General features: G+C 61.2%; 50 protein-coding genes and 2 pseudogenes. 35 read left to right on the top strand and 17 right to left on the bottom strand.

Annotated features, from left to right (window positions below; translation table 11 throughout):
- Together E8E78_RS12350 and E8E78_RS12345 are read right to left on the bottom strand one after the other, a co-directional pair.
- Positions 1-527, bottom strand: a 527-nt coding sequence (locus tag E8E78_RS12350; RefSeq protein WP_280312349.1) for a GNAT family N-acetyltransferase, incomplete at its 3' end; no start/stop codon positions are given.
- Positions 528-623: 96 nt separating this feature from the next.
- Complete coding sequence (locus tag E8E78_RS12345) at positions 624-1,490, bottom strand: universal stress protein (RefSeq protein WP_114942181.1); 867 nt, start codon at positions 1,488-1,490, stop codon at positions 624-626.
- A 211-nt stretch (positions 1,491-1,701) separates the two neighbouring features.
- On the opposite strand from E8E78_RS12345, the gene fnr reads away from it, so the two are divergent.
- The gene (gene fnr / locus E8E78_RS12340) at positions 1,702-2,433 is read left to right on the top strand and encodes a fumarate/nitrate reduction transcriptional regulator Fnr (RefSeq protein WP_059394877.1); all 732 of its coding nucleotides are present in this window, start codon (positions 1,702-1,704) and stop codon (positions 2,431-2,433) included.
- Here fnr and E8E78_RS12335 read toward each other — a convergent pair.
- Positions 2,402-3,139: a hypothetical protein gene (locus tag E8E78_RS12335; protein ID WP_059394878.1), complete on the bottom strand. Its 738-nt coding sequence runs from the start codon at positions 3,137-3,139 to the stop codon at positions 2,402-2,404. The genes fnr and E8E78_RS12335 overlap by 32 nt on opposite strands.
- Positions 3,140-3,329: 190 nt before the next feature.
- Between E8E78_RS12335 and E8E78_RS12330 the strand changes: the two genes are divergently transcribed.
- Genes E8E78_RS12330 through E8E78_RS12320 form a run of 3 tightly spaced genes read left to right on the top strand, consistent with a single transcriptional unit; the run spans position 3,330 to position 6,823 of the window.
- The gene (locus E8E78_RS12330; protein WP_059394879.1) at positions 3,330-3,890 is read left to right on the top strand and encodes an Hsp20/alpha crystallin family protein; all 561 of its coding nucleotides are present in this window, start codon (positions 3,330-3,332) and stop codon (positions 3,888-3,890) included.
- 58 nt (positions 3,891-3,948) lie between these two features.
- On the top strand, positions 3,949-4,413 hold the full coding sequence (locus tag E8E78_RS12325) for a CBS domain-containing protein (protein WP_033695979.1): 465 nt from the start codon (positions 3,949-3,951) through the stop codon (positions 4,411-4,413).
- Between the two features lie 34 nt (positions 4,414-4,447).
- Complete coding sequence (locus E8E78_RS12320; protein WP_114942182.1) at positions 4,448-6,823, top strand: phosphoketolase family protein; 2,376 nt, start codon at positions 4,448-4,450, stop codon at positions 6,821-6,823.
- A 7-nt stretch (positions 6,824-6,830) separates the two neighbouring features.
- On the opposite strand, the gene E8E78_RS12315 is transcribed toward E8E78_RS12320, so the two are convergent.
- From E8E78_RS12315 to E8E78_RS12305, 3 genes are read right to left on the bottom strand one after another with little or no spacing between them, the layout of a single operon-like run.
- Complete coding sequence (locus E8E78_RS12315; RefSeq protein WP_059394881.1) at positions 6,831-7,238, bottom strand: potassium channel family protein; 408 nt, start codon at positions 7,236-7,238, stop codon at positions 6,831-6,833.
- 28 nt (positions 7,239-7,266) lie between these two features.
- A complete protein-coding gene (ftsH, locus tag E8E78_RS12310) occupies positions 7,267-9,108 on the bottom strand; it encodes an ATP-dependent zinc metalloprotease FtsH (protein ID WP_059394882.1) in 1,842 nt (613 codons plus the stop codon).
- A gap of 26 nt (positions 9,109-9,134) precedes the next feature.
- The gene (locus tag E8E78_RS12305) at positions 9,135-9,782 is read right to left on the bottom strand and encodes a BON domain-containing protein (RefSeq protein ID WP_027917283.1); all 648 of its coding nucleotides are present in this window, start codon (positions 9,780-9,782) and stop codon (positions 9,135-9,137) included.
- A 152-nt stretch (positions 9,783-9,934) separates the two neighbouring features.
- Here E8E78_RS12305 and E8E78_RS12300 point away from each other — a divergent pair, with 152 nt between their 5' ends.
- From E8E78_RS12300 to E8E78_RS12285, 4 genes and pseudogenes are all read left to right on the top strand, one after another.
- A complete protein-coding gene (locus E8E78_RS12300; RefSeq protein ID WP_059394930.1) occupies positions 9,935-10,189 on the top strand; it encodes a hypothetical protein in 255 nt (84 codons plus the stop codon).
- Positions 10,190-10,195: 6 nt separating this feature from the next.
- Positions 10,196-12,478, top strand: a complete 2,283-nt coding sequence (locus E8E78_RS12295; protein ID WP_059394883.1) for a heavy metal translocating P-type ATPase — start codon at positions 10,196-10,198, stop codon at positions 12,476-12,478.
- A gap of 111 nt (positions 12,479-12,589) precedes the next feature.
- Positions 12,590-14,209: pseudogene (gene groL / locus E8E78_RS12290) on the top strand (chaperonin GroEL).
- 28 nt (positions 14,210-14,237) lie between these two features.
- Positions 14,238-15,128 carry a universal stress protein gene (locus E8E78_RS12285; protein ID WP_059394884.1) on the top strand — a complete coding sequence of 297 codons (891 nt, stop codon included), beginning with the start codon at positions 14,238-14,240 and terminating at the stop codon, positions 15,126-15,128.
- A gap of 14 nt (positions 15,129-15,142) precedes the next feature.
- Here E8E78_RS12285 and prs read toward each other — a convergent pair whose 3' ends face one another.
- On the bottom strand, positions 15,143-16,090 hold the full coding sequence (prs, locus tag E8E78_RS12280; RefSeq protein ID WP_059394885.1) for a ribose-phosphate diphosphokinase: 948 nt from the start codon (positions 16,088-16,090) through the stop codon (positions 15,143-15,145).
- Between the two features lie 155 nt (positions 16,091-16,245).
- On the opposite strand from prs, the gene E8E78_RS12275 reads away from it, so the two are divergent.
- A complete protein-coding gene (locus E8E78_RS12275; protein WP_059394886.1) occupies positions 16,246-16,737 on the top strand; it encodes a BCAM0308 family protein in 492 nt (163 codons plus the stop codon).
- Between the two features lie 50 nt (positions 16,738-16,787).
- Here the strand turns inward: E8E78_RS12275 and E8E78_RS12270 are convergent, their stop codons facing one another.
- Positions 16,788-17,684 carry a universal stress protein gene (locus E8E78_RS12270; protein ID WP_114942191.1) on the bottom strand — a complete coding sequence of 299 codons (897 nt, stop codon included), beginning with the start codon at positions 17,682-17,684 and terminating at the stop codon, positions 16,788-16,790.
- Between the two features lie 162 nt (positions 17,685-17,846).
- Between E8E78_RS12270 and E8E78_RS12265 the strand changes: the two genes are divergently transcribed.
- Positions 17,847-18,725, top strand: coding sequence for a universal stress protein (locus E8E78_RS12265; protein ID WP_059394887.1), 879 nt, complete (start codon positions 17,847-17,849; stop codon positions 18,723-18,725).
- 1 nt (position 18,726) lies between these two features.
- Here E8E78_RS12265 and E8E78_RS12260 read toward each other — a convergent pair whose 3' ends face one another.
- Positions 18,727-19,299 (bottom strand): phosphoribosyltransferase family protein, encoded by a 573-nt coding sequence (locus E8E78_RS12260; RefSeq protein ID WP_059394888.1) that lies wholly within the window; start codon positions 19,297-19,299, stop codon positions 18,727-18,729.
- Positions 19,300-19,486: 187 nt separating this feature from the next.
- Here E8E78_RS12260 and E8E78_RS12255 point away from each other — a divergent pair, with 187 nt between their 5' ends.
- From E8E78_RS12255 to E8E78_RS12210, 10 genes are all read left to right on the top strand, one after another.
- Positions 19,487-20,044: a nitroreductase gene (locus tag E8E78_RS12255; RefSeq protein ID WP_059394889.1), complete on the top strand. Its 558-nt coding sequence runs from the start codon at positions 19,487-19,489 to the stop codon at positions 20,042-20,044.
- A gap of 51 nt (positions 20,045-20,095) precedes the next feature.
- On the top strand, positions 20,096-21,364 hold the full coding sequence (locus E8E78_RS12250; RefSeq protein WP_280337114.1) for a hypothetical protein: 1,269 nt from the start codon (positions 20,096-20,098) through the stop codon (positions 21,362-21,364).
- Positions 21,365-21,419: 55 nt separating this feature from the next.
- A complete protein-coding gene (locus E8E78_RS12245) occupies positions 21,420-22,139 on the top strand; it encodes an ABC transporter ATP-binding protein (protein ID WP_059394891.1) in 720 nt (239 codons plus the stop codon).
- The gene (locus E8E78_RS12240) at positions 22,136-23,029 is read left to right on the top strand and encodes a biotin/lipoyl-binding protein (RefSeq protein WP_059394892.1); all 894 of its coding nucleotides are present in this window, start codon (positions 22,136-22,138) and stop codon (positions 23,027-23,029) included. The genes E8E78_RS12245 and E8E78_RS12240 overlap by 4 nt, the downstream gene beginning before the upstream one ends.
- Positions 23,026-23,511: a TolC family protein gene (locus tag E8E78_RS12235; protein WP_114942184.1), complete on the top strand. Its 486-nt coding sequence runs from the start codon at positions 23,026-23,028 to the stop codon at positions 23,509-23,511. Before E8E78_RS12240 ends, E8E78_RS12235 begins: the two co-directional genes overlap by 4 nt.
- An 8-nt stretch (positions 23,512-23,519) precedes the next feature.
- The gene (locus E8E78_RS12230; protein WP_114942185.1) at positions 23,520-24,503 is read left to right on the top strand and encodes an efflux transporter outer membrane subunit; all 984 of its coding nucleotides are present in this window, start codon (positions 23,520-23,522) and stop codon (positions 24,501-24,503) included.
- Entirely contained in the window at positions 24,500-25,642 is a 1,143-nt protein-coding gene (locus tag E8E78_RS12225) for an ABC transporter permease (protein ID WP_059394893.1), read from the top strand. The genes E8E78_RS12230 and E8E78_RS12225 overlap by 4 nt, the downstream gene beginning before the upstream one ends.
- 146 nt (positions 25,643-25,788) lie before the next feature.
- On the top strand, positions 25,789-26,982 hold the full coding sequence (locus tag E8E78_RS12220; protein ID WP_059394894.1) for a cation:proton antiporter: 1,194 nt from the start codon (positions 25,789-25,791) through the stop codon (positions 26,980-26,982).
- Between the two features lie 56 nt (positions 26,983-27,038).
- Complete coding sequence (gene potE / locus E8E78_RS12215; protein WP_059394895.1) at positions 27,039-28,370, top strand: putrescine-ornithine antiporter; 1,332 nt, start codon at positions 27,039-27,041, stop codon at positions 28,368-28,370.
- Positions 28,367-29,281, top strand: coding sequence for a transporter substrate-binding domain-containing protein (locus tag E8E78_RS12210; protein ID WP_059394896.1), 915 nt, complete (start codon positions 28,367-28,369; stop codon positions 29,279-29,281). Before potE ends, E8E78_RS12210 begins: the two co-directional genes overlap by 4 nt.
- Positions 29,282-29,314: 33 nt before the next feature.
- Here E8E78_RS12210 and E8E78_RS12205 read toward each other — a convergent pair whose 3' ends face one another.
- Positions 29,315-30,160, bottom strand: a complete 846-nt coding sequence (locus E8E78_RS12205) for a DUF2252 family protein (protein WP_230676111.1) — start codon at positions 30,158-30,160, stop codon at positions 29,315-29,317.
- 373 nt (positions 30,161-30,533) lie between these two features.
- Here E8E78_RS12205 and E8E78_RS12200 point away from each other — a divergent pair, with 373 nt between their 5' ends.
- The 5 genes from E8E78_RS12200 (at position 30,534) to E8E78_RS12180 (ending at position 34,182) form a co-directional block, all read left to right on the top strand.
- Positions 30,534-30,971, top strand: a complete 438-nt coding sequence (locus E8E78_RS12200; RefSeq protein WP_049275704.1) for a YeeE/YedE family protein — start codon at positions 30,534-30,536, stop codon at positions 30,969-30,971.
- 1 nt (position 30,972) lies between these two features.
- Positions 30,973-31,401: a DUF6691 family protein gene (locus tag E8E78_RS12195; protein ID WP_049275703.1), complete on the top strand. Its 429-nt coding sequence runs from the start codon at positions 30,973-30,975 to the stop codon at positions 31,399-31,401.
- A 131-nt stretch (positions 31,402-31,532) separates the two neighbouring features.
- Positions 31,533-32,111 (top strand): thermostable hemolysin, encoded by a 579-nt coding sequence (locus E8E78_RS12190; RefSeq protein ID WP_049275717.1) that lies wholly within the window; start codon positions 31,533-31,535, stop codon positions 32,109-32,111.
- A gap of 628 nt (positions 32,112-32,739) precedes the next feature.
- Positions 32,740-33,936, top strand: a complete 1,197-nt coding sequence (locus E8E78_RS12185) for an IS256 family transposase (RefSeq protein ID WP_049275702.1) — start codon at positions 32,740-32,742, stop codon at positions 33,934-33,936.
- Positions 33,937-33,963: 27 nt separating this feature from the next.
- A complete protein-coding gene (locus E8E78_RS12180; RefSeq protein WP_152906054.1) occupies positions 33,964-34,182 on the top strand; it encodes a hypothetical protein in 219 nt (72 codons plus the stop codon).
- Positions 34,183-34,534: 352 nt separating this feature from the next.
- On the opposite strand, the gene E8E78_RS12175 is transcribed toward E8E78_RS12180, so the two are convergent.
- Positions 34,535-35,368, bottom strand: a complete 834-nt coding sequence (locus E8E78_RS12175; RefSeq protein WP_280312319.1) for an integrase — start codon at positions 35,366-35,368, stop codon at positions 34,535-34,537.
- A gap of 689 nt (positions 35,369-36,057) precedes the next feature.
- On the opposite strand from E8E78_RS12175, the gene rfaD reads away from it, so the two are divergent.
- Positions 36,058-37,083: an ADP-glyceromanno-heptose 6-epimerase gene (rfaD, locus tag E8E78_RS12170; RefSeq protein ID WP_280312317.1), complete on the top strand. Its 1,026-nt coding sequence runs from the start codon at positions 36,058-36,060 to the stop codon at positions 37,081-37,083.
- Positions 37,084-37,302: 219 nt separating this feature from the next.
- Here rfaD and E8E78_RS12165 read toward each other — a convergent pair whose 3' ends face one another.
- On the bottom strand, positions 37,303-38,190 hold the full coding sequence (locus tag E8E78_RS12165) for a MerR family transcriptional regulator (RefSeq protein WP_084966882.1): 888 nt from the start codon (positions 38,188-38,190) through the stop codon (positions 37,303-37,305).
- Positions 38,191-38,344: 154 nt separating this feature from the next.
- Between E8E78_RS12165 and E8E78_RS12160 the strand changes: the two genes are divergently transcribed.
- The 6 genes and pseudogenes from E8E78_RS12160 to E8E78_RS12135 all read left to right on the top strand — a co-directional run bounded on the left by E8E78_RS12160 (position 38,345) and on the right by E8E78_RS12135 (position 43,025).
- Complete coding sequence (locus tag E8E78_RS12160; protein ID WP_016499701.1) at positions 38,345-38,791, top strand: PAS domain S-box protein; 447 nt, start codon at positions 38,345-38,347, stop codon at positions 38,789-38,791.
- A gap of 250 nt (positions 38,792-39,041) precedes the next feature.
- Positions 39,042-39,240 (top strand): annotated as a pseudogene (locus E8E78_RS12155) (short-chain dehydrogenase); the annotation flags it as partial.
- A gap of 6 nt (positions 39,241-39,246) precedes the next feature.
- Positions 39,247-40,494: an FAD-dependent oxidoreductase gene (locus tag E8E78_RS12150; protein WP_061202860.1), complete on the top strand. Its 1,248-nt coding sequence runs from the start codon at positions 39,247-39,249 to the stop codon at positions 40,492-40,494.
- The gene (locus tag E8E78_RS12145; protein WP_016499699.1) at positions 40,491-41,300 is read left to right on the top strand and encodes a DUF1365 domain-containing protein; all 810 of its coding nucleotides are present in this window, start codon (positions 40,491-40,493) and stop codon (positions 41,298-41,300) included. The genes E8E78_RS12150 and E8E78_RS12145 overlap by 4 nt, the downstream gene beginning before the upstream one ends.
- Positions 41,275-42,537, top strand: a complete 1,263-nt coding sequence (locus E8E78_RS12140) for a cyclopropane-fatty-acyl-phospholipid synthase family protein (RefSeq protein ID WP_049275656.1) — start codon at positions 41,275-41,277, stop codon at positions 42,535-42,537. Before E8E78_RS12145 ends, E8E78_RS12140 begins: the two co-directional genes overlap by 26 nt.
- Positions 42,537-43,025 carry a DUF2878 domain-containing protein gene (locus E8E78_RS12135; RefSeq protein WP_049275655.1) on the top strand — a complete coding sequence of 163 codons (489 nt, stop codon included), beginning with the start codon at positions 42,537-42,539 and terminating at the stop codon, positions 43,023-43,025. The genes E8E78_RS12140 and E8E78_RS12135 overlap by 1 nt, the downstream gene beginning before the upstream one ends.
- Here the strand turns inward: E8E78_RS12135 and E8E78_RS12130 are convergent.
- From E8E78_RS12130 to E8E78_RS12110, 5 genes are read right to left on the bottom strand one after another with little or no spacing between them, the layout of a single operon-like run.
- On the bottom strand, positions 42,963-43,145 hold the full coding sequence (locus E8E78_RS12130) for a DUF2256 domain-containing protein (RefSeq protein WP_080642791.1): 183 nt from the start codon (positions 43,143-43,145) through the stop codon (positions 42,963-42,965). The genes E8E78_RS12135 and E8E78_RS12130 overlap by 63 nt on opposite strands.
- The gene (locus E8E78_RS12125) at positions 43,142-44,668 is read right to left on the bottom strand and encodes a cryptochrome/photolyase family protein (RefSeq protein WP_059394897.1); all 1,527 of its coding nucleotides are present in this window, start codon (positions 44,666-44,668) and stop codon (positions 43,142-43,144) included. The genes E8E78_RS12130 and E8E78_RS12125 overlap by 4 nt, the downstream gene beginning before the upstream one ends.
- An 8-nt stretch (positions 44,669-44,676) precedes the next feature.
- Positions 44,677-44,982 (bottom strand): DUF6482 family protein, encoded by a 306-nt coding sequence (locus E8E78_RS12120; RefSeq protein WP_016499695.1) that lies wholly within the window; start codon positions 44,980-44,982, stop codon positions 44,677-44,679.
- Positions 44,979-45,515, bottom strand: a complete 537-nt coding sequence (locus E8E78_RS12115) for a DUF3833 domain-containing protein (protein WP_059394898.1) — start codon at positions 45,513-45,515, stop codon at positions 44,979-44,981. Before E8E78_RS12115 ends, E8E78_RS12120 begins: the two co-directional genes overlap by 4 nt.
- 10 nt (positions 45,516-45,525) lie before the next feature.
- On the bottom strand, positions 45,526-46,053 hold the full coding sequence (locus tag E8E78_RS12110; protein WP_156859594.1) for a chalcone isomerase family protein: 528 nt from the start codon (positions 46,051-46,053) through the stop codon (positions 45,526-45,528).
- Positions 46,054-46,212: 159 nt separating this feature from the next.
- On the opposite strand from E8E78_RS12110, the gene chrA reads away from it, so the two are divergent.
- From chrA to E8E78_RS12095, 3 genes are all read left to right on the top strand, one after another.
- Positions 46,213-47,430 (top strand): chromate efflux transporter, encoded by a 1,218-nt coding sequence (gene chrA / locus E8E78_RS12105; protein WP_280312309.1) that lies wholly within the window; start codon positions 46,213-46,215, stop codon positions 47,428-47,430.
- 411 nt (positions 47,431-47,841) lie between these two features.
- The gene (locus E8E78_RS12100) at positions 47,842-48,267 is read left to right on the top strand and encodes a potassium channel family protein (RefSeq protein WP_049277863.1); all 426 of its coding nucleotides are present in this window, start codon (positions 47,842-47,844) and stop codon (positions 48,265-48,267) included.
- A gap of 200 nt (positions 48,268-48,467) precedes the next feature.
- Positions 48,468-48,994 (top strand): GNAT family N-acetyltransferase (locus E8E78_RS12095; protein ID WP_280312306.1); only part of this gene is annotated, 527 nt, incomplete at its 3' end.

The following is a 48,994-nucleotide window of genomic DNA, read 5'->3' as shown; positions in this document are numbered from 1 at the left end:
GGGTCAGCGGCGGTGGTGAACCCCGCCGCCTTGGCCAGGTCGCGCATCGCATGGTTGGCTGCCGCGTCGACCGAATACATCTGCCGCAAGCCCTTGGTCCGGGCATGATCGATCAGGTGCTTGAGCAGCAGGCGACCCAGGCCATGGTGCTGCCAGCTGTCCATGACGGTAACGGCACATTCGCACTCGTCCTTGCCGCTGGCGGTGGCGTAGCGGGAAATGCCCACTTCCTGCAATTCGCCATCCACGTGGGCGAGGGCGACGTAGGCCGCCTGGCGATCCTGGTCGACCTTCATCAGCTGGTCGAGCATGGCTTCACCGGGCTCCCTGAGCTGGCACAGGAAGCGGAAATGCCGTGATTCGGGCGATAGCCGTTCGATGAAGGCTTTTTCGCGTTCACGGTCCTGGGCCTGCAAGGGCCTGATAAGCACGTGAACGCCGTTTTCAAGGGCTTCGATCCAGTGTTCACCCGAAGGTTTGGGGAACGAAGGCGTTGTGTGCACACGGGAAGTCTCGGCAGGTGCCATGGCAATGTCCTCTATGTCGAATGAACAAGGAAGTTCAGTGTCGACAGTAGGCCCTGCGCTGACTTGACAGTTGTCAAATGCTTCACTCATGACCTGTCAAACCGATAGAAAAAGCTCCCCCGATTCAGGGTCAGCCAACGCCTGCTGACGCGCCTTGGCGTAGACCACGAGCAAGCTGCATTTCAGGTTGCTTAGCAGGTATTCCAGGGTCGCGAACTGCCAGGCGCGGTGAGGGCTGGTGATCACCACGGTGTCGTAGCCGCAGCGATTGGCGTATGCGCAGAGGGTGTGCGCGCCTGATCCGACGATCAACTGGTGATGCGCGTTAGGGATGCCCAGTTGCGCGACGAAACGTTTGAATTCGCTTGCGAGGGATTCATACGAGGGGATTTCCGCCAGGCTGTAGTGCTCGCTGTGACGCAGGAGGGCGGCCTGGTCATAAACGCAGAAGAGATGCATCTTCGCCTTGCGCGCATGGGTTATGAGCCTCGCGGCTTCGACGACTGCGGCATTCGCTTCCCCGTCGTCCAGGTCTTCGCAGCTGGCCGGCGCCGCTACAAACAGCTTGGCTTGACTTAGCTCTGAACGTTCCCGTGCAAACAACACGGGGCAGGGCGCAAGCCGCATGAGTTCGAGGCCGAAACTGACGAGACCGTCGGCTTGAGCCTGCAGAACTATCAGGTCGGCGGCGCATGCCCTGGCCAGCTTGACCAGTGCTTTCGCCGTGGGTTTGATTCGCCTGACCTCCGGCTCCAGGTGGATGCCGCTGTCGAGGAAGACCTTGGCCACGCCTTTCTGTCTGCCCAGGGTATCAAGATGCCTGGACTCGGTAGCAGGCGGCGCTATGTGGATGGCGAGGGTCACCGAGGCGCCGACAGCCGTCGCCAGCTCGATCGCCTGTTCGATAGCTGGATCGTATCGATCTTCGTTGGCTGCAAGGACAAGCAAGCTACTGATTTCCATGATCTGCACCTTTTGGCTGAGAGCGCCTGGCAAACAGTCGGGCTTCTGCGAAGCGTTCGACGCTTGAGCATGCAGGCGCACGCAAGGCGCGGTTTGATCTTCATCAAGTCGCCTCGGGTGGCATGCAACCCTTGGTCGGATAGACCGCTAACGTTTTGTGGGGCCGCTAACTTGAATAGATGCCCGCCTGCAAAAAAGCGGAGGCATCGTCATGTCAGGCTCTGCAGAAATGGGGGCAAGGCCCCATGTGAAGTGCCTTGCGTGTTCGTTGAGCCGGCTCTGTCTGCCCGCTAGCCTCAGTGCCGACGAAGTGGACAAGCTGGAGCGGATTGTCCGCCGTAACCGGCCGTTGAAGCGGGGTGAATACCTGTTCAAGGCCAATGAGCCCATGGAGCACGTGTTTGCCTTGCGCTCCGGGGCGATCAAGAATTTTCTGCTTGATGCCGACGGCACCGAACGGGTGACTGGCTTCATTCTGCCGGGGGAAATGCTGGGGCTGGACGCTATTGGTGCCAGTCATTATCGAAGCTTTGCCGTAGCCCTTGAAATATCGCTTGTCTGCTCCATCAGGCTGGACCAGCTGGTGGACCTCTCCGGCCAGATTCCGGGGTTACGTTATCAATTGCTTCACATGCTCAGCCTGGGGATCCAGGGCAAGGACGAGCACCTGCGCTGCTGCCATGGGCGGGCCGACCAGCGGCTGGCGGTCTTCCTGTTGGGTATGTCGGCGCGTTACCAGGCGCGGGGGCTGCGGGCTGATATGTTCAAGCTGCCGATGTCCCGAGCTGATATCGCCAACTACATGGACCTCACGCAGGAAACGATCAGCCGACTGTTCGGCCGTTTCGTCCATTCAGGTTTCCTGCAATGCGTCGGGCGTGAGGTCAGGCTCATCGACATGCAAGGCTTGGTCAACCTGACCCATCTAGAGGAACCCACTTGAGTGCAGCAAGCAATCGGTCATAGCGTTGCACAGGCCCGCGTTCGAGTGGGGGCCTAACGCAGAGTGTGCGTGGTACATGATCTGTGCGTATCCAGATTCGCTGCGGGGCTACGCCTGTTTGCCAGCATAGCTGAGCCAGTTGGCGCGCTACCTGTGGCGGTGCGCAACAGTAGACCGTGTCCGGGTGAAAGGTGGTCAGCAAGCGCCTGATATGCCACCAGCCACTGCTGCTGTCACGCGGCAGCGGAGGCAGCGCCGCCAGCCAGGTTTGGCATTCCTCTGGCAGCAGCTCGGCCGCAATGCCGTCATGTGACAGCTGCAACTGTACCCAAGGCAGCCAGCAGCGAATCTCATCCAGCGCGCCCAGCAAGGGCAGCAGGCCATCGGCGCGAGCGATGGCCAGCAGCCTTGTACTTTGCAGGGGCAGCGGCCAGGCGCTGCCGAGCGGCCCGGTATAGTCAAACAGCTCTCCCACCCGACCCAATGGCTGCGCATGCTGAATGCTGACGATAAATTGCCCGGCGACACCAGGCAGGGTCACATAGCTGCATGGCCAGCACTCGCTACCACGGCCGAGCATGCAGTACTGGCCTGCCATTGCCTCGCTGCACGGCTGGCGGCAAAGGGCCAGGCGCACGAATTGCTGGATGCCCGGCCCCGGCAACGTTTGCAGCAAGCGGACGCTGGCACTGCCATCTTGGTTCATGGCTGCCTCGCACTGTAATCATGTCTTGCTGATATCAGCCTAGGCCGTAGTCAATGCGGCATGTTGACCAGGATCAAACCGGCGGGCGGAAGGGGCGCCACGCTGTTGATAAAGGTCAAACGGGGGGGAGCCCCACGGCGCATGCTCGAGGCGTCTCCCTGGGAGGCATTACTCATTCGAGGAGGTCGCCATGTCAGAAGTTGCTAAGAAAGTGCCTGTTACCCCGGTCGCCACCCAGCCAGCCAAAGCTTCGCCGCCCAGCGTCGAACCTTCGGATCTGTGGCGGCCCTTCCAGCAATTGCGCCGTCAGATCGACAGCCTGTTCGAAGATTTTGGCCGGCGGCCGATGCGCATGCCGTTCAGCCACACGCCATTCGATGTTGAACCTTTCTGGCGGCGTGACCTGTTCACCCACGGCATGCCGGCCATGGACATCAGCGAACAGGCCGAAGAGTACCGCATCAGCGCCGAGTTGCCCGGCGTTGATGACAAGGACATCGAAATCAAGCTCGCCAACGGCAACCTGGTGATCCGCGGCGAGAAACACGAAGAAGTGGACGAAAAGCGTAAGGAATATCACCTCTCCGAGCGCCATTACGGCAGCTTCGAGCGGGTCTTCCAGCTGCCCCGTGAAGTCGACGCCGAGAAGATCAACGCCCAGTTCAACAAGGGCGTGCTGCTTGTGCACCTGCCCAAACGCGCCGAAGCCATCCATCCGGAAAAGGTGATTCCGATCAAGAGCGGTAAATGATCACCCATTACTACTGCATCGAGGAGCAAGGAGGCTCCGCCTGTGGAGGTAGAACATGATGTCCATTGGCAAATACTGCAACCGTGACGTGGTCACCGCACCACCCGGTATCTCCATCTATGCCGCGGCGCGGATGATGAATCAGTACCATGTCGGCGATCTGGTGCTGGCCGAACATGTCGACCGCGAGCGTTGTCGGCCCATCGGCCTGATCACCGATCGCGACCTGGCGTTGCGGATCATTGCGCGCAACCCACCGGATCAGGAAGACTTGCAGGCAGTCGATGTGCTGCCCCGGCCTTTGATCACCGCCAACCAGAACGAGGACCTGTTCGATGTGATCCTCAATATGCGCCGCGCCAATATCCGACGCATTCCGGTAGTCGATGATTTCGGCCTGCTGGTCGGCATCGCCACGGCGGACGACCTGGTGGGCCTGCTGTCGGACCACCTGCACGAACTGTCACTGCTGATCCGTCAACAGAGCCGGCGGGAGGAAGATCTTCGCGGCGAAGACCTTTGAGCGCGCGCGGGCGCGATGACGAAAGGAGGCTGGCATGAGTGATTTAACCGGTACTGAAGAACTCGAAAGCCTGGACGCCTATTGGCGGGCGGCGAACTACCTCACCGTTGGCCAGATCTATCTGCAGGGCAATGCCTTGTTGACCAGGCCCTTGACCTTGGCCGATGTCAAACCTCGGCTGCTGGGCCACTGGGGGACGTCCCCGGGGCTCAACCTCGTCTATACCCATCTGAACCGGTTGATTCGCCAGTACAGCCTCAATGTGCTGTTCGTCACGGGGCCTGGCCACGGCGGTCCTGCCCTGGTCGCTCAGGCATACCTCGACGGTACCTACACCGAGCTCAACCCATTGGTCGAGCGCAACGCACTTGGAATGGCCCGGCTCTTTCGGCAGTTTTCCTGGCCTTATGGCATTGGCAGCCATGTCGGCCCCCATGTGCCTGGCTCCATTCACGAAGGGGGCGAACTGGGCTATTCGCTGGCCCATGCCTATGGTGCCGCCCTGGACAATCCGCAACTGATCGTGGCGTGCGTCATTGGTGATGGTGAGGCCGAAACCGGGCCACTGGCTGCCAGCTGGCACTGCAACAAGTTCCTCAACCCCGCCCGCGACGGCGCGGTGCTGCCCATCTTGCATCTGAACGGTTACAAGATCGCCAACCCCAGCGTGCTGTCGATGATCAGCGAGGAGGAGCTGACCAGCCTCATGTATGGCTATGGCTATGATCCGTATTTTGTCGAGGATGACGAGCCGATGGAGGTCCATCGCGCGTTGGCCAGGACGCTGGATGTCATCTACGAGAAGATCAGCCAGATCCAGCGCCTCGCGCGGCATGCCGAAGACCCGCAGGTGGTCGACAGGCCCTTGTGGCCGGTGCTGATTCTTCGTACCCCCAAGGGGTGGACGGGGCCCAGGTACGTGGATGGGCAACGCGTAGAGGGCACCTGGCGGTCCCATCAGTTGCCGTTGGCGGACCTCGACAAACCGCCGCACCTGATGCAGCTGCAACAATGGCTGGAAAGTTACCGTCCCCATGAGCTTTTTGACGCACAGGGTACGTTGTTGCCTGAGCTGGCCGCGCTGACCCCAACTGGCCGGCGACGCATGAGCGCGAACCCCCATGCCAACGGCGGTCTCTTATTGCGGGCCCTGGATTTGCCGCACTACGCCGATTACTGCGTGCCGATGCCGGGCCCTGGTCAGGTGCGGGCCGAGGCGACCAGAGTGCTGGGTGGTTATGTACGCGATGTCATGAAGAACAGCCTTGCGTCGCAGAATTTCCGCCTGTTCGGCCCTGACGAAACGGCGTCCAACCGTCTGGATGGGGTGTTCGAGGCAACCGACAAGGTATGGCTGGATGCTCACGCCAGCGATGATGGACACCTTTCGGCACAGGGACGGGTCATGGAGATCCTCAGTGAGCACATCTGCGAAGGTTGGCTGGAGGGGTATCTGCTGACCGGCCGCCATGGCCTGTTTTCCTGTTACGAAGCCTTCATTCATATCGTCGATTCGATGATCAACCAACATGCCAAATGGCTCAAGACAGCGGCCGAGGTACCGTGGCGCAAGCCGATCGCCTCATTGAATATCCTCCTGACTTCGCATGTCTGGCGGCAGGACCACAATGGTTTCTCGCACCAGGACCCAGGCTTGCTCGACCTGTTGGCAAACAAGAAGGCCAATCTCGCGCGGATCTATCTGCCCCCTGACGCCAACTGCCTGTTGTCGGTGGCTGAGCATTGCCTGCGCAGTCGTGGGTACATCAATGTGATCGTTGCCGGTAAGCAGATGGAGTGGCAGTGGCTCGACAGCGAAGCGGCCGCCGTGCATTGCCAATCAGGTATCGGGCGCTGGGGCTGGGCCTGCCATGATGACGAGGTGCCCGAGGTGGTGCTTGCCTGCGCGGGCGATGTGCCGACGCTTGAGGTGCTGGCGGCGGTTACGCTGCTGCAAGAGCATGCCCCAGACGTGCGCGTGAGGGTGGTGAATGTCGTTGACCTCATGGCCCTGCAAGTGTCGCAACAGCATCCTCACGGGCTGTCCGACAGCGACTTCAATGGGCTGTTTACCGAAGATCGTCCGGTAATCTTTGCCTTCCACGGCTATCCGGCGTTGATCCACCGCCTGATCTACAAACGCGCCAACCCGCAACGATTCCATGTGCGGGGCTTTCGCGAAGAGGGTGCAACCACCACGCCGTTCGACATGGCGGTCATCAACAACCTGGACCGCTACCAGTTGCTGCTCGATGTGTTCGAGCACGTGCCACGCTTGCAGCCCCAGCTCGAACAGGCCCGCGCCCGCTATTGGGCAACGATGGAAAGGCACAAGCTCTACCTCATCGAGCATGGCAAAGACATGCCTGAAGTTGCGCAATGGCGTTGGGCTTCACCGCTAGGGGCCTGACCCAGCCTTACTTGGCCTTCCAGTACTTCTGCATTTCGAGGAACAGGAACGAGGCGGTCCAAGTGATCAGCACCAGGCCGGTGAGGTACTTGAGGTGGCCGGTGGGCGCGATGTCGCCGAAGCCTATCGTGGTGTAGGTGGTGAAGGAAAAATACACGCAGTCGAGGAAACTCCCGTCGAAATTGCCACTGAGCGTGCCCCAGCCCGGGGCATGGGCCATCAGGTAATAGGCCAGGGCAAAGCACCACACCTCCAGGGCGTGCGCCAGCAGCGCCCCGAATACACCCGCCACGATGCGAAAACGGCTCCAGACCTTGAGTTGTGGTAGCCAGTCGTTCAGGCGCAGCAGGCATTCGTAGTGAATGATCACCACCAGGATCACCACCAGCATGTTGATCAGTGTCACAGAGAACATGGCGGGTACCCTGGCCAGGATTGACGGTTCATTTGCTGACATCGACCAACACATAGGTGGCGGGCTCATTGGCCTGGGGTTGCAACGCCGGGAATTCTTCGGGGGTGATGGTCTCCTTGGCCAGCAACAGGCGCGCGCCTGCGTCCAGGTCCTTGCGGCGCTGCTCCAGCAAAGCCCGCGCCTGGCCATAGGCTTCTTCGAGCAAGCCGCGGACAGCCAGGTCGATCTCGCGCGCGGTTTGCTCCGAGTAGTCCTTGCGCTCCTGGCGCAACACCGAATCTCCCAGATAGCCGGCTTGCTGGCGGTCCAGCACCGCCTGGCCCAGGGCCGGGCTCATGCCGAAGCGGGTGACCAGCTGGCGGGCGATGTCGGTGGCGCGCCCGAGGTCGTCGGCGGCACCCGTGGAGACCTGGCCGAACGCCAGGTGTTCGGCGGCGCGCCCGGCCATCAGCACGACCAGGCGGTCGCGCAGCATCTGGGTGCTGATCAGGTAGCGGTCATCGGTCGGCCGTTGCAGGGTGTAGCCCAGTGAACCCGCGGCGCGGGGAATGATCGACACCTTGTGTACCGGGTCCATCGCCGGCAGGCTGCTGGCGGCCAGGGCATGGCCCATTTCGTGGTACGCCACCACCTGCCGCTCGTCGCTGCACAGCACGCTGCCTTTGCGCTCGACGCCTGCCACCAGGCGCTCGACCGCCGCGGTGAAGTCCTGCAACTCGACCCACTGGCTGGAGCGCCGGGTGGCGACGATGGCCGCCTCGTTGACCAGGTTGGCCAGGTCGGCGCCCGTCAGGCCCGGGGTGATCTCGGCAATCCGCTCGCAGTCCAGGTCGTTCTTGTAGATGATCTTGTGCAGGTGGACTTTCAGGATCGCCAGGCGCCCCTTGCGGTCGGGCCGGTCGATGAGAATCTGCCGGTCGAAGCGCCCGGCACGCAGCAGCGCCGGGTCCAGCACTTCCGGGCGATTGGTCGCTGCCAGCAGCACCACGCCTTCACGCGGGTCGAAGCCGTCGAGTTCGGCCAGCAACTGATTGAGGGTTTGTTCCTTCTCGTCATTGCCGCCAAAGCTGCCGACGCCGCGCATCTTGCCCAGGGCATCCAGTTCGTCGATGAAAATGATGCAAGGTGCGGCCTGGCGGGCCTGGTTGAAGAGGTCACGCACCCGCGCGGCACCCACGCCCACGAACATCTCCACGAACTCCGAACCGGAGATCGAGAAGAACGGCACCGCCGCTTCCCCGGCGATGGCCTTGGCGACCAGGGTCTTGCCGGTGCCGGGTGGGCCTACCAGCAACGTGCCCTTGGGCACATGGGCGCCTAGGCGCGCATACCACGCCTTGTTTTTCAGGAAGGATACGATCTCGGTCAGTTCGCCCTTGACGTCGTCGATACCGGCCACATCGGCGAAGGTTACCTGGGTGTCATGTTCGACATAAACCCGCGCGCGTGACTTGCCCACCCCCATCAACCCGGCCAGCCCCTGTTTTTGCCCCAGGCCATGAAACAGGAAGTACCACAGTACCAGCATCATCAACAGCGGCATCAACGCACCCACCACGGTCGCCACAGTGCTGTCCTCGACGACGCCAGAGAACGCCACCCCAGAGCGCCCCAGTTGCTCGCTCAGTGCCGGGTCGACGCGCACGGTGGAGAACACCGAATGGCCATCGATCGGTTCCTGCAGCCTGCCGAGGATACGGTCGTGCTCGATATGCAGGTCGCTGACCTTCTGCTGATCGAGCAATTGCAGGAACTGGCTGTAAGGGATGGCTTGCGTGGCCGGCTGGTTGAACAGGCCGAACTGCACGGCAGCGAGCACCGCCAGGCCGACTGCAAGGAGGTAGAGCTTCCAGGGCTGATCCTTGTTCATGGCCATCTCTCCTCGGTGCGGCGGCGCTAGGCGATCAACAGATAATCTTCGACCTTGCTGACGCCCGGCACCGACCAGGCCGCACGTTCGACCACTTCTCGCTCGCGCAACAAATGCACCTTGCCTTCCAGCTTGACCACGCCACCGTTGACCGTGACGCGGATGCCCTCGGCCTGGATTTCGGCACTGCGCTTGAGTGCGTCCTCGATGTGGCGCTTGATATCGACCGCGTCGGCCCGGGCTTTGAGGGTGATGCGGTTGTGCACGCCAACCACGCCCGACAGGCGCCAGACCGCCTGTTCGATCACTTCCTTCTGGTATTGCCAATCGAGCTGGCCTTCCAGGGTTACCGTCCCTTTTTGCACGGTGACCTTGATGCCCTCCACGTTGGCGTCCGAGCTCCAGGCGATGATGTTCAGGGCACGGCTGGCAATCGTGTCGTCAGCGGTCCCTTCGAGCTTGTTTAGGCGTACCTCTATCTCCTCGGCCAGCCCGCGCACGCCTTTCATGGCCTTGACCGTGCGCTCGGCACTGACTTTCTGGGCGTAGCTGTTGACGTGCCCGGAGAGGGTGACCACACCGTCCTGCACCGTCACGCCGATGCTGGCGGCATTGATATCAGGTTTGAATTCCAGCTCTTCGAGCACAAGGTCTCGCAGGTCAAGGTCGTTCATGATCGGCTCCGATAGCGGACAGGGGAGGGGCTGAAGTGCCCTGAGTCCTTGTTTCTACCCTTGTGCCGGCCAACGCGATTGACAAATGTCAGGCTGCGGTGCACGGCGCCATCGATACTCAGCGTGTCCTGGGCATGCATGAGGGTGCGGATATGCGACGTTATGTGCTTTGCGGGTGGGCAAGCCTGCTGCTGATTACTGTTTCAGGCTGCACCGCGTGGCGCGCCGAGGAATACGATGCGCGCCTGGAGTCGGCGGAGAACAATGCCGCCACCGCGAGGTTGCGCGCCGATCAGGTGTGTTACCGCATCGATCTGGTCGAGCAGACTGCCAACGAGGCGCTGCGGCGGGCAACCCAGGCTCAGGACGAAGTGCAACAACTGCGCCAGCAGGCCAGACACAAGTAGACCGCCATGCCACGTCGATTGCTCGACCCGGCACTGTTGGGGATCTGCCTGCTGGCCTTGCTGACTGGCGGCGTGGCCTACGCGGCGCAGCGGCCTGCCTGGGCCGCGCTGGCCTGGGCCACTGGTGGCCTGGTCATGGCCGGGGTCCTGGCGGTGGAAATGCTCAGGCGCCTGGCCCGGGGGGAGGCGGGTATCGACCTGATTGCCTTGTTATCGATCGGCGCCGCGCTGGCCCTGGAGAACATGCTGGTGGCTGCGGTGGTGGCGCTGATGCTGGCCACTGGCCGCGCACTTGAAGCGTTCAGTGTGCGTCATGCCGAGCGCGAACTGCGCGCGCTGATCGACCGCGCGCCGCAACGTGCCTGGATCCAGGAACAGGACGGGCTGTGTGAGGTTGCGGTGGACCAGGTCAGGCCAGGTCAGGCCGTGCTGGTGCGCCTGGGTGAAATCGTGCCAGTGGACGGGCGCCTGCAGAGTCCACTGGCCACGCTGGACGAGGCGGCACTGACCGGGGAGTCGTTACCCGTCACTCGCCATCGCGGCGAGTCGGTGGCCAGCGGGGTGTGCAACGTCGGCGCGCCGTTGCTGCTGGTGGCCACGCAGACCGCGGCGCAAAGCACCTATGCCGGCATCGTGCGCCTGGCCGAGACGGCACGCCAGTCACGGGCGCCCTTCGTGCGCCTAGCTGACCGCTACGCGCTGGCCTTCATCCCGCTGACGTTGCTGATCGCCGCGCTTGCCTGGTGGGCCAGTGGCGACCCGCAGCGCGTGCTGGCGGTGCTGGTGGTCGCCACGCCTTGCCCGCTGATACTGGCGGTGCCGATTGCCGTGCTCTCGGGCATCTCGCGAGCGGCGCGGCGTAGCATTCTGGTGCGCGATGGCGCGGTTCTGGAGGCGCTTGCCGGGATCCGCCAGGTCTTTCTCGACAAGACCGGAACCTTGACCAGCGGTCACGCGCGCTTGCAATCGATTGAACTCAACGGGGAGGGCGCGCCGCTGCAGGTCTTGCAGTGGGCCGCGTCATTGGCCCAGGCATCCACCCATCCGATCGCTCGGGCTATTGTCGACGCTGCCCTTGCGCGGGGCCTTGCCCTGACGGCGCCGGAACAGGTGCAGGAGGCTCCAGGCCAAGGGTTGGCCGGCCAGGTGCAAGGCAAAGGCGTGCGCTTGGGGCTGCTGGCTTACGTGCAGCAGGGCAGGGATGCGGGCCATTGGGCACAGGCGTGCTTGCAGCAGTTGGACTATCTGGCCAGCAGTGGCAGTTTCGTGGCCGTGGATGGCGAATTGAAGGCGATGCTGCGACTGGCCGACGATGTGCGTCGGGAAACACCCCAGACCCTGCGCCGGCTTCGAGCGCGCGGAATCGATCAGATAGTCATGCTGACTGGCGACCGCCCCCAGACGGCGCAAATGATCGCATTGACGGCGGGTATTGATGCGCTTCGCTCTGGCCTCTCGCCGCAGGATAAGGTCCGCCTGGTTCAGGAAGGTCGCCAAAAAGGCCCCGCGCTGATGGTCGGGGATGGCATCAATGATGCGCCGGCACTGGCTGCTGCCGATGTCGGGGTTGCCATGGGTGCGTCCGGCGTGACGGCCTCGGCGCAATCATCCGGCGTGGTCTTGCTGGTCGACAGGCTGGATCGCTTGATCGAAGCGCTCGACATCGCCCGACACGCCGTGCGCATTGCCCGGCAAGGCGTGTGGGTGGGCATGAGCCTCTCGCTGCTGGCCATGCTGTTCGCTGCGGCCGGCTACCTGCCTGCGGTCATGGGGGCGGTACTGCAGGAAGGCATCGACCTGTTGATCATCCTCAATGCCCTGCGCGCCCTCGGCCCGGTCGCTGGCGATGGCCGCAACGGGTTGCCGGCCGTGAGCCTGCAGCGCATGCAGGACGAGCATCGGAAGCTGGAAGGGTTGTTGACCGAACTGAGCCAGATGGCGCGGGACTTTGCCAGCCGCCCTGCGCCGCAGGCGCGGGCCGACCTTGGGCGCCTGGTCGCCGCCCTGCATGGCTTGCTGGAGCGCCATGAGCGGGACGACGAGCAGCGGCTATACCCTTTGTTGAGCCGCTACATGGGGGGCGAGGATCCGCTCTCGCCGCTCAGCCATACCCATCGGGAAATGTTCAGGCTGATCCATTTGCTGACGCGCATGAGCGAGGATTTCACCCAGGCCGCTGCCAACCCGAGCGCCGACGAGATCCAGCACCAGCTCATACGCCTGGATACCTTGGCGAAATTGCATTTCGACCAGGAAGAAGCCTTGTATCGGTACCTCGACAAACACTGAGCGACGCTGCAGGCGTTCGCACGCTTGATAAAAATCAAGCGCCCAGGGCAGCGTGCGCTGGATGCTGGCTGCAGCAGTCAATCACGCTGCCCTGCACGGGAGCCGAAAATCATGCCGCACAGCAAAATCCTCTTTCGGTCAGCGGCGCGGGAGAAGATCCTCAGTGGCGCCACCCAGCTCGCCGATGCCGTACGCGTCACCTTGGGCCCCAAGTCGAAGTCGGTGCTGATGCAGAGCACCTGGGGGCGCCCGACTGTCTGTAACGATGGCGTGTCCATCGCCAAGCGCGTCGACTTGCAGGACGCTGAGGAGAACCTCGGCGCCCAGATGCTGCGCCAGGCAGCCGAGCGCACGGCGGAGGCGGTTGGCGATGGCACTAGCACGGCGACGGTACTGGCCCAGGCAATTCTTGCCGATGGCGTCAGAAACGTGGTGGCCGGAGCCAGTGCCATCGACCTCAAGCGCGGCCTGGACAAGGGCCTGGCGCTGGTTCAGGCGGCATTGCTGGCGCAGTCGCGTGCGGTCAACACGATCCGGGAAAAAGCCCAGGTGGCCACATTGTCCGCCCACAACGACCCCTTGATCGGTCAGCTGGTCGCTGACGCCCTGGAAAAGGTCGGTGTGGAAGGCGTGGTGAGCGTGGAGGAATCCAAGACCACCGAAACCGTGGTCGACATCATGGATGGCATGCGTTTCGACCGGGGGTACGTGTCCCCGTACTTTGTCACCGACACCGAAAAGATGCAGGTCGAACTCACCGATGCGTGTGTACTGCTGTGCGATCACAAGATTGGTGCGCTGGCTGACCTGCTGCCATTGCTCGAACAGGTGGCCAAGAGCGGCCAGCCGTTGATGGTGATCGCCGAGGACATCGACGGCGAAGCCTTGACCACACTGGTGGTCAATCAGATTCGCGGAGTGTTGCGCGCCGTGGCGGTTAAGGCTCCTGGGTATGGTGATCGGCGCAAGGAAATGCTTCAGGATATAGCTGTACTCACGGGGGCCACAGTGGTGTCGGCTGAGTTGGGCGTCAATCTCGACAGCCTGCAACTGTCCCAGCTGGGCTAGGTTCACCGTGCGCTGGTGCTCCAAGACAGCACCGCCTTGGTCGGAGGCAAAGGCACGCAGGAGGCCGTGGCCGAGCGTGTCGCGCAAATCCGTGCGCAGATCGCCTCCAGTACCAGTGATTATGACCGGGAGAAGCTTCAGGAACGCCTGGCCAGGCTTGCCGGTGGCGTGGCTGTCATCCGCGTGGGCGCACCTTCCGAAGCCGAGATGAAAGCGCGCAAGGACGCTCTGGATGACGCCTTGGCGGCTACCCGCGCAGCGATTGCCGAGGGCATCGTGCCCGGCGGCGGCCTTGCCTTGCTCAAGGCTGTGCCTGCCTTGCTTGCCGAAGAGCCCAGCCATGAAGGTGACACACGCACGGGGCTGCAGATCCTGCGCCGGGCACTGGAAGCGCCAGCACGGACGATCGCTGAAAATTCCGCTGTGGACGCGGGCGTCGTGGTGGCTCGCATGCTGGCCGAAACGGGCAGCATCGGCTTCGATGCCGCATCCAATACGTATGTCGACATGTACGAGACAGGCATCATCGACCCTACGAAAGTGGTGCGCGTCGCACTCGAAAATGCGGTCTCGGTCGCCAGCATTCTGCTGCTGACTGAAGCCACCATGACCGATATCCCGGAGAAGACCGCACCCCTGATGCAACCCCCGCTGCCTGAGTGATCAGGCCGGCCCACCATTGGAGGCAATCATGAGTCACTATCAACGCCTGTTGCTGATCATGCGCCCGATGCTGCACCAGGCGGCCGCCCTGGAGCAGGCCGTTGCACTGGCCCGATCCGCATCGGCCAGCCTGCACATCGTCGCCTTGCTCGAATCACTGGACAAACTCTGGCTGCTGGAGTCCGGTAAGCACCAAACGGAGCGGGAGGCTTACCGGCTTGCTCAGCAGCGACAGCTGGAAACCCAGGCGAACGCGCTGCGCGCCTCTGGCGTGCAGGTGACGACCGAGGTGGCCTGGAGCAATGACCTGCAGGATGACATCCTGCAGCACGTCATGGAGATGCAACCGGACCTGCTGCTCAAGCAGGTCGAACATGAGCCCGCGCTCAAGCGCGCGTTCTTCACGCCGCTGGACTGGCAACTGTTGCGCCACTGCCCGGTCCCGGTCTACTTGCTCGGTGCCAGCCGGCCGGCGTTGCCGCGCGAGGTCGTGGCGGCGGTGGACGTGGCCGACACCTCGGCTGAGGGGCAGGCCCGAAATGACAGCATCGTCCAGCAGGCCAGTGCCTTGGCCTTGCAGACAGGGGCGCAACTGGACCTGCTGCACGCCTGCGACCTGTCGATGGCCTACATGGGCGACATGGGCTATGCCGCCTGGGCCATCGGTGACATTGCCGCGCCTTTGCGCCAAGCGCTGGAGGACGATTTCAAGAAACTGGCCGAGCGCTTCGGAGCGCCACCGGAACGCCGCCACTTCGTGCTGGGCCGCCCGGTCGCGGTGCTCAGCGAATACGTCGAGTCACAGCCGGTGGACGTGCTGGTCATGGGCCGGCCCATCGCACGGGGACTGGACCGTCTGTTCGGCAGCACCACCGAACATGTGTTGTACCAGGTGCCTTGCAATATCCTGGTGGTGTAGGGCTGTGCGGCTGGCTACGCCATGGGCATGAGGCGCTCAGCGACCAGGGCGCTGCTGTCGACGATGTCCAGCTGGGCCCGGCAAGCGGCGGGCAGGCGAAAGGGCGTGATGCTGTCGGCGACCAGGATGCGGTCGAACATCCCGCTTTCGAACAGCGTTCCTGCGGCGGTGAACAGACCGTGGGTGGCGGCAGCCAGAATGCGGGATGCGCCAGCTCGATGGCAGGCGTGTGCGGCCCGCAACAGTGTCTGGCCGGTACTGATCATGTCGTCAAACAGCACGACCGTGCAGCCAGCCACATTCCCCACCAGGCACTCGCCGCTGAGCTGCGTGTGTTGCCGGTGCTTTTCCACCATGGCCATGGCCACCGGGCGCGCGAGCAAATGGGCCAGTGCGTGGCGAAACTGTTCGGCGCGCTTGATACCGCCCATGTCCGGCGACACCACCGTGATGACCTGCTCAGCAAGCAGCGGCGCCAGGCGCTCGGCAAACAGCTGCGCGCAGTTGAGGTTCCAGGCCGGGATCCGGTAGGCATTGTCGAACGCGCTGGGATTATGCACATCCAGCGCCACCACCCGGTCGATGCCGCAGCTTTCCATCAGGCGCGCCACGTGAAGGGTAATGGTCGAATCCTGAAATTCCACCTTGCGGTCCTTGCGTCCGTAGCACAGATAGGGCGTCACGGCTGTCACCTGGCTGGCGCCAGCATCCTTGAGCGCACCACAGAAGAACAGTAGCCGGCACAGTTTGTCGTGAGCGCTGTGGTGCGTGTCACCATAAAGTGAGTGGAAAACGACGGCGTTTCGCCCCTCGACCGGGTCCATGGGCCAGCACTTGTGTTCGCCGTCCTCATAGTCTCGCTCTTCATGTGCCGACAGCGTGACGCCCAGGCGTCGGGCAACGGCATCGCCATAGCCTTCGCTCCCTTGCAATGCAAACATCAATGGCGCTGTGGTGTTCATGCGCGGTACTCCCCGGGTCGTTATCGGCAACATAAGCGGCGTGGCACCGCTGGGTTTGACGATTATCAAGTACAGCGTGGCCCATGGGCGGACACTGTGCAGGTCAGCGCATGCCAATGGCTGCGATCTTCACAATCCGTACAGCGAGCACGCCGATGGACAAGTATCAGAAAAGCCACAAGGACAAATTGTTCAAAACCCGTCCCTTCGACCCCTACGCCATACCCCTTCGCCCGAGTGGCAACGCGCTTTGCCCGCAATGTGGCGCCGTCTATCACGAGGGTGAATGGCACCCGCACGGCGCCAACGGCCTCGGGCTGCTGGAGTCGACCGTATGCCCAGCCTGCCGACGCATCGAAGACCATGCCGCAGCGGGCCAGGTGCGCGTGTCGGGCCGTTTCCTCACGGCCCATGAGCAGGAGATTCGCCAGCTCATGCTCCATGCCGAACAGCAAGAGCGCCAGACCCACGTGCTCGAACGGCTGATCGCCATCGACTGCAAGGATGACGAACTGGTGGCAACCACCACTGGCACGCACCTGGCCAACCGTATCGGACATGACCTGGAAGCCGCTTATGACGGCACCTGCAGCTATCGCTACAGCGACAGTGAGCGATACCTGAGCGTCGATTGGCATCGCGATTGAGGTGGGCCGCCGGTTTGCCCAAGCACGGAGCCTGGCAACCCGGCGGTCAATCAACCGTGGATCGCCAGAAGGCTCGAATGCACTTTGTACAGGGTCTGCTCGGTGGTACTGCCGATGACCTTGGTCAACCCTTCATGGTAAAGCGTGCCCATGACGACCACATCGAAGCCATGCTGGTTGGCGTATTCGCTGACGACACTGCGAGCAGCCCCGCGTATCAGGTGCAAATGGTCCGGCTTGATGCCGTAGTGGCCCGCGAAGCGGGTCAGGCGTTCCCGTGCCCTGCCTGTCACTTCTTCGACCACCTCATCGGTCCATGCCACCGGTGCGGCGGCGTAGGCCATGAAGCTAGGGCTCGGTTCATAGGCCTGGAGCACATGCAGTTGTGCCTTGCAGCGCTGCGCCAGCACCTGTGCAGCCTGCAGAACATGGTCGTTGCACCTGTGTACCGCAGCGTCGTGCTCGACCAGGTCCACGGCGGCCAGCACCCGCGCAGGCAGCGCCGCCTCAGCCTGAGCCACTAGGTGCAACGGTATCGGGCAGCGGCGTAGCAACTGCCAGTCCAGTGGCGTGAGCAGGGCACGGCTGACGACGGTTTCGTGGCGGATATCCTTGATCAGCATTTCCACATGGTGCAGCTGTGCCAGGCGGATCAGGTCCTTCAGTGGGTCATCGTCATCCAGCGTTTCGGGGTAGGCGGTAATGCCCTGTTCGCCAAGCGCTTGCGCCTGCTCGTGCAGCCATGCCCTGCGGTGCTCGGCGTCTTGCTTGCGGGCACTGCTGCGCAGCATTTGGTCAAGGGTGATCAGGCGTGACGGTAGTTGGCTCAGAACCACCAGGTGCAAGGTGGCGCCTGTGGCCTTGGCCAGCGCTTGGGCGCGCGCCATGGCTGGCGAGGGGTGCAGGTCCGGGTGGCAGATCAGTAGCAGTCGCGTCAAAGCGTTCATGATGGCCTCCGCAGCGATGGCCCTCGCCGGGAAGGCATACGGGCTCAGGCGTAGGGTGCCGCGATGGCGCCAGGGGGCCTTGATTTTTATCAAGAACGAACCAGCCCGGGCTCCGATAATGGCATGCATACGCATACCTGCAGCCGCGCCGGGAGGTGCCCGATGAACCCGTATCGCCGGATCCTGCTGATCATGACCGAGGCCCAGGCCAATGCCGCGCTGTCCCGGGCCATGGCCCTGGCGGCGGCGTCTGGTGCCGCCCTGCAGGTGCTGGGTGTCCATGAACCCGGCGAACTGCGTCTGCGCCACGAGTTGCAGGCAACCCCGCTGCCTTCCGTTTCCTTCGTGCACTTCAGCACAGAGCTCAAGGCGCTGCTCGACGAACAGCCGGCAAGGGGGGCACGCCCAGGTTTCGAGGCCGTGGAAACCGCCGATCCCCGCGACCTGGTGCCAGCCTGCATCGCCCGCTACGCGCCTGACCTGGTGATCAAGGCCTGCCCGGGCTGTTCCCTGATCGATCAGCTGGCCCGGACCTCGCTTGACCAGGTGCTGTTGCATGCGAGCGAGGTGCCGTTGATGTTCGTGCCAGCGAATGCCCCGGCCATGCCAGGTAACGTGCTGGTTGCGGTGGATGTCTCGCAACCCTCGCCGCTCAATGACGCGCTGGTCGTTGCTGGTCAGCAACTGGCGATGCAATGCCAGGGCCAGTTGCACCTGCTTTCGGCATACGACCTGCCAATCGCAATGCTGGCCAACCCTGACCTCGCCGGCCCGTGGGCGGACGAAGTGCGTGAATCACTGCAGTTGCCGTTCGATGCGTTGGCCGATGCCCATGGCATCGCCCACAGTCATCGGTTCTTCAGCGAAGGGGCGCCGTTGCGCGTCATCAAGTCCCATATCGCTGCGCTGGGAGCCGATGTGGTGGTGGTCGGCGCCGTGCAGGCAAGGCGTTGGGCCAAGCTGATCGGCGATACCACCGAGCGGCTTGTCAGCCATGCACCGTGCAGCATCCTGACCATCAAGCCCGCACCCGGCAGTTGAATCAGGCGCAATCGCCGGTTCGGCCATGGCGTACCACCTCCACGCAGAATTGACCTTCGTAGGGTGGAACATGGCATTCGACGATATCCTGCGCCGCCACCTGCAGGTGAATGCCGACGATATCGGCATGCACCGGTTGGCGGCAGACGTGGCGGTCGACAAGTACCGCGCTGATGATGTGGCGCGCACCCAGTCCGGCGAGGTAGGCACAGGTGCGTAGCAGAGAGTGCCCTTCGTAGAGCACGTCATCGACCACCAGCAAGGTGGTGCCGGCAAGGTCCAGCTTGGCGAGCTCAGGGTTCTCGGTGAGTTGCGTATGGGCATGCAGGAGGCTGAGGTCGTCCGCGTAGCGCTTGACCTTGATCGGGTAGAGCGGCAATGGCGCAGCACCGGTCAGTGCTTGCAGGTGCAGTTGCAGGCGCTGCGCCAACGGCTCACCTCGCCGCTGAATGCCTATCAGCGCTACGTCGGACGCAGGCAGGCGTGCCAAGGCCTGACGGGCCATCGAGCGCAGCACGCTGTCCAGATCGTCTTCGTCATACAGGCGGACCCTCGATGGAGCGGGGCGATTCATGGAGTTTTTCCTTTATTGGATAACGCTGTCCGCAATGCTACCCGTGCTCCTTGAGGTGGGCTTGATAAAAGCCAAGTGATAGCCAGCCGAGTCACGGCCAGTGCCTGAGTTTCCCGGTTCTGATCCAGGTCAAACAGGCAGCTCAAAGGCGGGCTACGGTCCGGATAAATACTTTCGAGGCTGAGCCATGAATATCTATGAGGCGATTCGCGAGCGTCGCTCGACCCGTGAATTCACCGCCGAACCTGTCGAGCAGCACCTGATCGTCCGCCTGATCGAAGCCGCGGCACAGGCACCGAGCGCGATGAACCTGCAACCTTGGGTGTTCACCGTGGTACGCGACCAGGCACTTCTGCAGCAGGTATCGTCCGATGCGAAAGCGTACCTGGCAAAGCACTGTGGCGATCAGTTGCCTGAATCCTTGCAAGCCATGTTGAATGATGAGCGCTTTCAGATCTTCTACCATGCTCCTGCGCTCATCGTGATCGCTGCGAAGACGGCCAGTGACTGGGCCGTTGAAGACTGCGCGCTGGCCGCGCAGAACCTGATGCTCGCGGCGCATGCCGAAGGCCTGGGCAGTTGCTGGATAGGGCTGGCGCAGCGTTATCTCGCCACGCCGGCTGGCAGGCAAGTTTTGCACTTGCCCGATGAATGCGCCCCTGTCGCACCGGTGATTGTAGGTTATCCCCGCTCAGTGGCAGCTGAAGTGCAGCGCAAGGCGCCGGAGATTCACTGGATCGGTTGACGCGCCGTGGACCTCGTATCTGCAGGCTCACCGCGCGAGCGAGGTCACACCATGACCCTCCCTGAGCGCTTTCCACTGGGAATTATTGAACCCGTCGCCAACCTCGTGCTTGGCTATGTGCGGCAAATTCCAGGCGTTGCGCAGGCGACAATCGCCGGAAGCATACGTCGCATGCGCGATACGGTAGGCGATATCGACATACTCATCGAAGCAGAGGCCGGCGCGGATATCATCGCGCAATTCTTGCGCTTCCCAGACATCGCAGAAGCGCTGAGCAAGGGGCCCGTGCGCGCCAGTGTCCGCTTGAAATCCGGGCTGCAAGTGGACGTTAGGTTAGTAGTGCCGGCCGTGCATGGAGCTGCTTTGCTCTATTTCACGGGCAGTAAGGAACACAACATAGCGATCCGAAGCAGGGCGCGGTCCCTCGGCCTCAAGCTGAATGAGTATGGTGTATTCGATGGTGATCGCTGCTTGGCTTGCGGCACCGAAGCCGATGTTTACAAGGCACTCGGGTTACCGTGGATTGCTCCGGAACTGCGTGAAAATGCGGGTGAGCTCAAGGCGGCCGAGCAGGGTCTGCTACCCAATCTCCTCGAGGCAACTGATTTGAAGGGCGATCTGCACGTGCGCACGCGGGTATCAGGCGCTGGCGATGCGATGGAGGAAGTGGCCCTGGCTGCACGTGCAATGGGGTTGGAATATCTGGCGATAGCAGACGGCTTGAGGTCTCTGCATCTTCCCATGGGGCTTGACCTCGAAGGCCTGCGGCAGCAGATGGACAAGATCGATGCTCTAAACTCGCGTCTGCAAGGTTTCACGCTTCTCAAAGGTGCCGAAGCCAGTATCCTCGAGGATGGCAGCCTGGGTATCCCTGACCTTTTGCTTGAGCGGCTGGACCTTGTGGTCGCTGCGGTGCACGCCCCCCTGAAACTCACGCCTCGGCAGCAGACACTGCGTCTGCAACGTGCAATAGCACACCCCTGTGTCGCTATTCTGGCGCACCCGCTCTGTCGTTTGATCAATGAAGTCGATGGGCTGGAATTTGACATGGCGGCGATCCTCGATACAGCTGTCGAGCGTGGCTGTGCCCTGGAACTGAATGCCCAGCCGTTGCGTATGGACCTGCCTGATCGTTATTGCCGTCAGGCCAAAGAGCGCGGTGTGTTGATCAGTGTCAGTGCCGATGCTGGCAACGCGGACGAACTGGCCCGTTTGGGTTATGGGGTGGGTCAGGCACGGCGAGCCTGGTTAGAGCCTGAGAACGTGCTCAATACTCGTTCGATACATGAACTTCGTCATTGGTTGACAGCACTGCGCTGAGCAACGGGTAGATGTGGCGTGTCTGGAAAGCCCGCGACTCTATCGGGAGTGCATGATGGACAACAGCAATCTTGATACTGCCGCGAGCCCCGCCATTGCCGCAAAGGGCTTGAGCAAGTGGTTTGGTGATGACGCTGCTCGTATCAAAGCCGTCGACGACGTGACATTGAGCGTGCGGTTCGGCGAAATGGTCTACATCGTGGGGCCTTCAGGCAGCGGCAAGACCACGCTGTTGAGCATGCTCTCGGGCATTTTGCGCCCCGACACTGGCAGCGTCGTCATCAATGGCCAGGACATTTGGGCCCTGGATGCCAACCAATTGGCCGAATTGCGGCTGCAGCAGTTCGGTTTCGTGTTCCAGGACTATCACCTGTTCAGCAAACTCACCTGTGCCGAGAACGTGGCGATTCCGCTGATCCTCAGGTATCAGCCTTGGCGCACGGCACTTGCCGCAGCCCGGCAAGTGCTGGGCATTGTTGGGCTTGCCGAACGTGCTGAGCTGACGCCAGCAAAACTGTCTGGTGGCGAACAACAACGGGTGGCCATTGCACGGGCAATGGTTGGCCAGCCTGGCCTGCTCATTCTGGACGAGCCAACGGCATCGCTTGACGGTGACACCGGCAAACTCATCATCGCCTTTGTCAGGGAGCATGTGCTTAGCCCACACTGCTGCGTACTGATCGTCACCCATGACACCCGCATCGAACGCTATGCCGATCGAATCGTGCATATGGAGGATGGCCGGGTCATGGAAAGTGACCGGGTGCGGCCGTGAAAAGGCCCTGGCTGTTGGCATTGGCTCCGCTGGGTGTAGTGGCCGGGTTGATCGCAGCGTTTCTGTTTGCACGCACGCCTCGCCCATTGCCCCCGGCGTTCCCGCCCGCCAGCAGCAGTTTCCAGGCGGCCATCTATGCCAATGGCATCATCGAGAGTGAGCAGGCCGGGGGGAGCGATATCGTCATTTTCCCCCAGGTAGCGGCCCCGGTTACCCGCATCTTGGTGCATGAAGGGCAGGCGGTAAGCCGTGATTCGCCCTTGGTGACACTGGATGACGCTGTGCCTCGGGCAAACCTTGAGCTGGCGCAGGCAAACCTGGCCATTGCCCGCGACCAGTATGCCAAACGCCTGGCCTCCTTTGGCATTGATGCCAGGTCGATCAGCAAGGACGCCCTGGACACCGCAAAGAACCAGGCCGCCCAGGCCCAGGCCGCGTTCAAGGCCGCGGCCGCCGAATTGGCCCGCTATGTGATCAAGGCGCCTAGCGACGGCATTGTGGTCACCATCAACAGTGCCGTCGGCAGCTATGTATCGCCGCAGGGGGCCTACAACATCCACACCCGGGACTTCAACCCCTTGCTGGTGATGACCAGTGCGCAGGATCGCCTGATGGTGCGTTGTTACGTCGATGAGATACTGATCGACAAATTGCCGCCCGTTGACCTGATTCAGGCCGAGATGACCCTGCGCGGGACGCACATCAGGGTACCGCTGGAGTTCGTGCGGGTGCAGCCCTATGTCACGCCCAAGATCGAGCTGTCCAATCAGCGGCAGGAACGGGTGGACCTTCGGGTGCTGCCGGTGCTTTTTCGCTTTGAAAGAAAGGCCCTGCCTGCGGTCTATCCAGGGCAGCTGGTGGATGTCTTCATTAGCCGGAAGACACCATGAGCCGTTTGCGCCGCAGGCTGCCGGCCGCATGCGCTGGGTCGCTGTGTGCGCTGTTGATGATTGCCAGTTGCACGGTCGGGCCCGACTTCAAGCCCCCTGAAGCCCCGAATCGGCAGCTGTATTGGCAGGGGGCGCTGGGCGACCCGATCGATGCGCAGGGTCAGAGCCAGGGCTTCGTGCCTGGCGGCGACCTGCAATGGGACTGGTGGACACTGTTCCGCTCGCCAGCCCTGGATGCTTTGGTAAAGCAAGCCATTTCCCGCAATCCAAGCCTGCAGGCTGCTGAAGCCAGCCTGCTGCAGAGTCAGGACCTGTTGAAGGCAGGCCAGGGTGTCTATTACCCGCAAGTGAGTGGTCGTTTTGCCGGGTCTCGTCAGCAGGGCAACGCCGGGCAACCGGGACTTGCCACGGCGGATTCGATTTTCAATGTCGTGACCCTCAGTGGCACCGTCAGCTATGCGCTCGATCTGTTCGGTGGGTAAGGAGGGCCGTGGAGGGCCTGCAAGCACAGGTCGATGTGCAGGCCGATCGCTTGCGCGCTGCGTTTCTTGCCCTGACAGCGAACGTGGTCAACACCGCCATAGCCCGTGCGGCTTATGCGGCGCAAATGCAGGCCTCCGAGCAACTCATCACCTTGCAGCAACAGCAACTGGACGTGACCCAGGTGCAGGTTCGCAGCGGCACACTCGCCGATTCGGCGCAATCTAGCCTCAGAAGCCTGATCGCGACCAACCAGGCGCAGCTGGCCGAGCTGAGACAACGGTATACCCAGTCGGGTCATCTGCTGGCGCTATTGGGGGGCTCGGCACCGAACCAGGTGCTGCTGCCTGATATCACCTTGGGCAGCTTGTCGCTACCGCACGACTTACCGGTCAGTTTGCCCTCGGCCCTGGTGCGTCAACGTCCCGACATACGGGTAGCCGAAGCGCAGTTGTATCAGGCCAGCGCCGACATAGGGGTGGCCACTGCCGCGATGTTTCGCAGTTTCACGCTTTCGGCGCAGTACGGCACGGCCGGTACTGCCATGAGCTCGCTGTTCTCGAAACGATTCTGGTCGATTGGCCCCAGCATCGATATTCCGCTGTTCGAAGGTGAGCGACTGTGGTTTGGTCGTGAGGCAGCCCGGGAGGCCTATCGGCAAGCCGCTGCGACCTACCGGCAAATGGTGCTGTCGGCATTTGCGCAGGTGGCGGACGTGCTCGACGCCTTGCAACTGGACGCAGTGGCTCTGCAAAGGCGCAGCGAGTCAGCCGCGGCGGCTGAAGCGGCGTTGCAAGCGGTGCAGGCCAGCTACCGGGCAGGGCTGGTGCCCTACGTCGATGTGCTGGTCGCCGATGTGCAGCTGCAACAGGCCAACATGTTGCTGCTCGATGCTTCAGCTCAGCGGCGACAAGACACGGTCGCGTTGTACGTCGCGCTCGGTGGTGGCTGGTGGCATGCGCCTCAGCTCGGTAGCGGGGGAGAGGCACCATGAAATATGCAGGGATCTTGCGCATCGGCTACAAGCTGTTGGTCAACGACCGGGCCAAGTTTTCCGCGCTGCTGGTTGGCCTGACGTTCTCGGTATTCCTGATGATGCAGATGACGGCCATGTTTGCCGGCATTCTGACCAGGGCCTATTCGACAGTGACCAACATCGGTGCGCCGATGTGGGTGATGGATCCGGCGGTCAACACGCCGACCGCCGTCATTGCGCTGCCGGACTATCTGCTGGATGCGGTGCGCAGCATGGAGCAGGTGGAGTATGCCGTGCCGGTATTCATCGGCAACGCCCAGGCCCGGCTGGCCGATGGCACCTACCAGATCGTCAGTGTGGTGGGGCTGGACGATACCAGCCTCTATGGTCGCCCGGAGCTGGAGCAAGGCGCCATCGAGGCGCTCTACGGCGAAAACGCCTTCATCGTTGTTCATGACTCGGAGTTCAGCAAGCTCGGCAGCCCCACGCTAGGCACGGAGTTCGAACTCAATGATCACCGCGGCACGGTAGTCGGCATCGCCAAGGTGCTGTCCAGCGGACTGATTGGTGTACCGACCCTCTACACCACTTACCGGCGAGCAATCGAATACATTCCGACTGCACGGTTCACGATTTCCTACATTCTGGTCAAGCCGAGAACCACCCTTGGGTCCATGCGGATACGCGATGAGGTCGCCCAGTTGGGTTATATCGCGCTGACCAAAGCCCAGTTCAACCAGCGGATCGCGGATTACTACATCTACCAGACGGGCGTGGGCACCAATATCCTGTTGATGACACTGATCAGCTTTCTGGTGGGTTTATCCATTTCAGGTCAGACATTCTACAGTTTCATCCTCGAGAACCTGGACAAGTTCGCGGCGCTCAAGGCCATGGGTGCGAAAGCGCAGGACCTGGTGCTGATGATTCTGTTCATGGCGATCGCATGCGCATTGACCGGTTATGGATTGGGCGTTGGCCTGATGACGGGCGTGATTGTCCTGGTGCGATCGTACCTGCCCAATTACGCCGCCATCGTAACCTTCTGGAATCTGGGCCTGACCTTGGGTCTGGTTTCATTGATCGCCGGCACTTCCAGTTACCTGGGTATTCGCAAAGTGCTGCGGGTGGAACCGTTCGAGATTTTTCGTTCTTGACGCGTGGTCCAGGGCCTTTGCCTGCACCGTCGGATCTTTATTACCTGCATTGTTGACCTAGGATAACTTCTGCCGCCTTTCAGATCGTCGCGTTGCGCGCGCAGTGATAGCGTTGGTACATACGCTTTTGATCCCGAGGCGTGGCCATGTATCAGAACCTGGCTGTTCTGGCCGCCTTGCTGGTGCTGTACGCCAGCCTGGCCGGCGCGCTTGAATCCAAACCTGTCAATGGGCCGCTGTTGTTCCTGCTGGCGGGCCTGGCGGCAGGTCCCTCCGGGCTGGGGTTGTTGAACCTTTCGCTGGACCGCAACGATCTTCGCTTGCTGGCCGAGCTTACCCTCGCAATCGTGCTGTTCAACGATGCCGCCAAGGCCGACCTGGCCCAATTGCGTCAATCCCGCAGCCTGCCGTTGCGCCTGCTGACCCTGGGGCTGCCGCTGACACTGATTGCGGGCTGGCTTGCCGCTTGGCTGATGTTCCCTCAGATGCCCTGGCTGGAGATGGCGCTGTTGTCGACGATACTGGCCCCGACCGATGCCGCCCTTGGCAAGGCGGTCGTGAGCAACCCCGAGGTGCCGGCCAATGTGCGCGAAAGCCTGAATGTCGAAAGCGGCTTGAATGACGGTATCTGCGTGCCGGTACTGCTCTTGCTGTTGGCATTGTTGATGGAGGCTCACTCGACGATGCCTTTTGCCTTGGCGGGCTATTTCTTCCTGGAGGAGTTGGGTATCGGTGTTCTGACGGGGGCGGCGCTTGCGCTGTTGGTGGGCGGGTTGTTACGTCTGTCGCAACGCCATTGCCTGCAGATCGAGGCCTGGCAGCAATTGGTGATGCCCGCGCTGGCCTTACTGAGCTTCGCCTGCGCCCAGGCACTGGGGGGCAGCGGCTTCATCGCTGCATTTTGCGCAGGGTTGCTGACAGGCTACCTGTTCAACCGGGAAACGCGGCCGTTACTGGTCACCGCTGAGTCATGCGGTGAAGCGCTGTCACTGCTGACCTGGGTGGTGTTCGGTGCCTACGTGGCGCCCAAGGCTTCGCAGATCCTATCGCCCTCCATCTGGTTCTACGCACTCTCAAGCCTGTCGCTGGTGCGCATGCTGCCTGTCTGGGTCAGCCTGGCGGGCAGCACACTCAGCGCCGAGAGCCGCCTGTTCATTGGCTGGTTCGGGCCCCGTGGTCTGGCTTCCATCGTTTTCGCGGTGCTGATACTGGATACGCCGCTGCAAGAGGGTGGCACGATCATCGCGTGCACCATCGCTTGCGTCATGCTCAGCGTGGTATTGCACGGTGTGAGTGCATTGCCGGGGGCGCGGCGGCTGGGACGCCGCGTTCGACAGTGAGGGTATGACAGGCGATCAACCGGCTTCATCGAGGCATTTACGCGCAGGAGAGCATCATGAGTGATCCAGCAAAGAAAATGGGCTTGGTCGGGCTCACGACCCTGGTAACGGTGAACATGATGGGGTCGGGCATCATCATGCTGCCGGCGAGCATGGCACAGATCGGCGCGGTGTCGCTGCTGTCCTGGCTTATTACGGCAGTGGGCTCGATGGCCATTGCCTATTGCTTTGCCCAATGCGGCATTTACTGCACGCGTTCTGGTGGCATGTCTGCCTACAGTGAGGAAGCCCATGGCAAGTCTGCATTCTTCTTGTGCTCGTACCTTTATTTTCTTTCATTGATGATCGGCAATGTGGCCATCGGTATCTCTGCCGTGGGCTATCTCACGCCGTTCTTTCCTTGGCTCGGGAGTGGCGCCGTACCGCTGCTGGTCGGGGCGGTCATGCTGATCTGGTTCACGACCCTGGCCAATCTGGGGGGCGCCGAGATCACTGGCAGGCTGGGTGCCATCAGTGTATGGGGCGTGATTGTGCCCGTTGCCGGTCTGAGTCTGATCGGCTGGCACTGGTTCAGCTCCGCTACCTTTCAAGCGGCCTGGAACCCAGGGCAAATACCCGTCGCCCAGGCCATTACCAGTAGCATCCCTCTGACGCTATGGGCGTTTCTGGGTATGGAGTCGGCCGCGCAAAACTCCGATGCGGTAGAAAATCCGAAGCGCAATGTGCCCCTTGCCTGTCTACTCGGCACCCTGGGTGCAGCCGTGGTGTACATTCTTTCGACCAGTGTGATTCAAGGCATCGTGCCCAACCCGGACCTGGCCAATGCCAGCGCACCGTTTGCCATGGTCTATGCGCGGATGTTCAATGACAGCGTCGGCAACGTCATCATGGGCTTGGCGGTGATCGCCTGCGTGGGCTCGTTGCTCGGCTGGCAATTCACCTTGGCTGAGACCGCCAAGGTCACCGCCGGGCAGGGGCTGTTCCCAAGGCTTTTTACCCGCACCACGGCCCGCGGCGTGCCGTTGGCCGGCATGCTGGCCTGCGCCGTATTGCAGAGTCTGATTGCGCTGTCGACGCTCTCGCCAAACGCCAGTGCTCAGTTCAGCAAACTGGTCAACCTGGCTGCGGTGACCAATATCATTCCCTACATCACCTCGCTGACCGGGCTGCTGGTGATCATGTACAAGGCGCAGGTGGACCTGGCCATTTTTCGCCGCAACACCGCAATCATGGTGCTCGCGGTGTGCTATTGCTTCTACGCACTTTACGCCTCGGGTCTGGAAGCGGTGTTCGGCGCGGCGTTGATCATGGCGCTGGGCTATCTGCTGTTCGGCTTTATCGCCAAGCGTTTTGTCAAAGCGCTGGACATGATCGGAGGTGCGTCATGATCAACCTGTCGAAACTTGCCGGGTTATGCCTTGCGAGCCTGCTCTTGAGCGGGGTAATGGGCGCTCAGGTTGTTGCGGCTGATGGCCTGGACCGCTTGCGTGATAGCCAGGTGCTCACTCTCGGCTTCGTAGAGGGCTTCGCGCCGTTCTCGTCAGGCAGCGAGCAAGCACCGCAGGGGTATTCCGTCGAACTTTGCAAGGCGGTGGCCGCACACATTCGCCAGTTGCCAGGGTTGGCCGGCCTGCAGGTGCGCTGGCGCGCCCTGGCAGAGCCACAGAGCCTTCCAGCCTTGGCTGCGGGCGGAATCGACCTGTTGTGTACGCCCATGGTGGAAACCGTCAGCCGGCGTGGTGCTGCGGACTTTTCCATTCCGGTCTTTACCTCTGGCCTTGCCGTGCTGGTAAGGCGCGACGCGCCGGATACCTTGCTGGGGCCACTCACTGGCCGCTCGGGCGACAACGGCCCACATTGGCGTGCGACGATCAACGCCGGGTTGAGCAAGCACAGCTTTGCGGTATTGCGTGGCTCATTGAGCAGTCGTTGGGCGCAAGAGCGGATACGCCAGCTGGGTTTGCAATCCACGCTGGAGGAGGTATCGACCTATGAGGAGGGTGTACGGCGTGTGGCCGAACACAAGGTCGACGCGTTCTTCGCCGACCGGGTTATCCTTCTCGCGCTGCAGGCCCGGCAGGCCGAGCGGGAACAGCTATTGGTTCCGGATCATTTGTTCGTCATGAGCCGGGTAGCGTTACCGATGCGTCGGGGTGATGACGAATTTCGGCTGCTGGTGGACAGCGCCTTGAGCAAGGCACTTGCCGGGGCAGAGGGCGAGGCGTTGTTCGTTCGTTATCTAGGCCCGCTTTCCGACCAGGACCGGCTGCTGCAAAGCCTGTATCCGTTACCTGATTAATGGGTCGGGAGGGTGATTACGTCTTGGCGCTGGCTAATCGTCGACCTCGCGAAGTGCTTTGATCCTTCCTTTCTTCTCGGCATTGACCAGCGCGGCGTAATCCTTTGCATTCTGACCGGCATAGGCCAAGGCAAATTCGCCAATGGCGTGATCGAACTCCTCCGACTTCCCGTTCATGTCGCGCAACTGCCGGACAAAGAACTGCCGGCCTTTGCTGCTTTCGATCCAGCCAAGAAAAATGTCGCTGGCCGACTGCAATAGCCGTTGACCGGTGACCACACGCTGCCCCTGGTTGGTGAATTCGCTGTTACCGGCATGAGGCGCCAGCACCGACGGGCAGGCTTCCTTGAATTGCGGGAGCAACGGGCTGTTCTGAGCGGAGAAAAACAATCCGACGAAGCAGAAGGTACCAAAGCTGCCGATCCCTACGGCTTTCACTGCAAAGTCTTCCAGGCGATAACGGTCAAAGAGAATGCGCCGCTCAGGCAGCAGGGAACTGCGGTAGTCTTCAAGCGCCAGCTTCACACGCTTGGCGAACCCGGCTTCGTGAATATGGAACAGGAGGGGAGGCTGGTCGACCAGGCGGCGCCTGCCACCCACTTCGTCGCTGATCTGGGGATAGAGGTAATCGCCGATGCGGGTCCTGGCTTTGGCCATCAGCTCTTCGCGCGCTTTACGGTATTTCGGGCTGGGAGCCATGTCGATCAGCGTCTGCGCATCCAGCCGGTCGTACCATATGTCCAGCGGGCTCATTTCCGACAGCTCGCGCATGCGCGTGCGGTAGGCATTTACACACGTCATGGCGAGTTGCCGCGCTTGTTTGTCGTCAAGCCGATTGTCCAGAGACGCGACGGCAAAACTCACCGCCAACCGTTTGATGTCCCACTCCCAAGGGGCAGGCAGCGTCTCGTCGAAATCATTGATGTCTTGCGCGAGCGAAACAGCTCGTCTTCACGAATGTCGTCAATGACCTCGGGTAGCGGTTTGCTCGACTGTTTTTTGGACCCAGGCATATCGGCACCTTTGTTAGGCAAAGGTCATGTGCAGAAGGTAGGCCTGAAGAACAATGGAACTCGGCTGAGCTAAACCGGCAATCCAGCGTCATGTATTCCTGAACAGGTATTCAAAGGTTAGCAGCAATCAGCGCCTGCCAAGGACCAGAAGGGCCGTCGCGATGCAGTAGATTTCAGCGGTGCAAGCACAGCGTTAAGATGGAAGCGGTTCAATTCTTCGGTTCGATAGGGGTGCTGAGATGTTGGTAGACATGGCTGCCTTCACGCCGTGGTCGGCATTGGCAGGTGGGGGACTGATCGGCCTGGCCGCCGGGCTGTTCGTGGTGGCGAACGGGCGCATTGCCGGTATCAGCGGTCTGCTCGGCTCGCTGTTGCAGCGCGCGGGCGAAGGGCGAGGCGAAAAACTGTTGTTCCTGCTGGGTATCATCGCCGCGCCACTGTTGTGGCGAGCGTTCTCGGCGATGCCGCCAGTGCATTTCAGTACACCCCCCTGGTTGCTCATGGTCGCGGGGCTTCTGGTGGGCGTGGGTACCCGCTACGGCAGCGGCTGCACCAGTGGCCATGGGGTGTGCGGCCTGTCCCGCCTGTCCCCGCGCTCGGCGGTAGCGACGTTGTGCTTCATGGCGGCCGGCTTTGCCACCGTCTTCGTGGTTCGCCACCTTTGGCCAGGAGCATGAAATGACCCGCATTAGCGCATTCATCGCAGGGTTGCTGTTCGGCATGGGGTTGTTGCTGTCGGGCATGGCGAACCCCACCAAGGTACTTGGGTTTCTCGATCTCGCCGGGCAGTGGGACCCGTCGCTGGCACTGGTCATGGTAGGCGCGATCGGGGCTGCGCTACTGCCCATGGCCTGGGCGCGTCGGCACCCTGTGGCCTTGTTCGGCGGCGCGATGCAGTTGCCTGCCCGGCGTGACATTGACCGTCGCCTGGTCGGCGGCAGCCTGACCTTCGGCATTGGCTGGGGGCTAGCCGGGGTGTGCCCAGGGCCTGCCCTGGTGCTGTTGGCAGGCGGTTTTTGGCAAGGCTGGCTGTTCGTGGCTGCGATGCTCGCTGGCATGGCGTTGTTCAATGGCTTGGAAGCGCTTGGCAAGAAAACGCAGGCGTAAAACCGCCTGCGTTTGATTGTGCGCAAGCTATCGCCTCGACTCGATCGCGCTTTCAGGCGAGCTGCTGTTTTCACTCCGCTTCAGATTCGCCACGGATACTCCCCCTGACCAACCCAGTCGGGGGGAGCTTCATGACTCAAACCCTATGGAGCAACCTGCTCCCATTGGCCATCGGCACCCATGCTGAACACCACGCCCATTTGTCCCTGCACCTGCATGATGATCAGGGGCGTGGGGAGCTGGAGCATTTCATTCACCAGTGTTTTGCCGACGCGCACCAGGCCGATATCCACCATTACCTGCCAGAACTACTGGCCCTGCGAGACAGCCATGGGCGATTGATAGCCGCGGCCGGGATGCGCCCAGCCAGCAGCGGGCGCTTGTTTCTCGAGCACTATCTGGATGAGCCCCTGGAAAGCGTGATATCGCGAGCGGCGGGGGTGAGTCTGGGGCGCGAGTGCATGGTCGAAGTGGGCAACCTGGCCTCGCTCAGCGCCGGCAGCGCCCGGATCATGATCACGGCCGTGACCTGGCTGCTCGCCACCCGAGGGTTGCAGTGGGTGGCGTTCACCGGCGCATCGACGCTGATCAACAGTTTCCAGCGCCTGGGCCTGGTGCCGACGGTGGTGGCCCAGGCCGACCCCGCCCGCCTGAGCGAGCCGGCACAGCATTGGGGGTACTATTACGACCAGCATCCGCAGGTGTTCTAGAGTCAAGCCTTGCCAGCTGCCGGTAGAGTCAAATAGTCCAGCAGCGCTGCCTGCTAAGCGAGCTTTTCTGACCCTAGAACTCATCCGTTACTGGGTGTTGGGTGACTTGTTCGGATTTTCCTTAATGCAGATTTTTCCCGACCTGCCACGGGGTTACCAATGGGTAACCCACCGCAGCCCGGCGTGGAACGCCCGGAGCTGAAGGGCGACCCTATTCATCAAAACGGGGCATCTGCCTATTACGGTTGAGCAAGCGTCATGAGCGGATCAGCACGAATTGCAATCATAGGTGCTGGGCTGAGCGGCCTCGATGCGACTTTCAGGCTCCAACAGATGGGTTCGATTATGTCCTGCTTGAAACCCGGTCTAGATCGGGTGGGCGGATTGTCACCCTGTCTTCAGTACAAAAGTGGGGCGCAACAGCCTTGGCCCGATGGTAGATATCCATCATGCATAGACGGAAGGCGGTCGGGCTTCGCTGTTTGGCTTCATAGGCATTCCGGGATCGTGTCCCGGGAAGTGGTGTAACTGAACCAGCCGAAGGCGCCCTGCGGGCGAAAGAGGATGGTCATCGTGGTTCTTGGCTAACGTTGAGTTTGCGGACTTAACCTTCACCAGAGAAACCACGATGACCAAGCCCACTATCGCATTGACCGAGTTGGTTGAGAAAGGGGCAGATGCTGATCTGCTCAAGCAAATGATCCAGTTCGTTGCCCAGCGCATGATGGAGTTCGACGTCGAAGGCCTGTGCGGTGCTGGCTTCGATGTCAAAAGCCCAGACCGGACAAACAGCCGCAATGGCTACCGTGACCGCCTTTGGCAAACCCGCGCCGGCGACGTCGACCTGAAGATCCCCAAGCTGCGCCAAGGCAGCTACTTTCCGGGCTTCCTCGAACCTCGATGCACCGCCGAAAAGGCCATGGCGGCGGTCATTCAGGAGGCTTACATCCAAGGCGTGTCAACACGCTCGGTGGACGAGCTGGTGAAGGCCATGGGCATGACCTGCATCTCCAAAAGCCAGGTTTCACGGCTAGCTGGTGAGATCGATGAGCGCGTTCACGCCTTACTTGATCGCCCGCTTGAAGGCGGCTGGCCCTATCTCTGGATCGATGCCACCTACGTCAAGGTGCGGGAGGCCGGGCGGATCGTCTCGGTCGCCGTAATAATCGCCGTGGCCGTGAACACCGACGGTGGCCGCGAAGTGCTGGGCATGCGGGTTGGGCCGTCAGAGGCCGAGCCGTTCTGGACAGACTTCCTGCGCAGCCTCATGCGCCGAGGTTTGAGGGGCGTGAAGCTGGTCATTTCCGATGCTCACGAAGGCCTGAAGGCAGCTGTTTCTAAGGTCTTCAACGCGACTTGGCAGCGCTGCCGTGTGCACTTCATGCGCAACGCCATGGCCCATGTCGGCAAGGGCCAGCGCACCATGGTAGCGGCGCTGCTGCGCACGGTCTTCGCCCAGGACAGCCGTGCCGAATGCCATCAGCAATGGCGTTTGGTCGCTGATCAGCTACGCGAAAAATACCCCAAGATCGCGACACTCATGGACGGCTGCGAGGATGAGGTGCTGGCTCACATGGCGTTTCCAAAAGCGCACCGACAGCAATTACACAGCACCAATCCACTGGAGCGGCTTAACGCGGAGATCAAACGCCGCACCGACGTCGTGGGCATCTTTCCCAACGATCCTGCAATCACACGGCTGGTAGGCGCGATGCTGCTGGAGCAGAACGACGAGTGGTGCCTGCAACGGCGTTACATGCAGTTGGAGGCCTTTGAGGCAGTCAGCGATAATCCACAGGCCAAGCTGTCGGCCGTGATCAACTAAACGGCAAACTCAGTGGCCAGAGCCATGATGAGTTACACCACTTCCTGGGACACGATCACGTTTCCGGCTCCGGTAAGACGTCACGAATGCTGGCAGCCCATTAAAAATCTTGAGGCGCTCATCAAACATGCGCGTAGCTTCCAGCCTCATTCTGGAGACACGCAGGAAGATATCCATTTGCGTGAAGCCCTCGATGAGCTGGCTAATTCCTTGGAAGAGGGTGCGAGTCGATCACAGCAGGCTTGATATCTGCGTGGTAACTTGGCCCGTGATCCCATGCCACACGCCCGCTGACTCCTACTCATCACGGCGCTCTTGCCTAGGCTTCCTGACGTAGGTGGAGCACTTTGGTGCGTCATTCAAGGCTAGAGCATCCCAAAGACGTCCAGCCTCAAATCGCCCTGCGAGCTGCTTGATTCACGGCAGCCGTGCTCGAAGAGCCACGTCCACTCTCTATAACGCCATCCGCGATGCTTTCCATTTTGAACCAAGGTCGGCGATAGGCGAACCGAGATAGCTAGCGTCGCTCCTCAGGTCTCGCCCACAAATCAGACAGGGTGGGGGTAGGGGACATAACGCCCATTTTTGGTTGTAAAGATTACTTGCGCTGGGCGGTCGAGTTCAGGAAGGCAACGACCGTCAGCCCTCGGAACTTCCTTGCTGCCCCGCGAATTTCAGCTGAGTTTGAGGCATCCGCCAACTGCCCCAACGTCTCCCTCGATCCAGCTAAAATCACTCCGAGCTTTTTAAGCCCAAGCGCACCCCTCGCATTTTCTACCGGGAAAATAGGTAAGGCTGGAAGCAAATGGCTGCCATCAATATTGTGATAATGCAAGTACCGGGTGAATACTTCATCGAATTCCACTGAGAGCCTTTTCCATCCCACACCGTCGGCATTCCGCTCCAGCCATCTACCGCTTTCGTCGAGGACGAACTGATCCAGATGACCCGGGTTGGTGGCCGAGCCAATCACACGATCCAAACGCTGTGAAGAATACCTGGCAATGGTGAGACATAGCTCGATCGACTGGAAGTCACTACTGGGTAAAAGCCGTTCCAGATTCCGGATAATCCAGGTCATCTCGACGTCGCTGATGATCTCTCTAGCTGTAGGATGCTTGAGAAGAAGATGAGACAGTGGTGCTTTGGCCACGTTCAGCCGGTTCGTACCGACGTCCTTGAGGTAGTAATTTAGGAACTGAGTGACGATTCTGATCTCACGCTTCCAGACATTTCCATCGATTTCATTTTCCGCTCCAGCGGCGCGCGAAGCGTCAAACGGCAGCCAATCTGGGTTTATGACCCAGTCACGGAACCCTCGTTGCACGCTGGGGATGAAGCGTGCTTGCCTGCTGGTTGCGCACCAACTAGGGTCTGGCTTGGCAACGAAATCCGCATAGCGCACAAAGTCCTCACGAGTCCAGTCGATCATTGAAACCTCGTTAGCGAAGCTCCAGTTGAGCATCTTTTCGAGCGCCATGGCGCACGTGTAGTACAGGTGCTTTGGTCTTTGCGGATTCCAGCTGAAAGCTATCCAGTTGACATATCTGTGCGCATACCAAGTGTTCAAAAATGGATTGAAGCTAGGATCGAGCGCATCAAGTCGAGCGGCCACCTGATCATTAGAAGGTAACCGTGTCTCTTGATTTGCCCGCCAATGAGCGTATGGCGGGAAGATAGGAAATGGGATGAATGGCCGCATATCTGGACAGCAACCGAGCTACTATGCAGAGGATATCCAGTAGGTTTAGCAGATGATTACGCTGTACCCAAGGCAAGCCATAGCGGTCACGTTGAACGGTGGTTTGTGAAATCGGAGGCAGGAAGGTGGTACAGGTAGGGACGGGTAAGTGCTTGATTTTTCAGGAACGGGGTTTTATGAAAATCTCAACGGAGGTTAGTGGAAACGGACACAACCAGACACATCTACCTAATATGACATTTAACATAATATGCATTATCCGAACCTTCGTATTTTAGCGCTGCACCGTGGTTGCCCAGATGGTGAGCCTGCTCAAGGCCCTCATGCGTCAAACACGGTTCATTCGTTGACCCAGGTTAAGGTTGGCTCTTGTTCCCTTGATTAAAATGCGGGCACCGTACCCTCACGGGGAATCTGTCATGACCATCATCGTAACCAGTGCCGCAGGATTCATCGGTAGCAATCTCGTACAGGCGCTCAACCAGCGCAACGAAACCGAGATCATCGCCGTCGACGATCTGACCGATGGCGACAAATTCCGCAACCTGGCCGACAGTGAAATTGCCGACTACCTGGACAAGGACGATTTTCTCGATCGCTTTGCTTGTGGTGAGTTTGGCAACGTGTGTGCTGTGCTGCACCAGGGAGCGTGTTCAAGCACCGTCGAAGCTGATGAACGTTTCATGATGGATAACAATTACCGGTTCAGCCGTGAATTGCTGGCGTCTGCGCAACAGCAACGGGTCCCGCTTTTATATGCGTCATCGGCAGCTGTGTATGGCGCCGGGCAGGATTTTCGCGAAGAACGTGAGTGTGAGCGCCCGCTAAACGTCTATGGCTATTCCATGTTCCTGTTTGATCAACAGGTACGCCGGCAGTTGATGACAGCTAGGAGCCAGGTCGTCGGCTTGCGTTATTTCAACGTCTACGGGCCCCATGAACAGCATAAAGGTGCGATGGCGTCAGTGGCCCTGCACTGCTTCAACCAGTACCAGTCCCATGGAAAAGTCAGCCTGTTCGGCAGCTATGGTGACTATCCCGGCGGTGGCCATCTGCGTGATTTCGTCTCTGTGGATGATGTGGTCAAGGTCAATATGTTCTTCCTTGAGCGCCCACAGTTGAGCGGTATCTTCAATGTCGGCAGTGGTCGCGCCCAGCCGTTCAATGACGTTGCCTTGGCTGTGATCAATCGGCTGCGTGAGCAACAAGACCAATCGCCCTTGTCACTTGAGATTGCCTTGCTTGAGGGGGTGCTTGAGTACAGCGAATTTCCTGATCATTTGCGTGGCAAGTACCAGTGCTACACCTGTGCTGACCTGCAGCGCTTACGCGCTGCCGATTACCAGGCGCCCACATTGACCGTCCAGCAAGGCGTGGCCCGCTACTGCGACTGGTTGCAGGGTATCAAAAGCCCGCCGCCTGCTCCGCTCAAGCAGACGGCGTAAGCTTGATATTGCGTGCATTTACAGAAAACCAGTGATTTTATCTCTGTGTTTTTCGTTGTTTGGGCAAAAATTGCTGATAACTACACTAAATGTCTATTTAGTGTAGTTATTGACGTGCTGTTCTTCAAAACGCTTACGAGCCATCTGCCCTACTCTTCACGACCTCAAGTTAAACAACCGCTGCGGACGCTCAGCCAGTCTGGGGGGCAAGCCCCTCGGTCAAACGTCAAGAGCACCCCGGTGCAAGGCGTTCAGCATGCGCGCGGCGTCGGCGCCCCCCTCGTCCAGCAGGCATAGCGGGATTCCGCTCAGGGCGGGTTGCGAATCGGCCAGCCCCTCGCCTATCAGGGCCAGCGGGCACGCGATTTCCATCTGCAACGACCGCAAGCGCTTGGCCAAGCCGGGGCCCACCGGCACCTGGACTTTTATCACCAGTGCCGCAGGCTGCATGGCCGCACAGACGATGGGTAGCTCTTCAAGTGGCTGCCCGCAACCGAGCACGTCGATACGCTGTAGCTCACTGCTCAACAGTAGCCCGGCGCACAACACACTGAGTTCGGCTTGCCCCTCGCTACCGGCTAGCAAAACCTGCGGCGCATCGACCTGGTTGACCTGCAGACGCAGCAGCAAGCGGGCGCGCAGGAAAGTGTCGAGAAACAACCACTGGCTGCGCTGGCCTGGCGCAGTGCCTGAAGCCAGGTCATGCCACACTGGCATCAGCACTTCACGCAGCACGGTGGCCTTGGGCAAGAGTGTGAACAACTGACCATGGATCCCCTCCAGTGCCGGCCGATCGAATGCCTTGGTTGCGCGCACAACGGCCGCGCGCCAATCGTCAAAGGCCGAATGCTGCTGCACAGACGCCTCAGGCTGGGCTGCGAGCAGATCACCGACCTTGCTGACGGACAGGCCGTTTGCTGTCCAGCGCAAGATATCGCGTATGCGCTGTACATCCCGCGCCGTGTAAAGTCGGTGGCCACCCTCGGTGCGCTGCGGACGTATCAACCCATGGCGCCGCTCCCAGGCACGCAGGGTCACCGGATTGATGCCGGTCAAGCTGACAACATCGCGCATAGGTAGCAAATCGGGTGGGGTAGCGTCAGTCATAACGAGGGGATATCCGAGTGGTAGGCCATTCTAAACCCATATGCACCTTCTGCGGCGAGCCTCCTTGGTCCATCATGCAACAAACAGCGCCGATACCTTCTGCACAGAAGCTACGCTGCGCATATCGCATACAAAACGCCTGTAGGTGGGCCCTATGATCACCGCGAAACTCCTGCAACTGATGGTCGAGCATTCCAACGATGGCATCGTCGTCGCCGAGCAGGAAGGCACTGAAAGCATCCTGATTTACGCCAACCCCGCCTTCGAGCGCCTGACCGGCTATTGCGCCGACGATATCCTCTATCAGGACTGCCGTTTTCTTCAGGGCGAAGATCATGACCAGGCGGGCGTGGCAACCATCCGCGAGGCGATCCGCGAAGGCCGCCCCTGCTGCCAGGTGCTTCGCAACTACCGCAAGGACGGGAGCCTGTTCTGGAATGAGTTGTCCATCACGCCCGTGTACAACGAAGCGGACCAGCTGACGTACTACATCGGTATTCAGCGCGACGTCACCGCGCAGATATGCGCCGAGGAGAAAGTACGCGCGCTGGAGGCTGAAGTGGCTGAATTGCGCCGGCAACTGGGACAGATAGAGCATTGACAAAAACCTATACAAGATCGTCTTTCTGTATAGATTAATGCTTGGCTTTCAGCTATACCTGTACAACAAACAACTTTTGTACAGGATTTTCTGGGGCCCAGCATGCCAGCGTACCTACAGCAATTCGTCGTGCGCCTCGCCAGGTTCGATGGGGCTAACATCGACACGCGGGAAAAACTGTACGACGAGCTAAGACCACGGCAAGGCTACCTGCACTGGACGCTGCAGTTTTGCCACCCACGCCTGGCCCGCGGTCACCCTGGTCAGCCCTGGCTTCGTCGACACGCCACTCATACGTCGCAACGATTTCCCCACGCGGCTGCCCTGCCCCATCCCTGGAAATCAACTGTCCCGGTCTTTTCACATTGGTGTTGCGCCTGTCAGGGGCACTACCCGCGCGCCTGCGTTTGGCACTCGGCCAACGCCTCGCCCGTCATGAACAGGAATGATGATCCATGCGTATCGCAATCATCGGCAGTGGCATCGCGGGGCTGACCTGCGCCCATCTGCTGTCACGCAAGCATGAAGTAACGGTGTTCGAAGCCGAGCAATGGATCGGAGGGCACACGCACACGCTCGATGTGATCTGGAAGGGTCAGCGCCATGCAATAGATACCGGCTTCATCGTTTTCAACGACTGGACCTACCCCAACTTCATACGCTTGCTCGACCAGCTCAAGGTCACCTCGCAGCCGACCGAAATGAGTTTTTCCGTGCATGATCCGGTCATTGGCCTGGAGTACAACGGTCACGATCTGAACACACTGTTTGCTCAACGCCGTAACCTGGTGTCGCCAGGTTTCTGGGGCATGATAAGGGATATTCTGCGCTTCAACCGCCAGGCGCTGGCCGACCTGGACAACCAGCGAATCGATACAGACACCACCTTGGGCGCCTACCTTCAGACACAGCGCTACGGGCAGCGCTTCATCGACCACTATATCGTGCCGATGGGGTCTGCGATCTGGTCGATGTCCCGCGCCGACATGCTCCATTTTCCCCTTGAGTTCTTCGTCCGTTTCTGTCGCAACCACGGCTTGCTGTCGGTCAACCAACGGCCACAGTGGCGGGTGGTTGAAGGCGGTTCACGCAGCTATGTCGCGCCGCTGTGCAGACCGTTTGCTGAACGCATACGCCTCAACTGCAAGGTATCCCGGGTCAGCCGCGACGAGGGAGGCGTGACTCTGGTGAGCGCGGCCGGCACCGAACGCTTCGACAATGTGGTGTTCGCCTGCCACAGCGACCAGGCTCTTGCGGTATTGGAAACCCCAACCATGCTGGAGCGCGCTGTACTCAGCGCCATTGGCTACGCCAGCAACGATGTGGTGCTGCACACCGATACCCGCCTGCTGCCACGCCGCAAGAGCGCCTGGGCCAGCTGGAACTACCGCCTGGGCGGCCCCGAGCAGGCTCCCGCCGCGCTGACCTACAACATGAACATCCTGCAAGGAATCCAGGCGCCGACAACCTTCTGCGTAAGCCTCAACCAGACCGCACTGATAGACCCGGCGCAGGTGATCGCGCGCTTCCAGTATGCCCATCCGCAGTACAGCATTGCCGCGTCCGCTGCACAGGCGTGCCAGGCACAACTGCAGGGTCAGCAGCACAGTTACTTCTGTGGCGCTTACTGGGGCAACGGCTTTCATGAGGACGGGGTGGTCAGCGCGCTGAAAGTGGCTGCGCACTTCGGAGAGCAATTGTGAACAGCAGCCTTTGTCTGGGCTGGATCAGTCACCGTCGGCTGACCCCGCGGCGCCATGCTTTCCGTTACCGGATTGGCATGTTCTACGTGGACCTGGACGAACAAGCCTGGCTCATGGGCCTGTCACGCTGGCTGGGGCGCTGGCGCCTGGCACCGCTGTGCTGGCGCGAGACCGACTACCTGCCAGCGCAGACCCGGCACGGCAAAACCCTGGCACAGGCAGCACGCTTGCTGGTGTGTCAGGCCACTGGGCATATGCCCGAAGGCCCGGTACGGCTGCTCACGCAACTGCGTTGCTGGGGGCTGTCGTTCAATCCGGTGAGCTTCTATTTCTGCCACGACCGCGACGGCTGCCTGACGGCAATCCTGATGGAGGTGCGCAACACCCCGTGGCGTGAGCGTTTTCATTACGTACTGCCGGTGCAAGAGAACATTGCCAAGCCGTTCACCGTGGCCAAGGCCTTCCATGTTTCACCGTTCATGCCGGTGGACATGGACTATCACCTGCGCTTTTTCCTGAGCGCAGACCATGTACGCATCCACATGCAGAACTGGCAGGACGGCCACAAGGTGTTCGAGGCCGACCTCGCCCTGCACCGTCAACCACTGGATGGAACCGCACTACGTCGATATGTCATGACCTTCCCATGGATGAGTCTGCGCACTGTCTCGGCCATCTACTGGCAAGCGTTACGCCTGCTACTCAAACGCACCCCCGTGCATGACCACACCACCAGCCAGAATGACCTGGCGCTGGGCCAACCTTGCGAGGACCCTGATGATGTCAAATCCCACACTGAGCGTTAGCAAGTTCGCAGGCCTTGCGCCCTTGCTCGGCGGTCTTGCACGCAGCGCCGTGCTCGCCCAGCTGGGCAAGCTTCGCCACGGCCACCTGCGCCTGCTCTGCCACGGGCAGCAGTGGAGTTTCGGTGATGTCGACAGCCCGTTGCAGGCCGAGGTGGAGATCCTCGATGACGCCTCCTGGAGCCTGATCGCCGGCAATGGTTCGATCGGTGCTGGCGAGGCCTACATCCACGGCTATTGGCGAAGCCCCGACCTGGCGCTGGTGACCCGCCTGTTCGTCGCCAACCTTGAAGTGCTCGACGCGCTCGAGGGTGGCCTGGCCCGTTTCGGCCGCCCTGCCCTGCGCCTTCTGCACCGGCTCAACCGCAACAACAAACGCGGTGCCCGGCGCAATATTCTGGCCCATTACGATTTGGGCAACGCCCTGTTCGAGCGGCTGCTGGACCCCACCATGATGTATTCAGCGGCCCAATTCGAACATGCTGGGCAAACACTGGAGCAAGCCCAGTTGCACAAGCTGGAGCGCATCTGCCAGAAGCTTGAACTGCATCCCGACGATCACCTGCTGGAAATTGGCAGCGGCTGGGGCAGCCTGGCAATCCACGCGGCCACCCGTTACGGCTGCAGGGTCACCACCACAACGCTCTCCGAGGCCCAGTACAGCCATACCCTGGCGCGTGTTCAGGCCTTGGGGCTTGAGCAGCGCGTGAAGGTGCTGCGCGAAGACTACCGCGACCTGCAAGGCACCTTCGACAAACTGGTTTCGATCGAAATGATCGAGGCAGTCGGCCATCGTTACCTGCCTGCGTATTTCCGCCAGTGTGCCTCGCTGCTCAAGCCCGACGGGCTGTTGCTGCTGCAGGCGATCACCATCCGCGACCAGCGCTATGCCCAGGCGCGGCGCTCTGTCGACTTCATCCAACGCTATATTTTCCCAGGTGGCGCCCTGCCTTCGCTAAGCGTGTTGCTCGACACCGCCAGCCGGCACACCGCACTCAACCTCGTGCACATGGAGGACTTCGGCCAGGACTATGCCCTCACCCTGCAGCACTGGCGTGAAAACCTGCGCCTGGCGCGCACGGCACTGACGGACCTGGGCTACGACGACATGTTCCAGCGCCTGTGGGAGTTCTACCTGTGTTACTGCCAGGGCGGTTTCGAGGAGCGCACCATCGGCGTTGCCCACCTGCTGTGGGCAGCGCCACTGGCGCGTCGCGCTCCATTGCCTGACGGTGCCTGATGCCTGGGCGCTGGCTCGTCGCCAATGCCGTCTGGTTACAGGCAGGCTGGTGGATCTGCGTGCTAGGCGCAGAACGCCCCTGGCTATTGCTCCTGGTGATTGCAGGTGTGGCGGTGCACCTGCGCCTGTGCCCGGATGTTAACGCCGAGGTCAAGGCGCTGTTGCGCGTCACCTTGGCCGGGTGTGTGCTCGATAGCACGCTGGGGGCGCTGGGCGTGTTCGGTTTCGACGGCTGGCCGCTGCCACTGTGGCTGGCGCTGCTGTGGCTGGTGCTGGCCAGCGGCATGCGCCACAGCCTGGCATGGGCCGGCAGGCACTGGCAGATCGGTGCGCTGATCGGGGCACTCGGCGGCCCCTTGGCCTACGTAGGCGGCGCAAGGGTTACACAGGTCGCCCTGCCGTTGGGCACGCTGGAAACCGGCCTGCTACTGATGCCGATCTGGGCGTTGGCCCTGCCCCTGCTCGCGCGCCTCGCGGCGCGGCGCTGACCTACGGCATCGCTCGGAGCAGTAGCGCACCTGCTCCCAACAGCGTGCCCAGCGCTTGCGCCAGTTGAACGGCCGGCCACACACCACGCAGACCTTGCTGGGCAAAAGACTCTTTTTCATAGCGGCTGCCGCGCATCAAGCTGCGCCAACAGCGCCTGGCCACGCTGCCACACAGCGTCGCGCCGGCTAGCCGTCATGCCATCCAGGCTGCGATACACCAGGGTCAAACGCGGGTTCGTCGACAGCAGCGGACGATGGCGGATAAGAAAATGCCAGTACAGGGCATTGAACGGGCAGGCATCGTCCTCGATTACATGATCGACCTTGTAACTGCAAGCCTTGCAATGATCGGACATGCGCTGGATATATCGACCACTTGCGCAGTACGGCTTGGACCCCAGGTATCCGCCGTCGGCGTGCATCACCATGCCAAGCGTGTTGGGAAGCTCGACCCAGTCGAAGGCATCCATGTACACCGCCAGGTACCACTCGCAAATCGCGGTGGGCACGATACCGGCCAGCAAGGCGAAGTTGCCGGTCACCATCAGCCGCTGGATATGGTGCGCGTAGCCCAACCGCAGGGTTTGGCTGATGGCTTGCTGCATGCAGCGCATGCGGGTGCGCCCGGTCCAATAGAATTCAGGTAACGCTCGGTCGTTGCCCAGGTGATTGAGCCCGGCATACTCCGGCATGCGCAGCCAGTAGATACCGTGCACATACTCGCGCCAGCCGATCAACTGGCGAATGAAGCCTTCAGCTGCATTAAGCGGCACCCGCCCCTCGCGCCAGGCTTGGTCGACCTCCTCACACAGGCATCGCACATCCAGAAGCCCGATGTTGAGCGCCGCACTGATGCGCGCATGGAACAGGTATGGCTCGCCCTCGGCCATTGCGTCCTGGTAGTCGCCGAATGCCGCCAGGCCAAAATCCAGAAAATGCTGCCACAGCTGATGTGCCTCGGCATGGGTCACGGGGTAGTCAAAGCCGTCGATGTCCCCGTAGTGGTCGCTGAAGCGCCGACGGACCAGGGCGACCACCGCTGCCGTGATCCCGTCCTGCGCGAAATGCGCAGCGAACGGCCCACGCAACTGGCGCGGTAATGGCTTGCGGTTTTCACCATCAAAGTTCCAGGCCCCACCTGCCGGGCTGCCGTCCGGCTCCATAAGCAGCCCGGTTCGCTTGCGCATGCCACGGTAGAAGTGCTCCATACGCAGTTGACGACGCTCATGGGCCCAGCGCGCAAAAGCTTCGCGGGAGCACAGAAAGCGCGTGTCGCGATGCCACACGAGGGGCAATGCGGCATCATGCAAAGCCTGCTCCAGGCGCCACTCTCCGCACTCGGTCAGGTGAATGTGCGTGGCGCCCAAGGCGTGTTGCCAGCGGTGCAACTCGCCAACGATGCTGCCGCTATTGCCGTCAGCATCGAGCTCGACGTAATGCACCTGCCAACCCCGCTCACGCAGGGCCTGGGCAAAGTGCCGCATGGCGCTGAAGATGAGCACGATCTTGAGCGGATGATGCGGCACGTAGCGGGCTTCACCCTCCACCTCCGCCATCAGAACAGCATCGCGGGCGGGGTCAAGGGCAGCCAGGCTCGCCAGGTCGAACGACAGCTGGTCACCCAACACAAGGCCCAGGCGCATCGTTCAGGCTACCATTGGCTGGTGAGGGTTACCGGTACGCGCAGCGGCGCAATGGGGCCGTCACGTTGCCCGCACATCTCATCATGCACCACCTGCTGTACCAGCATGCACGGCACGGTTGGCAGGTCGGCCAACAGCTGGCGTAGCTCGGTAGTGGAGCGCACGCGAACGGGCTGCCCATGGGCATCGCTCAATGTCACAGGGCCGGCGTCGGTCAAGGCACGCAGGAGGTAGAAGCCACCCTCCAGCGACAGCAGTTCAAGTTCCTTTGCTTCGCCGGTCGAGACCAGCTGGGTAAGCGCGATCAGGTTCATGGTGTGCCCTCTGGCAGGCGGCGGAAGAACAGGGTGATCTGGCCGATTTCAACGCCCAGCTTGCTCATGCTTGAACGGTTGATCAGGGTGTCGTCATCCATGAGGTACATCCAGTCGTCCAGGTCTACCTGCCAGTGCCGCCCGTCCACTGGCAGGTCCAGCTGGTACCGCCATCGCAGCGCGTTACCCGCCACTTCGCCGCGCGCCTCGCCGATCACGTCCCCCGCGGTACCGCGCCAGCGCCCCGGGCCGTCTGGCGCAAGTGTCCATGTACGCTGCTGGCGAGTGCCATCACTGTAGAGAAAATGTTCGTCGAGGATCAGCCGCTCACCCTCGCGGCGGCTGTCGATACGTACATGGAAGCGCTTGACCACTTCGCCGGAACGCTTCTGGAACATCCCCCAGGCCTGCACCGGTCGCGAGAAGAATGCGGCCAGGTCCAGTTTCGGTTGCTCCTGGGCATAGTGCTCAACACCGACATTGCCACAGCTGCCCAGAAGCAGGCACGACACCAGCAACAGCACTTTGTACATGTCATGTTCCTCAGTCGTTACCAGCCAGCCCAAGCAGGCGCTGGCGCAGTTGTGTATCCCTGGCTCCGGGGTCGAGCCAGATGGCAAAAAACGCCCTGGCAAAGACCGGGTCGGCGATTTCGCGGCTAAATTTACCGTCGACGTAAAAGCGGCAGCCCTGCCCCGGCAGGTACAAGCCGGTAATGCGCATGCCGGGGTGCACATCCACGAATGCCTCTTCAATCCCATGGGTCCACGCCGTGCGTTGTTGCGGCGTTATGCTGCCACCGTTGAGGCGGCGCATTTCCTCAAGGCTGGCCTGTACCAAGGTGCCCCTGGACAAGGAGCGGTGGTAGAGCAGCTCAAGGGCGAATGGCTGGTTCCAATCATGAACTTGCCCTGCCGTCCATAATTGCGCTGTATATAGACGCAGACCAAACCAGGTGAACTCACCACTCCCAAGCCGTTGCGCCCCAGGCAGATCCGCCCTCCAGTCCGCCACCGCCGAAAAGGCAGCCAGTAGCAGACAGAGGCAAGCCCAACGAGCACGGTGCGCCATACTGACCTCGATCACGCGTAAATACTGTACAACGATAGCATCTTGTATAGATATTGCGTTAATACTGCATAGATTTTTCATGCGCAGCACCAGATCAGGCCTCATGGCAGGCTGTCCCAACTACAAAAACTACAGCGTCACTAGCCCAAGGAGCCTGCCGTGTCAGAACACACTCAGTGCGGCGTGAAGCCCAGCGACTCTGCCTGGTCGGTGTTTCTGGTGTTCTTGCGCCTGGGGCTGACGTCTTTCGGTGGCCCCATTGCGCATCTGGGTTACTTTCGTGAAGCATTTGTCGCGCGCCGCCAGTGGCTCAGTGAGCGCAGTTATGCCGAGCTGATCGCCGTGTGCCAATTGCTCCCCGGCCCCGCCAGCAGCCAGGTCGGCATTGCTCTGGGCCTTTCACGGGCGGGGTTCGCGGGCGCTGTCGCCGCTTGGGCAGGATTCACATTGCCATCGGCCCTCCTGTTGACGCTGTGTGCTCAAGGCCTGGGGGCATGGGGAGGTGGCGCCCCAAGTGGCCTGTTGCATGGCCTGAAAATCGTCGCAGTCGCCGTGGTGGCCCAGGCTGTGTGGGGCATGGCGCGTAGCCTTTGCACCGATGTTGCGCGGGTAACCATCGCCCTGTTCGCTGCCTGTACCGCGCTGCTGTGGCCCAACGCAATCGGGCAGATAGCCGTGATCACAGGGTCGGCCATCACAGGCTTGATCCTGCTCAAGCCTCCGGGCTCCCCTGCAGGGGAAAAGCTGCCGTTTTCAGTCAGCCGAAAGGCCGGGCTGGCTGCGCTGGTAGTGTTCTTCGCCTTGTTGGTCGGTTTGCCGCTATTGACCCGCATCTGGCCCTCGCAAGCACTGGCAATGGTCAACGCCTTTTATAGCGCAGGCTCACTGGTATTCGGCGGCGGGCATGTGGTTCTACCGTTGCTTGAGTCGGCCACAGTAGCCCACGGCTGGGTCGCAAATGACACCTTTCTGGCTGGTTATGGCATGGCGCAGGCCATACCGGGCCCACTCTTCACGTTTGCAGCCTTTCTGGGCGCATCGATGAGTGTGCAGCCATCCGGCTGGGTGGGCGCGACTGTTGGCATTCTCGCCATTTTCACCCCCTCCTTCCTGTTGGTGATCGGTGTGGTTCCCTTCTGGGAAACACTGCGGCGCAGCGCCCGCAGCCAGTCAGCGCTTGCCGGGGTAAACGCCGGCGTGGTCGGGCTTCTGCTGGCTGCCTTGTACCAACCGGTGTGGACGAGCGCCATCGCCAAGCCAGCAGACTTTGCATGGGCGCTGATCGCCTTGATGGCCCTGATGTTCTGGAAGTGGCCTGCATGGGTGGTTGTCCTGGGCTGCGGCGTGTTCGGTTGGCTGCTGAGCGGTACCTTATAGCCGCGCTCTGTTTTCTTTTTCGCGCCCCCCGCTGCCGTCAATGCAGGTCGCGGCGCAGGAAATCGTCGAATTCCATGTCCCGCCCTTCGAGGCAGCGTCTGCCTTGAAGTGATACGCCACGGCCGGCGCGACGAAGCACTCTGACTCAGCTGGCAGGCGCAGGCCTGACATTTGCCAACCGCGCAGCGTCTGTTCGCCGAGTTTGACCTTTATCAATCGCCCCGCCCGGTGCAGGGGTAGAAACAAGGACGCAGGGCACTCCAGCCCCCACTCTCGGTCTGCAAACGGAGCCCATCATGAACGACATCGATTTGCGAGACCTTGTAATCGAAGAGCTGGAATCCAATCCCGATATCAATGGCGCCAGCATCAGCCAGCCGTGACCCTGCAACCCCGTGCCGAGTAACGACGATGCTCACTGTCACTCTGATCAACATGCTGATCGTAATCCTGGTGGTGGTAATTCACTACGAATGCCTGCTGCGCCTGAATGACTGGCTACCGCGCCTCAGGCTGTGGAGCCGGTTTCGTATCGTCGCAGGGGTGTTCGGGGCGTTGCTGGCCCACGCGGTGGAGGTCTGGTGCTTCGCCCTGGCTTATTACCTGATGGCCCATGCCGAGGGCTGGGGCACGCTCAGCGGCAATTTCGACGGTAGCTTTCTGGACTGCGTATATTTTTCCTTCACCACCTACACCACCATAGGCTTCGGCGACATCGCCCCCACCGGCCATCTCAAGTACCTCACCGGCCTGCAGGCGCTGACGGGCCTGGTGATGATCACCTGGACCGCTTCGTTCCTGTTCCTGGAAATGCAGAAGTACTGGAAAGCCAAATAGGGCTGATCAACCACTTGGGAATTGAGGACCACATCCAACAGGTCCTCGTTCAGGTTCGCGGCGATCAGAGGCCGAGGCAGCACATCGACCGCCTGCAGGTTTGACAGGTCATGAGTGAAGCATTTGACAACTGTCAAGTCAGGGCAAGGCCCGATGCCGAAACTGACCTTCCTTGTTCATTCAACAAAGAGGACATTGCCATGGCGCCCGCCGAGACTTCCCGTGTGCACACAAACCCTTCGTTTCCCAAACCTTCGGGTGAATACTGGATCGAAGCCCTTGAAAACGGCGTTCACGTGCTGATCAGGCCCCTGCAGGCCAAGGACCGAGAACGCGAAAAAGCCTTCATCGAACGGCTGTCGCCCGAGTCGCGGCATTTCCGCTTCCTGTGCCAGCTCAGAGAGCCCAGCAAAGCCATGCTCGACCAGCTGATGAAGGTCGACCAGGATCGCCAGGCGGCCTACGTCGCCCTCGCCCACGTGGATGGCGAATTGCAGGAAGTGGGCATTTCCCGCTACGCCACCGCCAGCGGCAAGGACGAGTGCGAATGTGCCGTTACCGTCATGGACAGCTGGCAGCACCATGGCCTGGGTCGCCTGCTGCTCAAGCACCTGATCGATCATGCCCGGACCAAGGGCTTGCGGCAGATGTATTCGGTCGACGCGGCAGCCAACCATGCGATGCGCGACCTGGCCAAGGCGGCGGGGTTCACCACCGCCGCTGACCC

Source organism: Pseudomonas sp. BN505 (assembly GCF_029873175.1).
GTDB classification, from domain to species: Bacteria; Pseudomonadota; Gammaproteobacteria; order Pseudomonadales; family Pseudomonadaceae; genus Aquipseudomonas; species Aquipseudomonas putida.
Note: the sequence above shows the minus strand (reverse complement) of the source record. Positions and strands in the feature narration are given on the sequence as shown.

Excerpts from the sequence above, each read along its gene's own strand:
- rfaD (WP_280312317.1), top strand. The coding sequence starts at position 36,058 with ATGACCATCATCGTAACCAGTGCCGCAGGATTCATCGGTAGCAATCTC.
- E8E78_RS12200 (WP_049275704.1), top strand. The coding sequence starts at position 30,534 with ATGTTGGTAGACATGGCTGCCTTCACGCCGTGGTCGGCATTGGCAGGT.
- E8E78_RS12220 (WP_059394894.1), top strand. The coding sequence starts at position 25,789 with ATGTATCAGAACCTGGCTGTTCTGGCCGCCTTGCTGGTGCTGTACGCC.
- E8E78_RS12300 (WP_059394930.1), top strand. The coding sequence starts at position 9,935 with ATGCGACGTTATGTGCTTTGCGGGTGGGCAAGCCTGCTGCTGATTACT.
- E8E78_RS12225 (WP_059394893.1), top strand. The coding sequence starts at position 24,500 with ATGAAATATGCAGGGATCTTGCGCATCGGCTACAAGCTGTTGGTCAAC.
- E8E78_RS12335 (WP_059394878.1), bottom strand. The coding sequence starts at position 3,139 with ATGAACCAAGATGGCAGTGCCAGCGTCCGCTTGCTGCAAACGTTGCCG.
- E8E78_RS12165 (WP_084966882.1), bottom strand. The coding sequence starts at position 38,190 with ATGACTGACGCTACCCCACCCGATTTGCTACCTATGCGCGATGTTGTC.
- E8E78_RS12275 (WP_059394886.1), top strand. The coding sequence starts at position 16,246 with ATGGACAAGTATCAGAAAAGCCACAAGGACAAATTGTTCAAAACCCGT.
- E8E78_RS12325 (WP_033695979.1), top strand. The coding sequence starts at position 3,949 with ATGTCCATTGGCAAATACTGCAACCGTGACGTGGTCACCGCACCACCC.
- E8E78_RS12345 (WP_114942181.1), bottom strand. The coding sequence starts at position 1,490 with ATGGAAATCAGTAGCTTGCTTGTCCTTGCAGCCAACGAAGATCGATAC.
- potE (WP_059394895.1), top strand. The coding sequence starts at position 27,039 with ATGAGTGATCCAGCAAAGAAAATGGGCTTGGTCGGGCTCACGACCCTG.
- prs (WP_059394885.1), bottom strand. The coding sequence starts at position 16,090 with ATGAACACCACAGCGCCATTGATGTTTGCATTGCAAGGGAGCGAAGGC.
- E8E78_RS12210 (WP_059394896.1), top strand. The coding sequence starts at position 28,367 with ATGATCAACCTGTCGAAACTTGCCGGGTTATGCCTTGCGAGCCTGCTC.
- E8E78_RS12330 (WP_059394879.1), top strand. The coding sequence starts at position 3,330 with ATGTCAGAAGTTGCTAAGAAAGTGCCTGTTACCCCGGTCGCCACCCAG.
- E8E78_RS12250 (WP_280337114.1), top strand. The coding sequence starts at position 20,096 with ATGACCCTCCCTGAGCGCTTTCCACTGGGAATTATTGAACCCGTCGCC.
- E8E78_RS12100 (WP_049277863.1), top strand. The coding sequence starts at position 47,842 with ATGCTCACTGTCACTCTGATCAACATGCTGATCGTAATCCTGGTGGTG.
- E8E78_RS12140 (WP_049275656.1), top strand. The coding sequence starts at position 41,275 with ATGTCAAATCCCACACTGAGCGTTAGCAAGTTCGCAGGCCTTGCGCCC.
- ftsH (WP_059394882.1), bottom strand. The coding sequence starts at position 9,108 with ATGAACAAGGATCAGCCCTGGAAGCTCTACCTCCTTGCAGTCGGCCTG.
- E8E78_RS12295 (WP_059394883.1), top strand. The coding sequence starts at position 10,196 with ATGCCACGTCGATTGCTCGACCCGGCACTGTTGGGGATCTGCCTGCTG.
- E8E78_RS12190 (WP_049275717.1), top strand. The coding sequence starts at position 31,533 with ATGACTCAAACCCTATGGAGCAACCTGCTCCCATTGGCCATCGGCACC.
- E8E78_RS12185 (WP_049275702.1), top strand. The coding sequence starts at position 32,740 with ATGACCAAGCCCACTATCGCATTGACCGAGTTGGTTGAGAAAGGGGCA.
- E8E78_RS12245 (WP_059394891.1), top strand. The coding sequence starts at position 21,420 with ATGGACAACAGCAATCTTGATACTGCCGCGAGCCCCGCCATTGCCGCA.
- E8E78_RS12260 (WP_059394888.1), bottom strand. The coding sequence starts at position 19,299 with ATGAATCGCCCCGCTCCATCGAGGGTCCGCCTGTATGACGAAGACGAT.
- E8E78_RS12235 (WP_114942184.1), top strand. The coding sequence starts at position 23,026 with ATGAGCCGTTTGCGCCGCAGGCTGCCGGCCGCATGCGCTGGGTCGCTG.
- E8E78_RS12195 (WP_049275703.1), top strand. The coding sequence starts at position 30,973 with ATGACCCGCATTAGCGCATTCATCGCAGGGTTGCTGTTCGGCATGGGG.
- E8E78_RS12130 (WP_080642791.1), bottom strand. The coding sequence starts at position 43,145 with ATGAAAAAGAGTCTTTTGCCCAGCAAGGTCTGCGTGGTGTGTGGCCGG.
- E8E78_RS12110 (WP_156859594.1), bottom strand. The coding sequence starts at position 46,053 with ATGGCGCACCGTGCTCGTTGGGCTTGCCTCTGTCTGCTACTGGCTGCC.
- E8E78_RS12175 (WP_280312319.1), bottom strand. The coding sequence starts at position 35,368 with ATGATCGACTGGACTCGTGAGGACTTTGTGCGCTATGCGGATTTCGTT.
- E8E78_RS12125 (WP_059394897.1), bottom strand. The coding sequence starts at position 44,668 with ATGCGCCTGGGCCTTGTGTTGGGTGACCAGCTGTCGTTCGACCTGGCG.
- E8E78_RS12305 (WP_027917283.1), bottom strand. The coding sequence starts at position 9,782 with ATGAACGACCTTGACCTGCGAGACCTTGTGCTCGAAGAGCTGGAATTC.
- E8E78_RS12320 (WP_114942182.1), top strand. The coding sequence starts at position 4,448 with ATGAGTGATTTAACCGGTACTGAAGAACTCGAAAGCCTGGACGCCTAT.
- E8E78_RS12315 (WP_059394881.1), bottom strand. The coding sequence starts at position 7,238 with ATGTTCTCTGTGACACTGATCAACATGCTGGTGGTGATCCTGGTGGTG.
- E8E78_RS12120 (WP_016499695.1), bottom strand. The coding sequence starts at position 44,982 with ATGAACCTGATCGCGCTTACCCAGCTGGTCTCGACCGGCGAAGCAAAG.
- E8E78_RS12180 (WP_152906054.1), top strand. The coding sequence starts at position 33,964 with ATGAGTTACACCACTTCCTGGGACACGATCACGTTTCCGGCTCCGGTA.
- E8E78_RS12150 (WP_061202860.1), top strand. The coding sequence starts at position 39,247 with ATGCGTATCGCAATCATCGGCAGTGGCATCGCGGGGCTGACCTGCGCC.
- E8E78_RS12160 (WP_016499701.1), top strand. The coding sequence starts at position 38,345 with ATGATCACCGCGAAACTCCTGCAACTGATGGTCGAGCATTCCAACGAT.
- E8E78_RS12285 (WP_059394884.1), top strand. The coding sequence starts at position 14,238 with ATGAGTCACTATCAACGCCTGTTGCTGATCATGCGCCCGATGCTGCAC.
- E8E78_RS12255 (WP_059394889.1), top strand. The coding sequence starts at position 19,487 with ATGAATATCTATGAGGCGATTCGCGAGCGTCGCTCGACCCGTGAATTC.
- fnr (WP_059394877.1), top strand. The coding sequence starts at position 1,702 with ATGTCAGGCTCTGCAGAAATGGGGGCAAGGCCCCATGTGAAGTGCCTT.
- E8E78_RS12265 (WP_059394887.1), top strand. The coding sequence starts at position 17,847 with ATGAACCCGTATCGCCGGATCCTGCTGATCATGACCGAGGCCCAGGCC.
- E8E78_RS12135 (WP_049275655.1), top strand. The coding sequence starts at position 42,537 with ATGCCTGGGCGCTGGCTCGTCGCCAATGCCGTCTGGTTACAGGCAGGC.
- E8E78_RS12115 (WP_059394898.1), bottom strand. The coding sequence starts at position 45,515 with ATGTACAAAGTGCTGTTGCTGGTGTCGTGCCTGCTTCTGGGCAGCTGT.
- E8E78_RS12270 (WP_114942191.1), bottom strand. The coding sequence starts at position 17,684 with ATGAACGCTTTGACGCGACTGCTACTGATCTGCCACCCGGACCTGCAC.